The sequence below is a fragment of the Brevibacterium sp. HMSC24B04 genome, assembly GCF_001806835.1.
Taxonomy (GTDB): domain Bacteria; phylum Actinomycetota; class Actinomycetes; order Actinomycetales; family Brevibacteriaceae; genus Brevibacterium; species Brevibacterium ravenspurgense.
Map to the genome: position 1 here is coordinate 39,615 of NZ_KV786093.1, position 57,671 is coordinate 97,285.

Annotated in this window: 44 protein-coding genes and 1 riboswitch (1 of these 45 only partly in view); of the genes, 32 read left to right on the plus strand and 12 right to left on the minus strand. The window is 60.8% G+C overall.

Features of this window, described 5'->3' with window-relative positions:
• Positions 1 to 1,979 (plus strand): YPDG domain-containing protein (locus HMPREF3092_RS06695; RefSeq protein ID WP_176745704.1); only part of this gene is annotated, 1,979 nt, incomplete at its 5' end.
• A gap of 165 nt (positions 1,980 to 2,144) precedes the next feature.
• On the opposite strand, the gene HMPREF3092_RS06700 is transcribed toward HMPREF3092_RS06695, so the two are convergent.
• Positions 2,145 to 3,986, minus strand: a complete 1,842-nt coding sequence (locus HMPREF3092_RS06700) for a glycosyltransferase (RefSeq protein ID WP_070424293.1) — start codon at positions 3,984 to 3,986, stop codon at positions 2,145 to 2,147.
• Positions 3,987 to 4,153: 167 nt separating this feature from the next.
• Between HMPREF3092_RS06700 and tagD the strand changes: the two genes are divergently transcribed.
• The 4 genes from tagD to HMPREF3092_RS06720 all read left to right on the plus strand — a co-directional run bounded on the left by tagD (position 4,154) and on the right by HMPREF3092_RS06720 (position 7,337).
• Positions 4,154 to 4,540: a glycerol-3-phosphate cytidylyltransferase gene (tagD, locus tag HMPREF3092_RS06705; protein ID WP_061941971.1), complete on the plus strand. Its 387-nt coding sequence runs from the start codon at positions 4,154 to 4,156 to the stop codon at positions 4,538 to 4,540.
• A gap of 40 nt (positions 4,541 to 4,580) precedes the next feature.
• Positions 4,581 to 5,417, plus strand: a complete 837-nt coding sequence (locus HMPREF3092_RS06710) for a CDP-alcohol phosphatidyltransferase family protein (protein WP_070424294.1) — start codon at positions 4,581 to 4,583, stop codon at positions 5,415 to 5,417.
• Positions 5,417 to 6,298: a glycosyltransferase family 2 protein gene (locus HMPREF3092_RS06715; RefSeq protein WP_070424295.1), complete on the plus strand. Its 882-nt coding sequence runs from the start codon at positions 5,417 to 5,419 to the stop codon at positions 6,296 to 6,298. The genes HMPREF3092_RS06710 and HMPREF3092_RS06715 overlap by 1 nt, the downstream gene beginning before the upstream one ends.
• A gap of 130 nt (positions 6,299 to 6,428) precedes the next feature.
• On the plus strand, positions 6,429 to 7,337 hold the full coding sequence (locus HMPREF3092_RS06720; protein ID WP_062020460.1) for a glycosyltransferase family 32 protein: 909 nt from the start codon (positions 6,429 to 6,431) through the stop codon (positions 7,335 to 7,337).
• Between the two features lie 101 nt (positions 7,338 to 7,438).
• On the opposite strand, the gene HMPREF3092_RS06725 is transcribed toward HMPREF3092_RS06720, so the two are convergent.
• Entirely contained in the window at positions 7,439 to 8,716 is a 1,278-nt protein-coding gene (locus tag HMPREF3092_RS06725; protein ID WP_239233626.1) for a CDP-glycerol glycerophosphotransferase family protein, read from the minus strand.
• A gap of 196 nt (positions 8,717 to 8,912) precedes the next feature.
• On the opposite strand from HMPREF3092_RS06725, the gene HMPREF3092_RS06730 reads away from it, so the two are divergent.
• Positions 8,913 to 12,545, plus strand: coding sequence for a bifunctional glycosyltransferase/CDP-glycerol:glycerophosphate glycerophosphotransferase (locus tag HMPREF3092_RS06730; RefSeq protein WP_070424298.1), 3,633 nt, complete (start codon positions 8,913 to 8,915; stop codon positions 12,543 to 12,545).
• Between the two features lie 109 nt (positions 12,546 to 12,654).
• Positions 12,655 to 14,361, plus strand: coding sequence for a formate--tetrahydrofolate ligase (locus HMPREF3092_RS06735; RefSeq protein WP_070424299.1), 1,707 nt, complete (start codon positions 12,655 to 12,657; stop codon positions 14,359 to 14,361).
• Between the two features lie 82 nt (positions 14,362 to 14,443).
• On the opposite strand, the gene HMPREF3092_RS06740 is transcribed toward HMPREF3092_RS06735, so the two are convergent.
• Together HMPREF3092_RS06740 and HMPREF3092_RS06745 are read right to left on the minus strand one after the other, a co-directional pair.
• Positions 14,444 to 15,148, minus strand: a complete 705-nt coding sequence (locus HMPREF3092_RS06740) for a methionine ABC transporter permease (protein ID WP_070424300.1) — start codon at positions 15,146 to 15,148, stop codon at positions 14,444 to 14,446.
• Positions 15,148 to 16,122, minus strand: a complete 975-nt coding sequence (locus HMPREF3092_RS06745; RefSeq protein WP_070424301.1) for a methionine ABC transporter ATP-binding protein — start codon at positions 16,120 to 16,122, stop codon at positions 15,148 to 15,150. The genes HMPREF3092_RS06740 and HMPREF3092_RS06745 overlap by 1 nt, the downstream gene beginning before the upstream one ends.
• Positions 16,123 to 16,287: 165 nt before the next feature.
• On the opposite strand from HMPREF3092_RS06745, the gene HMPREF3092_RS06750 reads away from it, so the two are divergent.
• From HMPREF3092_RS06750 to HMPREF3092_RS06760, 3 genes are all read left to right on the plus strand, one after another.
• Positions 16,288 to 18,393 carry an acyltransferase family protein gene (locus HMPREF3092_RS06750; RefSeq protein WP_070424302.1) on the plus strand — a complete coding sequence of 702 codons (2,106 nt, stop codon included), beginning with the start codon at positions 16,288 to 16,290 and terminating at the stop codon, positions 18,391 to 18,393.
• 69 nt (positions 18,394 to 18,462) lie between these two features.
• Positions 18,463 to 19,422 carry a glycosyltransferase gene (locus HMPREF3092_RS06755; RefSeq protein WP_256174396.1) on the plus strand — a complete coding sequence of 320 codons (960 nt, stop codon included), beginning with the start codon at positions 18,463 to 18,465 and terminating at the stop codon, positions 19,420 to 19,422.
• Positions 19,415 to 19,882, plus strand: coding sequence for a GtrA family protein (locus HMPREF3092_RS06760; protein WP_070424304.1), 468 nt, complete (start codon positions 19,415 to 19,417; stop codon positions 19,880 to 19,882). Before HMPREF3092_RS06755 ends, HMPREF3092_RS06760 begins: the two co-directional genes overlap by 8 nt.
• On the opposite strand, the gene HMPREF3092_RS06765 is transcribed toward HMPREF3092_RS06760, so the two are convergent.
• A complete protein-coding gene (locus tag HMPREF3092_RS06765; protein ID WP_070424305.1) occupies positions 19,775 to 22,066 on the minus strand; it encodes a DUF6716 putative glycosyltransferase in 2,292 nt (763 codons plus the stop codon). The two genes, HMPREF3092_RS06760 and HMPREF3092_RS06765, sit on opposite strands and share 108 nt — an antisense overlap.
• Positions 22,067 to 22,174: 108 nt before the next feature.
• Between HMPREF3092_RS06765 and galE the strand changes: the two genes are divergently transcribed.
• The 5 genes from galE to HMPREF3092_RS06790 all read left to right on the plus strand — a co-directional run bounded on the left by galE (position 22,175) and on the right by HMPREF3092_RS06790 (position 29,877).
• Positions 22,175 to 23,137 (plus strand): UDP-glucose 4-epimerase GalE, encoded by a 963-nt coding sequence (gene galE / locus HMPREF3092_RS06770; RefSeq protein WP_070424306.1) that lies wholly within the window; start codon positions 22,175 to 22,177, stop codon positions 23,135 to 23,137.
• On the plus strand, positions 23,134 to 24,570 hold the full coding sequence (locus tag HMPREF3092_RS06775; RefSeq protein WP_070424307.1) for a hypothetical protein: 1,437 nt from the start codon (positions 23,134 to 23,136) through the stop codon (positions 24,568 to 24,570). Before galE ends, HMPREF3092_RS06775 begins: the two co-directional genes overlap by 4 nt.
• A 156-nt stretch (positions 24,571 to 24,726) precedes the next feature.
• Entirely contained in the window at positions 24,727 to 26,163 is a 1,437-nt protein-coding gene (locus HMPREF3092_RS06780; RefSeq protein ID WP_176745705.1) for a hypothetical protein, read from the plus strand.
• A gap of 67 nt (positions 26,164 to 26,230) precedes the next feature.
• Positions 26,231 to 28,435, plus strand: coding sequence for an acyltransferase family protein (locus tag HMPREF3092_RS06785; RefSeq protein ID WP_083274303.1), 2,205 nt, complete (start codon positions 26,231 to 26,233; stop codon positions 28,433 to 28,435).
• The gene (locus HMPREF3092_RS06790) at positions 28,432 to 29,877 is read left to right on the plus strand and encodes a hypothetical protein (RefSeq protein ID WP_070424310.1); all 1,446 of its coding nucleotides are present in this window, start codon (positions 28,432 to 28,434) and stop codon (positions 29,875 to 29,877) included. Before HMPREF3092_RS06785 ends, HMPREF3092_RS06790 begins: the two co-directional genes overlap by 4 nt.
• 1 nt (position 29,878) lies before the next feature.
• Here the strand turns inward: HMPREF3092_RS06790 and HMPREF3092_RS06795 are convergent, their stop codons facing one another.
• From HMPREF3092_RS06795 to HMPREF3092_RS06815, 5 genes are all read right to left on the minus strand, one after another.
• Positions 29,879 to 31,342, minus strand: a complete 1,464-nt coding sequence (locus tag HMPREF3092_RS06795) for a polysialyltransferase family glycosyltransferase (RefSeq protein WP_070424311.1) — start codon at positions 31,340 to 31,342, stop codon at positions 29,879 to 29,881.
• Positions 31,339 to 32,541 (minus strand): glycosyltransferase family 2 protein, encoded by a 1,203-nt coding sequence (locus HMPREF3092_RS06800; RefSeq protein WP_070424312.1) that lies wholly within the window; start codon positions 32,539 to 32,541, stop codon positions 31,339 to 31,341. The genes HMPREF3092_RS06795 and HMPREF3092_RS06800 overlap by 4 nt, the downstream gene beginning before the upstream one ends.
• A 100-nt stretch (positions 32,542 to 32,641) precedes the next feature.
• Positions 32,642 to 33,553, minus strand: coding sequence for an N-acetylneuraminate synthase family protein (locus HMPREF3092_RS06805; RefSeq protein WP_061941932.1), 912 nt, complete (start codon positions 33,551 to 33,553; stop codon positions 32,642 to 32,644).
• Between the two features lie 30 nt (positions 33,554 to 33,583).
• A complete protein-coding gene (locus HMPREF3092_RS06810; RefSeq protein ID WP_070424313.1) occupies positions 33,584 to 34,852 on the minus strand; it encodes an acylneuraminate cytidylyltransferase in 1,269 nt (422 codons plus the stop codon).
• A 172-nt stretch (positions 34,853 to 35,024) separates the two neighbouring features.
• On the minus strand, positions 35,025 to 36,647 hold the full coding sequence (locus HMPREF3092_RS06815; RefSeq protein WP_256174397.1) for a dolichyl-phosphate-mannose--protein mannosyltransferase: 1,623 nt from the start codon (positions 36,645 to 36,647) through the stop codon (positions 35,025 to 35,027).
• Between the two features lie 102 nt (positions 36,648 to 36,749).
• On the opposite strand from HMPREF3092_RS06815, the gene HMPREF3092_RS06820 reads away from it, so the two are divergent.
• From HMPREF3092_RS06820 to HMPREF3092_RS06850, 7 genes are all read left to right on the plus strand, one after another.
• The gene (locus tag HMPREF3092_RS06820; protein WP_070424314.1) at positions 36,750 to 37,244 is read left to right on the plus strand and encodes a DUF4190 domain-containing protein; all 495 of its coding nucleotides are present in this window, start codon (positions 36,750 to 36,752) and stop codon (positions 37,242 to 37,244) included.
• Between the two features lie 111 nt (positions 37,245 to 37,355).
• On the plus strand, positions 37,356 to 38,198 hold the full coding sequence (gene rsmI / locus HMPREF3092_RS06825) for a 16S rRNA (cytidine(1402)-2'-O)-methyltransferase (protein ID WP_070424315.1): 843 nt from the start codon (positions 37,356 to 37,358) through the stop codon (positions 38,196 to 38,198).
• A 96-nt stretch (positions 38,199 to 38,294) separates the two neighbouring features.
• Positions 38,295 to 39,875: a methionine--tRNA ligase gene (gene metG, locus HMPREF3092_RS06830; RefSeq protein ID WP_070424316.1), complete on the plus strand. Its 1,581-nt coding sequence runs from the start codon at positions 38,295 to 38,297 to the stop codon at positions 39,873 to 39,875.
• A gap of 5 nt (positions 39,876 to 39,880) precedes the next feature.
• Positions 39,881 to 40,810 carry a TatD family hydrolase gene (locus HMPREF3092_RS06835; RefSeq protein ID WP_070424317.1) on the plus strand — a complete coding sequence of 310 codons (930 nt, stop codon included), beginning with the start codon at positions 39,881 to 39,883 and terminating at the stop codon, positions 40,808 to 40,810.
• Between the two features lie 337 nt (positions 40,811 to 41,147).
• Complete coding sequence (gene groES, locus HMPREF3092_RS06840; RefSeq protein WP_019176058.1) at positions 41,148 to 41,441, plus strand: co-chaperone GroES; 294 nt, start codon at positions 41,148 to 41,150, stop codon at positions 41,439 to 41,441.
• Between the two features lie 82 nt (positions 41,442 to 41,523).
• Positions 41,524 to 43,110 (plus strand): chaperonin GroEL, encoded by a 1,587-nt coding sequence (gene groL / locus HMPREF3092_RS06845; protein ID WP_070424318.1) that lies wholly within the window; start codon positions 41,524 to 41,526, stop codon positions 43,108 to 43,110.
• 415 nt (positions 43,111 to 43,525) lie between these two features.
• Positions 43,526 to 45,592, plus strand: coding sequence for an acyltransferase family protein (locus HMPREF3092_RS06850; protein ID WP_070424319.1), 2,067 nt, complete (start codon positions 43,526 to 43,528; stop codon positions 45,590 to 45,592).
• Between the two features lie 33 nt (positions 45,593 to 45,625).
• On the opposite strand, the gene HMPREF3092_RS06855 is transcribed toward HMPREF3092_RS06850, so the two are convergent.
• Positions 45,626 to 46,909 carry an AMP-binding protein gene (locus HMPREF3092_RS06855; protein WP_070424320.1) on the minus strand — a complete coding sequence of 428 codons (1,284 nt, stop codon included), beginning with the start codon at positions 46,907 to 46,909 and terminating at the stop codon, positions 45,626 to 45,628.
• A gap of 136 nt (positions 46,910 to 47,045) precedes the next feature.
• Between HMPREF3092_RS06855 and HMPREF3092_RS06860 the strand changes: the two genes are divergently transcribed.
• Positions 47,046 to 48,086, plus strand: a complete 1,041-nt coding sequence (locus tag HMPREF3092_RS06860) for a pseudouridine synthase (RefSeq protein ID WP_070424321.1) — start codon at positions 47,046 to 47,048, stop codon at positions 48,084 to 48,086.
• 77 nt (positions 48,087 to 48,163) lie between these two features.
• On the opposite strand, the gene HMPREF3092_RS06865 is transcribed toward HMPREF3092_RS06860, so the two are convergent.
• A complete protein-coding gene (locus HMPREF3092_RS06865; protein ID WP_070424341.1) occupies positions 48,164 to 48,574 on the minus strand; it encodes an HsmA family protein in 411 nt (136 codons plus the stop codon).
• Between the two features lie 250 nt (positions 48,575 to 48,824).
• On the opposite strand from HMPREF3092_RS06865, the gene guaB reads away from it, so the two are divergent.
• The 9 genes from guaB to guaA all read left to right on the plus strand — a co-directional run.
• The gene (guaB, locus tag HMPREF3092_RS06870) at positions 48,825 to 50,345 is read left to right on the plus strand and encodes an IMP dehydrogenase (RefSeq protein ID WP_070424322.1); all 1,521 of its coding nucleotides are present in this window, start codon (positions 48,825 to 48,827) and stop codon (positions 50,343 to 50,345) included.
• A gap of 226 nt (positions 50,346 to 50,571) precedes the next feature.
• Positions 50,572 to 50,665: riboswitch (TPP riboswitch) on the plus strand.
• A complete protein-coding gene (thiM, locus tag HMPREF3092_RS06875; protein ID WP_070424323.1) occupies positions 50,653 to 51,510 on the plus strand; it encodes a hydroxyethylthiazole kinase in 858 nt (285 codons plus the stop codon). (Overlaps the previous riboswitch by 13 nt.)
• Positions 51,507 to 52,205, plus strand: a complete 699-nt coding sequence (gene thiE / locus HMPREF3092_RS06880) for a thiamine phosphate synthase (RefSeq protein ID WP_070424324.1) — start codon at positions 51,507 to 51,509, stop codon at positions 52,203 to 52,205. The genes thiM and thiE overlap by 4 nt, the downstream gene beginning before the upstream one ends.
• The gene (gene thiD / locus HMPREF3092_RS06885; RefSeq protein WP_070424325.1) at positions 52,202 to 53,101 is read left to right on the plus strand and encodes a bifunctional hydroxymethylpyrimidine kinase/phosphomethylpyrimidine kinase; all 900 of its coding nucleotides are present in this window, start codon (positions 52,202 to 52,204) and stop codon (positions 53,099 to 53,101) included. Before thiE ends, thiD begins: the two co-directional genes overlap by 4 nt.
• A gap of 96 nt (positions 53,102 to 53,197) precedes the next feature.
• Positions 53,198 to 53,971: a TenA family protein gene (locus HMPREF3092_RS06890; RefSeq protein ID WP_062020401.1), complete on the plus strand. Its 774-nt coding sequence runs from the start codon at positions 53,198 to 53,200 to the stop codon at positions 53,969 to 53,971.
• 177 nt (positions 53,972 to 54,148) lie between these two features.
• Complete coding sequence (locus tag HMPREF3092_RS06895; RefSeq protein ID WP_070424326.1) at positions 54,149 to 55,267, plus strand: GuaB3 family IMP dehydrogenase-related protein; 1,119 nt, start codon at positions 54,149 to 54,151, stop codon at positions 55,265 to 55,267.
• 8 nt (positions 55,268 to 55,275) lie between these two features.
• Positions 55,276 to 56,130 (plus strand): SURF1 family protein, encoded by an 855-nt coding sequence (locus HMPREF3092_RS06900; protein ID WP_070424327.1) that lies wholly within the window; start codon positions 55,276 to 55,278, stop codon positions 56,128 to 56,130.
• Complete coding sequence (locus HMPREF3092_RS06905) at positions 56,127 to 56,606, plus strand: DUF3817 domain-containing protein (protein WP_019176045.1); 480 nt, start codon at positions 56,127 to 56,129, stop codon at positions 56,604 to 56,606. The genes HMPREF3092_RS06900 and HMPREF3092_RS06905 overlap by 4 nt, the downstream gene beginning before the upstream one ends.
• Before the next feature lie 73 nt (positions 56,607 to 56,679).
• On the plus strand, positions 56,680 to 57,671 hold the 5' portion of the coding sequence (gene guaA / locus HMPREF3092_RS06910) for a glutamine-hydrolyzing GMP synthase (protein ID WP_070424328.1). 598 nt of this gene lie beyond the right edge of the window; the window shows 992 of its 1,590 coding nt (coding positions 1-992); it begins with the start codon at positions 56,680 to 56,682; its stop codon lies off the right edge, out of view.

A 57,671-nucleotide genomic window follows, 5' to 3' on the forward strand; every position in this document is an offset into this window, starting at 1 on the left:
AGGTGACTTACCCGGATGGTTCGAAGGACAACGTCGACGTCACCGTCACGGTTGAAGAACCTGACGCTCCGGACACCAAGCAGAACGAAGAGTTCGAGCCTGGTTACGAAGATGGTTCGGGTAAGCCTGGTGACGATGTCAAGATCGACGAGCCTACCTTCAAGGACAAGGACGGCAACGCAGCTACACCGCCTGAGGGCACCACGTTCGGTCCTGGCGACAACGCGCCTGACGGTGTGACCATCGATGAGAACACTGGTGAGATCACCGTTACCATCCCTGAGGATGCGAAGCCTGGTGACAAGATCACTGTTCCTGTCGAGGTGACTTACCCGGATGGTTCGAAGGACAACGTTGACGTCACCGTCACGGTTGAAGAACCTGATGCTCCGGAGCAGCCTGACACTAAGCAGGCTGACGAGCTCGAACCGAAGTACACCGACGGTGCTGGCCAGCCTGGTACCACCGCTCCGGTCGACGCTCCGACCTTCACCAACAAGGACGGCGACACTGTCACCGTTCCGGAAGGCACCAAGTTCACCACCGACAAGGACGGTGTCGAAGTTGCTGAAGATGGATCGCTGAAGGTCCAGATTCCGGCTGACGCCAAGCCTGGTGACAAGATCACGGTTCCTGTGACTGTGACCTACCCGGATGGCAGCACCGACAAGGTGGACGTGACTGTTACTGTCACCGACCCTGACTCGAAGCCCGAATGGGGCGACGGCGAAGGTGAACCCGGTGACAAGGTGACCGTCCCGAACACCGGTGGCGACGTTCCGGAAGGCTCCACGACTGAGGTCGAAGGCCCCGGTAAGGCTGAAATCGATGAAAACGGCAACCTCGTCGTTGACATCGACGAGGACGCTAAGCCTGGTGACAAGATCGTTGTCGAGGTGAAGGACCCGGAAGGCAACACGATCGACGAATCGACCGTGACTGTCACCGAACCGTCCAAGCCTGACACCGAACAGAAGGACGAGTTCGAACCCGGCTACGAAGACGGCTCCGGTAAGCCTGGTGAAGATGTCAAGGTTCCCGCTCCTGAGTTCAAGGACAAGGACGGCAACCCGACCGAAGCTCCTGACGGCACCACGTTCACCCCTGGTGACGACGCTCCCGACGGTGTGAAGGTTGATGAAAACACCGGTGAAATCACGGTTCCGATTCCGGAAGACGCCAAGCCTGGTGACAAGATCACCGTTCCGGTTGAGGTGACTTACCCGGATGGTTCGAAGGACAACGTTGACGTCACCATCACGGTTGAGAAGCCTGACGCTCCTGCTGAGAAGCCGGACTGGAAGGACGACAAGGGTAAGCCTGGCGACAAGGTCGAAATCCCGAACGATGGCGGTCCGGTTCCGGACGGCAGCACCGTCGAGACGGAAGGTCCTGGTAAGGCTGAAATCGATGAAGACGGCAACCTGATTGTCGACATCGACAAGGACGCCAAGCCTGGCGACAAGGTTGTTGTCATTGTCAAGGACAAGGACGGCAACGAGATCGACCGCGTAGTCGTCGAGGTTGAAAAGCCTGCTGACCAGCCTGACTGGAAGGACGGCAACGGTAAGCCTGGCGACAAGATTGTCATCCCGAACGATGGCGGCCCGGTTCCGGACGGCTCGACCGTTGAGGTCGAAGGCCCCGGTAAGGCTGAAATCGACAAGGACGGCAACATCGTCGTTGACATCAACGATGACGCCAAGCCCGGTGACAAGATCGTCGTGACCGTGAAGGACAAGGACGGCAACGTCATTGACACCATCACTGTCACGGTGGACGACAAGGGCAAGACCGGCTCTGGTGAAGGTAAGCCTGCACCGGCCCCCGGCAAGCCTGGTGACTCCGGTGACAAGGGCTCGAGCAATGCTCCGCTGCCGCGTACTGGTGTTGAGATCGCTGGTGCACTGGCTGCAGCAGCTGGTCTGCTCGCCGCAGGTGTTCTGATGGTTGCTCGTTCGCGCCGCAAGAACAACTGACGCTCATCTGCTGACGCGCCCGGTTGGTGAGAACCGGGCGCGCACGCAGACAGGCCGATAAACGATTGTGGGCGGTTCCGCATTAGCGGAACCGCCCACAATCGTTTTCTCACCACCACACGCGGGTGAGGATGGCTGCTAAGCCAACCTCCACCTCGCGAGGTGTCAGTCAGCTTCTATCTGCAGGTTCAACTGGCCTTTGTCGGTCAGTACCGGGGTGAAGAAGGAGCCAGCTGCCGCGGGGGTTTCGTCAGCGAGGATGCGGGTGCGGTGGAAGGAACGGCCCTCAACGAAGTCCGCGGACAGTTCCAGGGTGCCTGCGGGCAGCAGTTCCAGCTCGGACAGAGGGATTTCTGCCCGCAGGGTGGTTCCGTCGAACTCGGCAGGTGTGCGGCCGTAATAGGTTTTGCCGGCCAGCCGCCACGACACGTATGTGCGGGAAGTCTGCTTCCAGGGGTGGTCCTGGACGGTGGCTTCGAGTTCAATCCCGGTGTCTGTCAACGTCAGCGAGGTGAGCGTCGCTGTGGCCTGAGAGCGTTGGAACGGTTCGAAAGAGCATTCGCGGAACATGGTCGCCCACTTGTTGACGACAGCGGTTTCGTAGAAATCCTTCGCCCTCTTAATGGCATTGCGGCGCATGGTGCGCAGAGCGGCTTTGTCCATCGTCGCGACCGTCGTGATCGCGTTTGCCAGAGCGTCAATATCGCCGTCGGGGATGAGAAAGCCGTCGACACCGTCGGTGATGATGTCGGCTGGGCCGTACTTGATGTCGTAGGCAATCGGGATGCATCCAGCTGACATGCTTTCCAACAGCACGAGGCCTTGACCTTCCTGCTTGCTTGTCAGGAGGCTGAATGATGCTTCCCGGAAGCGTTCTTTCGCATTGCTGGCAAAACCACACAGGGTGATGTGCTCACCGGCGTTGTTGGCGTTGATCTGCTGGGTGAGTTCGGCGTGCATATCGCCATCGCCGTAGACGTCCAAGTGCAGTCTCGGTGTGTTCTGAGAGGCCGCTGCGGTTGCCCGGATAGCGTGATCAATCCTCTTGCCTTTGGTAAGCCGGGCAAGCATGATTCCGTGAGCCTTATCACGGGGTGCTTCGGCATCGCCGTGGAGGTCGCGAACCAAGTTAGGAACGACCGTGAGGTTGCCCGAAGACAGGTTCAGCGCGAACATGTCCTGCTGTTGGGCGTGGGTCAGTGCGATGACCCGATCAAAACGATCGGCATTATGAAAGATGTCGAACCTGCCGCGGTTGAGTTCGCGCGGGTCTACGCTTTCGTTCTTGAGGAAGTTGCTGTGCAGCACGTGGCAGAACACAATGTTCTTCTTCCGGTAGGTGCGGAAGATTGAACTTGCATAGCCCGAATCGACAATGACGTAACTTGGCTCGTTGCCGAATACTGCGTTGAGCCACGCTTTGTAGAATGCGCCGCCGGAGCGCCACTGTGCGACAATCCTTCCGCGGGAGTCTAGGAGCGTCAGCAGGCGGCCGCCTGTGGTGCCGCGTTCTGTGGCGTCGTGACGGTCGATGATGCGCAGGTGGCCCTGCGTGCTGTAGTAGTCGGTCTGGAGGACCGTATCGGCATCGTCTGCGCGCTGTTCGCGTGTGTTTCCCGAGGTGTGGGGGAGTGCATCTTTGAGGGCGCCGAGGTCAGGTTCTGCCATGCCTTTCATGCGGGCAAGCTCATCGTCAGACCACGTGCCGAGGTCTTCCCAGATGTTCCGGATGGAAACACGGTCATCCAGTCGGCCTTCAGTTTTGAGTTCCTGTTCGCGGTCCTTGCCGCTGTTGTTCGGGGAAAACGTGAGGATTTCGACAGGACGGTTGTCTTGGCGAGCAAAAGCTGACGATCGTTCGAGCGCCACCGATGTCATTCCGCCGAATGTTTCGGGGATGCGCCACAGCACGGTGTAGTAGTTCCCCGCTGGAAGGACTTGCTGGGGGCGGGGACCGCTTGAGTTGGGGATGATGCGGCGCAGAAGCCGTGACAGTGACGCTTTCATCGCATCTATTTTAGTTCTTCTTTGCCGCGTAGAGTCTGAGGCGGCAGCTCCCCGGCTGTGGTGAACGGCACGGGCTCAACAGGCAATCAGACGGGACTTCAAGTAGGCCGTGGGGTATCGTTTATATGATCTGCAAGTTAACTTCAAGTTAAGCAAGGGGCTTTTTCATGCGCCGTGTCATCACCTACGGCACCTTTGACTTGCTGCACTACGGCCACATCCGACTGCTGCAGCGCTGTAAAGCACAGGGCGACTACCTGGTCGTTGCACTGTCAACCGACGAATTCAACGCCGGCAAGGGCAAGAAGTCGTACTTTTCGTGGGACGACCGCAAGAACATGCTCGAAGCTATCCGCTACGTCGACCTCGTGATCCCCGAAAACACGTGGGAACAGAAGCGGACCGACATCGAGAAGTACCACATCGACACCTTTGTCATGGGTGACGACTGGGAAGGCAAATTCGACGACCTCAAAGACCTGTGTGACGTCGTCTACCTCCCGCGCACGCCGGAAATCTCCACCACCAAGATCAAGGGAGACCTCAGTCAGTAAACTCCAGCGTTTCTGTTGGAGTGACACCTAGCCTTGAGATATGAGCGAAGCACACTCTTCCCGGCCTAAGAACCCGACGCTGGAACAGCTGCGAGCTGTTGCCCAGCCGCCGGAAGTGCGCGCGCGCAAAAATGCCGAACACTGGACAGCAGAGCTGTACCTGCGGCACATCTCTATTTATCTGACAGCACTGCTGGTGCGCACACCCATCACCGCCAACGGCGTGACGGGACTGATGATCCTGTCCGGATGGGCAATCGGCTTTGCGCTGCTCATCCCCGGTGTGTGGGGTGCACTCCTCGCACTGTTCTTTTCGCAGCTGCAGCTGTACTTCGACTGCTGTGACGGCGAGGTTGCACGCTGGCGCGGCACCCGCAGTGCAAAGGGTGTTTTCCTTGACGCGGTTGGCCACTACACAACAGAAGGCTTCGTCGCCTTCATGTTGGGCGTGCGGGCAGTGAGTGACCTGGGACTGCTGAAGTCCGATCCAGGGTTCGCCTACCCCTACCTGGTTGCTGGGGGAGTGGTGTCCTCGCTCGTGCTGTTGAACAAGGCGCTCAACAGTTTGGTGCACATGAGCCGTGCCTTCAACGGCCTGGACAAGCTGGAAGACTCCGCTGCGGCAACTGCTGTGACACATGGCGGTCTTGCCCGTGTGAAACAGCTTGCGCGTTTTGTGCCGTTCCACCGCATTTGGCATTCGGTCGAAATGTCGATGCTGGCTGTTGCGGCAAGCGTGGTGTCACTCATCGTGGTTGCTTCCGGCGGCCCAGAACTGACCGGTGAACGGTGGATGATCCTGGTGATGGTCCCGCTTGCCGCGCTGTCGGTCGTCGGGCACTTTGTGTCGATCTGGTTCTCCAGGAGGCTCGGCTGATGGAAGTTTTCGACTACGGCGTCGTCATCCTCACCATGGGCAAAAGGATGGATGACCTGAAAAGGGGTATCGATTCGCTGTTGGCCCAGCGGAACGTGAACCTTGACGTTGTGTGCGTGGGCAATGGCTGGGACCCTGTGGGACTGCCGGAGGAAGTCAAAACCCACATGCTGCCCGAAAACGTGGGAATTCCTGCCGGACGCAATGCTGGTGTGCCCCTGGTTAAGGGCGAGTTCCTGTTCTTCCTCGATGACGATGCCTGGCTGCCGGATGAGGACACGCTGTGGCGGATGGCGCAGTACATGCGTGAAAATCCCAGTGTTGGTCTGGTTCAGCCCCGTGTGGTTGATCCGGACAACCCGAATGCGCCTAAGCGGTGGATTCCGCGTTTGCGTAAGAAATCTGCAAGCCATTCGTCGAACGTGTTCTCCGTGTGGGAGGGCGCCATCGGCATGCAGCGCAAGGCCTTTGATGAATGTGGTGGCTGGCCGGGTTCGTTCTGGTATGCCCACGAAGGCATTGAACTGGCCTGGCGCGTATGGGATGCCGGCTATGACGTGTGGTACATGGGTGATCTTGCAGTGGCCCACCCCGTGATTGACCCGAAGCGCCACGACGAGTACTTCTACATGAACGCCCGCAACCGCGTGTGGTTGGCCCGCAGAAATCTGCCGTGGCCATTCAGCTGGGCCTATGTGGGTTCCTGGACAGGCGTCCAGGTGCTCAGGTGGGCGCGTAAACCTGAACAGCTCAAACCGTGGTTCAAAGGCTGGGCTGACGGTTGGCGCGACAACCCGTGGGATGGCGAAGAAGACGAAACCAAACTCAGCAAACGCGGTGTCTTGCGCATGAGCTTCAAGGGTCGCCCGCCGATTATTTGAGCAGTGCTAAGCTTTGTCGAAAAATAGTAAATCTGTCCGAGCTAAGGTTCAGTGCTGAACTTTGTCTCGCAGGGTCAAGGATTTGTTGCACTGACGATTGCAACAGCCGCTAAAAAGGGGTCAGTGTTTCGTGAACAAAACTATCTGGATCTACTGGGAGAACAAATATTCTAGCCAGATGCCCGGCTACATCAGCCTGTGCAAGGATACAATCCTCAAGCACAAAGGCGATTGGGACCTAGTTGAGTTGAACCCTGAAAACGTGAATGACTACGTTTCCGGTTTGCGTTCTGACTTCTCAGATATTCCCGAAGTTGCCCACAAGGCTGATTATATTCGCGCAGCGGTTTTAGCTCAGAACGGCGGCATGTGGATGGACGTAGACACAATTGTGTTTCGCCCATTAAGCATGATTACGGACCTCATCGAAAAGTCTGGAGCCTTGTTCTACGGTTGGCAGCCGAACCAGCCGAGTATTGGGTTGGTCGCGTCGGTTCCTGGCCACCCCTTGATTCAAAAATGGCTGGAAGGTGCGGACCGTGTGCTGGACGGCGATCTCAAGCAGAAATGGGCAGGTATCGGCTACGACATTCTGTGGCCACTTGCTGAAAAAATTGACTACGTCCAGATGGACCGGGAGATCTGTGCGCCAATTCATTACACCGAGACTGACCTTCTTCTGGAACCTGGCCGTCCTGCAGATATTTTGCACAAGCGCACGCTGCTGATCCAGCTGTACAACAAAATGCTTTTCCCGAAGTTTGGTAAGGCGAGTCGTGATGAGGTCATGGAATCTAATACACGTCTCAGTAAATTGTTTAAACGCGCACTCAGCGAGGATCCGCACTGGGAGCGGGTATCTAGAAAGATGAGTGCGGACCCTTCACCGGCTGATAAGGCGTTCGGCTCAGCGGCCGCGCAAGATCTCGATCCGGTTTCTGTTTACGTCGATGAGGCGATGCGCCGTGTCTATAAATCCAAGAATCCGTTGCTGAAGCGGGCCAGCCGTAAACTGCAGCGAACTCTAGGACGCAAATGACTTGGCCGAATGGGCTATTGACCTCTGCGGTTGATCTGACCGGAAGGTGACTCTCGCCTGGTTTGGTGGGGGTAGGCAGCGATAGCTCGTGTATTTTTCGATCAGGGGTTGCCGTCTTTGGCTTCGGCCGCTGACACCATGTAGTTGCGGTTGATGTGCTTCGCTTCGCGTTCGGCAATAAGGCGTTCAACGGTTGATATGAACGCCTGCTTGGACTCGCCGACCTCGTGGTTTCCGAAGTACAGAGCTCGCGCTTCGGCGCGGGCTTCTGTATTGCCGCCGCTTGTCAGCTCTGCTTCGATCATCGTCTGGATGTCATTGACCGTTGAGTCGTCGATGATCGGCACGCTGGAAGCGATTGGGGATTCGTCGACAAGCTTGGCGCGGTTTGTACGGCGGTCCGTCAGCAGCAGCGGACTGTCTGCTTTGAGGTAGAGGAAGTCCAAACCGACACTGGAAATATCGGTGATCATGAGGTCAACATCGTCGAACATGGCCAGGATGTTGCCCTCGGTCAGAACAAGGTGCTCGCCACCCTCAGCGTTAGCTTTCTCGATCAGCTCAAGAATCATGGCGTGACCGGCCCGCATTCCCTCGTCCTGTGAATCAGCCACACGAGGGTGCGGTTTATAGATGAGACGTGTGTTCGGCGTTGCGAGAGCAGCGGCAGCGATAGCGGGGCCGAAGCAGTCGATCGATGTGTAGTTGTTGTTGTCGTTCTCGCCTTCCCACGTTGGCGCATACATGACAGTGCGTTTGTCGCTTGTGGGAAGTTCAGGTTCGTAGTCGAGGTCAAGCTGGGGCCTGCCAACTTCGATCAGTTTGGATTCGTCGAAATCGACAAGTGCCCGCTGGTGTCTGCGCAGTGCGGCGGGGCCTGCTGTGAACACGGCGTCATAGGCCTTTGCTTGGTTTGAGACCATGGACAGCTTGTCGGATTCACCGTGGTTGATGTGAACGTGTACCGCGGGCGCGTAACTCAGGAGCTGAAAGTTTGATTGACCGTTGTTGACATAGAGGATCAGCTTCGGCTGGTGTTCTTCCACATACGTCATCATGTCGTCAAAGCTCTGACGGAACACGATTGGCAGGGTAGTGGCCTCCGCTGTTTCGGTAATTGCAGAAGGGCGGCGGAGGAGTACCGCGGTGGGAACTGTTTTGTTGAGCTCCTCCAGAACCGGCAGCCACTGGTCGAGCTGGTAGAGCTTCGAGTGAGTGTCGCCAAAGTAGACAAGCGCCTTGGCGCCAGGAGCCGCGCTGTTTTCGTACTCCCGGGCTGTCAGTGTGAAGTCTCGAGTACCGCGGATCCGCTGGCTCGTGGCTTTCCACGCGCGGGATCGCAGGACTGTGAGAATGGTGTCGCGAACAAACTGACGCACGAGCCCTCCTGGGATACAACAAGTCGAAGACATTGTAATGGCCGCGAGGAAGACTGGCGGCTGTGCGTTCTTTATCCAGGTCGCAGAAACTACAACTCGCCAAGCTGGGAGCCGGTTCTGGGAGAGGGCGACGGGATAGGATAAAGGGTCAATTCGATTGAACACAGCGTGAATATTCAATGGACAGAAGGGTTCAATGAAACAGGCAGTTCGAAAAATGCTGGGCCGCGCAGTGAAGCGCATGCCAGCAGAAACGCGGCGCAGAGTCCGTGACGGCGTTCACCCAGCTCTGCGGCAGCGGGTCGTGACACTTCTGACCGGTTCTCAGTCCGGCAAACCCAAGTTGTCGGTCATTGTGCCGGTCTACAATGTTGAGCCTTATATCGCAAAATGCCTGAACAGCCTGATTCAGCAGACTTACCGGAACTTGGAAATCATCGTTGTTGATGATGGGAGTCCCGATAACTCGGCAGCCATCGCCCGGCGATACGCGCGTTGGGACAACCGCGTCAAAGTGATCAGTAAGGTCAACGGTGGACTCGGTGCTGCTCGAAACACGGGTCTCGAATACGTGACCGGCGACTATTTGACGTTTGTCGATTCCGATGATCACATTCCACGTGATGCCTACCAAGTCATGATGCGCACAATTCTTCGTACTGGCTCCGACATGGTCAGCGGTGGAGTGTACCGGCAGAAGGGGACTAAGGTCTGGCTATCTGCATGGACCAAGAAGTTCCATCCGGAAGATCGGCTTGGCATCACTATCGACGACTTTCCAGAGATCTTCGAAGACGCTATGGCTTGCAACAAGATCTTTTCTATGGATTTCTTCCGGCAGACAGTTGGAGAATTTCCTGTCGGCATTCGCTACGAAGACCAGGAGCCTATGGCGAAGGCGTACTTGCGGGCACGATCGTTCGACGTCCTTCGACACCCGGTCTATTACTGGCTGCTTCGCGATGACGGATCGTCCATCACCCAAGGTAAAGAGAACATTGATGACCTCACAGACCGGCTTGCAGTACTCGAGGCAGGCACTCAACACGTATTCAACGAGGGCTCAGAAGCTGCGCGGCACGGTTGGTTCAAAAAGGTCTTGACCGGTGATCTGATCCAGTACCTAGACGTTGCGCAAAGAACCGGCCAAGAGTATTGGGATGTTTTCAGCGGTGGTCTGAAAAAAATCGTCGCTCTGAGCGGAGAACACCTGTGGAATGACCTTCCGTTTTGGGTCAGGTTGCCCATGTGGCTTGCTGTCCATAAAGGGCGAAGTGAGTCCTTTGCGGCGATTCTCTGGCGCAGCGAACATGGGACCGGACTCAAACTCAAGTCAAGTGGTGCGGGCTTTGTGGTTGACGGGACAGACTTCGAAAGCCGCTTTGGCCCACTTCCGCAAGACATACTTGAGGTAGCGCCAGATTCAGTGTCACTTAACTGCGCCGTTGATCGGGTCGAATGGCTCACAGGGTCGATTGTTGAGATCGCCGGATACGCATATTGCGACCACTTGATTGATGGCCGTGAAGCTACGCCCAGAATGTTGTTGATCAACAGAAACGGCGACCAGGAAATCGAACTCGATGCGGAACGTTTTGAACCGCGCTTGTTGAATCGTTTCAAGTCGCAGCTCGTTTCAGCACAAAATGCTGCCTACACAGTCCGGATCAACACAGAAGACCTTGACGTGACAGAGGGCTGGCGGCTTATTGCGAGAGTCTCGGTCAACGGCATTGACATCGACCATCGTGCCGGTGCTCTCAACCAAACAGCAGCGGCTGCGGACCCTGGATTCTCGAACGTTGAAGATGGCCGACGTTGGGTTCTTGAGCCCTCATCTGACGGTAACCTCTGGTTCAACGTCAAGAGGGCTAAAGTGTCGGCTGATATCGAGAAACTTGCCGATCGCCGATTTGCTGTCACATTACGCGGCGCGCACGTTTCCGGCTTCGACAAACTGCGGATCCATAATCGGCGATCGTCGCAGGACTTTATGGTCTCTGGTCAGAGCTCGCCTGATGGCAGCCGCAGGTTTGAGTTTGTCCTACCTGCCCTCGGTGGATCTTTGGCTGAAAAGAACGCCGACAGCACCTGGACTCTGCGAGCTGTCAATGGTAAAAAACAAACACCCCTGAAGCCTCACCCTGGTTTCAACGAGCTCCAGAATCTTCGCGATGAGGGCCCTCTCTTTGTTGGCGTCACAGTGGCCGGCAACCTCAAGATCCATGAAAATCCGTGGTTTGTTACGGCTGATTCTTATGCCATCGTTTCTGAGGGCGGTCATACGCGAATGACTTTCAACGGCCGGTTTGAACTGCCTGCCGAGTGGAAGCCCGCCAGCTTGGCTTTGCGGCGTGATGGCAAGACGGTTGCAGATGCCGATGTTGAATGGACTGACGGTGGATTTGCTGCCAGCGTTGACTTGACCACGGAAGACTGGTTCGGCAACACAGTGCCTTTGCCTGCCGGGGGTTACAACTTCGTAATCGAAGGAGTGAACAGTCATACGGATACCACAGCGAGAAAATGGGTTCGCCTTTCTGAGAAGGCGGCAAAATCGTTGCCTGAGGTGTTTGACGAAGCTATTCCCGCTGCTATTGCCACCCGTACTGCCAAGACCCGTTCCCTTTGGTTGCGCCTCGTGCCGCCGGTGAAGTTTGCTGAGAAGGGGACATACAATCGCGCTCGAGTAATCGAGAGCGCTGTTCGCGCTCATGTTGATAAGCCACTGGACAAGGCCATTCTGTTTGAGTCCTTTTTCGGAAAACGCGCGGGGGATATTCCGGAGCCTCTTTACTTCGAACTTCGCAAGCGTTTGCCAGATTGGAAGTTCTATTGGTCGAACGCGCAAGACAGCTTCGCAAGCCCTGAAGGTACCGAAACGGTAATCACTCACTCCGCAAAGTACATCGAGGCTCTGTTCACCAGCCAAATCATCGTCAATAACTGCGAGTTCCCAAGCTATTTCCGTAAGCAGCCTGGACAGCTGTACGTGCAGACGTGGCACGGTACCCCGCTGAAAATGATCGGGGCTGACGTGCACAGCGCCGGCCTGTCGCCGGCGTACCGCGCTAAAGTGCAGCGCGAAACCCAGTATTGGGACATTCTGCTCGCCCAGTCTGACTTTGCAGCTGAGAAGTTCGACTCCGCATTCTCGTCAGCGGCGCGCACTATTGTTGACGGCTATCCACGAGTGGATGTGCTTGCGAACCCCGAACAGCACCGCGAAGCACGTGCAAAAACTCGAGCTAACCTTGGACTACGTGATGACGAGATTTTCGTCCTCTACGCCCCGACATTCCGTGATGCGTCGCAGAAAGCCGGTGTTGGCTATCACCTGGACATCGGCATTGACTTTGAACGTTTGAAACAGTCTCTTCCGAGCAATGTTCGCCTCGGAATCCGGGCACATTCAAACGTCAAGGCGATGGAACTGATCGGAGACGAGTTCGTCCTTGACGTGACCGAATTCCCCGACGCACAGACACTGCTTGCGGCTACCGACGTGCTGATCGCTGACTATTCCTCCATCATGTTCGACTTCGCCGCTACCCGTCGGCCAATGGTCTTCTTCGCTCCTGACCTCGAGAACTACCTTGAGAACAGCCGTGGAATGTACCTGGACTACGAATCAACCGTGCCTGGCCCGATTGTGCGCACTACTGCAGAACTAGGCGACGCATTGAATACGGCTATCACGGAGGGGCTGGAGGAATACAAAGACAAGTACGACGAGTTTGTCGCAAACTATCTGCCCCACGAAGACGGTCATTCCGCAGAGCGGATCGCTGATGAGATCGTCCGGTTGGTTCAGCAACAAGACGACTGAGTCTTAGCTGCTCGTACAGCTGTTAAAGGGAGGCATTGACATGGCGTCAGTGCCTCCCTTTTTGGGATTCGACAAGCTAAACAGCCGGTCTCAGTGAGACACTGGTCTCATGACTGTTGACCAGGAGATCGCACGCAAAGTTCAGATTGAGCGCATCGACTCGATTGCCCAGTCGGTGGGACTCGGCGCTGACGACATCATTCCGTTCGGCCATTACAAAGCGAAAGTGCCCGCACCTGATGTTGTTCGGCGCGGTAACGGCGCCGAGCACGGCAAGCTCATCCTCGTCACCGCCATGAGCCCAACACCTGCGGGCGAAGGCAAAACCACCACGAGCATCGGCCTGGCCGACGGCATCAACCAACTTGCACAGCAGGAAAACTGGGACATCCCAGCCGGCAAACACCCAGCCGTGCTTGCCCTGCGCGAACCCTCCCTGGGCCCCGTCTTCGGTATGAAAGGCGGTGCCGCTGGCGGCGGATACGCACAAGTGCTGCCCATGGAAGACATCAACCTGCACTTCACCGGCGACTTCAACGCCATCGCTCTGGCCAACAACCTCGCCGCAGCCGTACTCGACAACCACCTGCAGCACGGCAACGAACTCGGCATCGACCCGCGCCGCGTGGAAATCCGTCGTGTGGTCGACCTCAACGACCGTGCCCTGCGCCAAATCGCCATTGGTCTGGGCGGCTTCACCGGCGGCATGCCCCGCGAAGACGCCTTCGACATCGTTGTGGCCAGCGAAGTTATGGCCGTCTTCTGCCTGGCGACTTCCATCAAAGACCTCAAAGCCCGCTTGGGCCGCATTGTTGTAGCCCGCACCTTCGACAAAGAACCCGTCACAGTCGCCGACCTCGGCGTGCAAGGCTCCATGGCCGCCCTCCTGGCAGAAGCACTCTCACCCAACCTGGTGCAGTCCATCGAACACACCCCGGCATTCGTCCACGGCGGGCCCTTCGCCAACATCGCCCACGGCTGCAACAGCGTTCTCGCCACCACAGCAGCGCTGACCCACGGCCAGTACGCCATCACAGAAGCCGGCTTCGGCGCAGACCTGGGGGCGGAAAAGTTCCTCGACATCAAATGCCGAACCGCAGGAATCTTTCCCAGCGCGGCAGTCGTCGTCGCTACCGTTCGTGCCCTCAAATACCACGGGGGAGTGGCCAAAAACGACCTCGAAACCGAAAACATCGACGCCCTCAAAGCGGGACTTCCCAACCTGCGCAAACACCTGGACAACCTGCGCGAGGTCTACGGCATCCCCACGGTCGTCGCCGTCAACCGCTTCCCAAGCGACACCGATGCTGAACTCGAAGCGTTGAAAACAGAACTTGACGGCATAGCCACGGTCGCCATTGCCGACCACTGGGCCAAAGGTGGAGCCGGTGCGATCGATCTCGCCCAAGCTGTCATCGAAGCTGCTGAGAGCACCCAGCCGCAGCCGAAGTTCGCCTACGAACTCGACCAGCCGCTGGAGAACAAAATCGAAGCAATCGCCACACGCATCTACGGTGCCGACGGCATTGACCTGCCCGCCAAGGTCAAGCGCAAACTCGACATGTTCACCGCCGACGGCTACGGCAGCCTGCCGGTGTGCATCGCCAAAACCCAATACTCATTCAGCACCGACGCCGCCCAGCTGGGCGCGCCCACTGGTCACACCCTCACAGTGCGCGACGTGCGCCTGTCCGCAGGTGCGGGCTTCATCGTCGCCATCTGCGGCGACATCATGACCATGCCGGGCCTGCCCAAAAAACCCGCCGCACTGTCCATCGACGTGGACGACGACGGGGTCATCTCCGGTTTGTTCTGACCCCAAACACGAACGAGGCGGAGGTCCAGAACCGCGGGTCACCGCGGGACTGGACCTCCGCCTCGTAAGTTTCTGAGAAAGCTCAGCGGTGGTCGACCCGGCGAGCCAGCCAGTCACCCAGACGCTGAATGATGACGACAATCGCCACCAGCAGCACAATGCAGGCGATCATGACATCGCCCTGGTAGCGCTGGTAGCCATAGGAAATAGCCAAAGCGCCCAGACCGCCACCGCCAACAGCACCGGCCATAGCCGTGTACGACACCAGGTTGACCGCCGTGACGGTGACAGCGGAAATCAGGCCCGGCAGAGCTTCGGGAATGAGCACCTGGCGGATGATCTGGAAGTTCGTAGCACCCATCATCTGCACGGCCTCGATCTTGCCGCCTGCGACCTCGCGCAGCGCAACCTCAACCAGACGGGCAAAAAACGGAATAGCGCCAATGGCCAGCGGAACAACAGTCGCCTGCCAACCCAAAGCCGTGCCCACAACAAAGCGGGTGAACGGGATGATCGCAATCATCAGAATGATGAACGGGATCGAACGGCCGAAGTCCACAATCGCACTGACAATCCGGTGCACAGTCAGCTGCGGAGCCAGAGAACCCTTCGCAGTTACCCACAGCCAAATGCCCAAGGGCAGGCCCAGCAGAACGGCGAACAGCGTGGAAAACACCGTCATCTGCAGCGTTTCAATCGTCGCCGGCAGGAGGTCCTTCGTGATTGCCGGGTTGTTCAGCCACCTGGGCTTGTCGGCAGCAGCAAGCACAACATCAGAAGCAAACATCAGCGTGCCTCCTTGCAGTAGATTCCGGCATCCGCCAGGGCCTTGCCCAGGCGCACAGTGGCAGCGTCATCGGTACTGCGCACACGCAGCCTGCCGACCTCCAGACCGTCGATCGTCTCAAGAGTTCCCGCCTGCACCTCGGCAACCGGGGCGCCAGCAGATTCAGCCAACGCAAACAGCTTTGCAGCTGACGTTCCCGCCAAGCTGACTTCCAGAGTCCTGCGTTCCTCACCCTCCTTCGGCAGGGGTGCCGACGGCAGGGGAATGAGGTCCTTCGCCAGCGGTGACGACGGATCGGCAAGAATGTCGCGCAGACGGCCCGTCTTCATGTTCTTGCCCTCAGCCAGCAGAGTGACCGAATCACAGATTTCACGCACCACCGACATTTCGTGGGTGATGATGAGCACCGTAATGCCCAGTTCGTCACGCAGCTGGCGGATGAGGCCCAGAATCTGGGCTGTCGTCGTGGAGTCAAGGGCCGAGGTGGGCTCATCACACAGCAGGATCTGCGGGTCAGCTGCCAAGGCACGGGCAATGCCCACACGCTGACGCTGACCACCCGACAGCTGAGCGGGGTAACTGTCCCCGCGGCCCTCCAAGCCCACACGCGCCAGCAGCGATTCAGCTTTTGCGAAGGCTTCCTTCTTCGCCACACCGGCAACCAACAGCGGGTGGGCAATGTTCTGCAGCGCGGTCTTCGCCGACAGCAGCTCAGCGTGCTGGAACACCATGCCGATGTTGCGGCGGGCCCTCCTCAGAGCAGCTCCGCGCAGCTCAGTAACATCGACCCCATCGATCTCCACCGTGCCGGACGTCGGGCGTTCCAGCCCCGTCAGGCAGCGGATGAGGGTCGACTTGCCGGCGCCTGAACGGCCGACAATGCCGTGAATGAGTCCGGCATCAACCTGTAAGTCGATGCCGCGTAAAGCCGTGGTGCCCGCGAATTCCTTCGTCAGGCCAGTCAGAGTGATCACCCGGCAGTTTCCTTTCCATGGGGATAAGCCGCTGTGCCAAGCAGGCGGGGAGTACCAGCACAGGCAGCAAAGAAAATTGTGACACCATATGACGGCCTATACCGCTCTGCTCGTCATAAAGCGTCGTGAAATCGCGCACAGAAGAAGTTCACTAAGATAAGCCCGATGGTGAGGAAGTATCGCGGCGAAATTCAAGCCCTGCGCACAATCGCAGTGCTCGCAGTCGTCGTCTACCACATCAACCCCGACTGGCTGCCCGGCGGATTCATCGGTGTGGATGTCTTCTTCGTCATCTCCGGCTACCTCATCACCGCGGGCCTTCTGCGCCGCGTAGCCGAACACGGCAGAATCTCCGCCGCCGACTTCTGGGCTAACCGAGCACGCCGAATCCTGCCGGCGGCCACACTGACCATCATCACGGTGACAATCGCGTCGCTTTTCATACTGCCGCGCTCACAGTTTGCCACCGTGAGCCTGCAGGCTGTCGCTTCCGGCTTCTACGTGCAGAACTACGCACTGGCGCGACAATCCGTCGACTATCTGGCAGCAGACAGCGCCCCGACGCCGTTCCAGCACTTCTGGTCGCTGTCGATCGAAGAGCAGTTCTACATCTTCTGGCCCATGCTGGTGGTCGCCGCATGGCACATAGCCCAGCGCATCCGCTGGGCAAGCCCCACCGACGACATCCGCCACCGCCGCCGCGTCAGGGTGATCGCCACCGTACTGTTCTTCGCAGTGGTCGGAGGGTCGTTCGCCTACAGCGTCTACATCACCGCGCACGACCCCACCAGCGCCTACTTCTACACGCTGTCACGCGTGTGGGAACTGGGAGTCGGTGGTCTTCTGGCGGTCTACCTGGGCGACCCCGTGCGCTTCCCCCGCACCCGCAAATGGCTGGCACTGATCGGCACCCTCACCATCATCATCTGCGCCTTCGTGTACTCCGGTGACATCCCGTTCCCCGGCCTGACCGCACTCGTCCCGGTGGCGGCAACCGCCGCCGTCATCACCGCCGGCCACACCACCGGGTGGGGCTCCCCGCAGAGGATGTTCGAGTTGTGGCCCGTACAGAGAATCGGCGACTGGTCGTACTCCATGTACCTGTGGCACTTCCCGATCATCGTGTTCTTCGAAGCACTCGCCGGCCGCAAAGCCACCGTGCTCGAAGCCGTCATCATCGTGCTGGCCTCCATCCTCATTGCCGGATTCAGCTTCTACCTGTTCGAAAAGCCGATCCTGCACTCACCGACCATGCGCCGCTCATCCCCGCTGACACTGGCCGGGGCGCTCATCGCTGTCACCGCCGCAGTCGGTATCGGCACCGTGCCGCACACGCTGGTCAAAATGGACGAGGCGAAGGTCGCCGCCGCTGAAGCTCAAGTATTTGCCCCACCAGAACTCAACACGGCTGGGGAATTCGGGCCCGGATTCCGTTCCCTGCGGACCACCATGTACGAACCGCGCTACCAAAACCAGCCCCTCAAACCGGGCCTGGGTTCGATCGGCGAAAACTATCCCACGTTCGCAGGGTGCGGTGATGTGCCCGCCCTTGGCACCTCGTCAGATACCCCGCCGTGTGTCACCGGGGACAAGAACGGAACCAAAACCCTCGTCGTGGCAGGGGATTCCCACGCTGTGCAGTGGGTGCCCGCATTCGAAGAAGCGCTGAGCCGCGACGGCTGGAAGATTGTCGTCATCGCACGCGAAAACTGTCCGCTCAACCCCGAACCGCGTACTTTCGAAGAGCGGCGGAACGGCTTCGTGTGCTCGCAGGCTGTGCCTGACATGCTGGGCAGCATTGAACAGCAGAAACCCGATGCGGTGGTCATCACCAACCGCCGCTACGACGACTTCGCAGGCGGGCAGTCAGCTGCGCAGCGCGGCTATGACTCGGTTTTCAAGCAGCTGTCAGACAAACTGGACAGCGCGAAGATCATCGCGCTCGGCGATTCCCCCGAAGTCCCCGACGGGGAGAACATGGCCGACTGCGTGGCGGCCGCAGGTGATGACACCAGCACGTGCGACTTCCCGCGGCCTGGAGCGGCAGAAGAGAAATCCAATAAGCCGCTGCGGGCTGCCGCAGAAGCCGCAGATGACGGGGTTGACTATGCCGACACCCTCGATGCCTTCTGCACCGAGAGCACCTGCCCGGCGGTCATCGGATCGCGCGCCGTCTACCGCGACTCCAACCACATCACCGTCGAATACTCGAAAACTCTCGGCACCTACATCACCCGCGATATCGTCCCGTTGATCACACCTGCCGAATAAATCCGTTTTTCGGCAATGGCCCTCACTGTGGAGGGCTACCATTGCTGTGCATACAGTCCCGTCGAACCTGTGAAGCTGAGAGTGCAAGAGAACAACCCCTTCGGCTCGCGCCGCATTGCAGCCATCGTCCCCTGCCACAACGAAGAACTGACGGTCGGGAAAGTCGTTTCTGACCTGCGTGCCGCCCTGCCCGGAGCTGACATCTACGTCTACGCCAACAACTGTTCCGACAACACAGCCGAAGTCGCACGGGAAGCGGGTGCAATCGTGCGCTTTGAAAACCGTCCCGGCAAGGGCAATGTCATCCGGCGGGCTTTCGCGGACGTCGACGCGGACATTTACCTGATCATCGACGGTGACGACACCTACGAAGCCGCCGACGCCCCCGGCATGGTGCAGACCATGATCGACAGCAACTACGACCACGTGCTCGGCGTGCGCACTCCCGCCGATGCATCGGCCTACCGGCCCGGCCACGAAAGCGGCAACCGCGCATTCAACGTGCTGACCAGCTGGATGTTCCGCGACCGCGTCACCGACATGCTGTCCGGATTCCGCGTGTTCTCGCGCAGATTCGTCAAATCCTTCCCCGCGGTCAGCCGCCACTTTGAAATCGAAACCGAACTCACAGTGCACACCATGTCGCTGCGACTGCCCAACACGGAATACCCCGTGGGCTTCCGCGACCGCCCCGAAGGCAGCTTCTCCAAACTGTCCACCTTCAAAGACGGCTTCAGGATCCTGTGGCTCATCACCCAGCTGACAGCCCACGAAAGGCCGCGCCTGTTCTACGGCGGACTGACCGTGCTGTTCGCACTCATTTCACTCATCTTGGGAATCCCCGTGGTGTGGGAGTTCTTCCAAACCGGCTACGTGCCGCGCCTGCCCACCGCGCTGCTGTCAGCCGGCTGCATGATACTTGCGTTCCTCATGGGGTCGGTGGGAATCATCATGGACGGTGTGCGCCGCGCTCGCCGCGAAACATCCCGCCTGCACTACCTGGCACTGCCGGCTCCTGGACATGAGTGAGAGCCGGCGCAGCTCGCTGATAAAAGAAGCGCTGCAGTTCCTGACCGTCGGCGGTGTCAGCTACATCGTCGATGTTGGGCTGTCCAACCTTTTGGTGTACGGCCTGTGGGCAGTGCCCGCACTGCTGCACGACGGGCCGATCAAAGCGAAGATCATTTCGACCATCGCGTCGGTCATTGTGGCCTGGATGGGCAACAAACTGTGGACCTACGGTGATCGGGAAACAGGTTCGAACCTGCGCGGTTTTGTGCTGTTCGTCCTGGTCAACGGGGCCGGCATGATCATCACCGTGCTGCCGCTGGCCTTCACCTGGTACGTGCTCGGCCTGCGCGGGCCGATCGCCTACAACATCTCAACGAACATCGTCGGCATCGGCCTTGCCATGGCGTTCCGCTTCTACGCCTACCGCACCTGGGTTTTTCGCGACACCCGTGAGGTTGTCGACGAGTCTGCGTCCTGACCGGTACACGCTGACCACCTGCTTGGGTGCGTGAGCTCGCAGCTCCGCACGCAGAGTCGGCCACGACTGAATCGAATCGCGGGTCTTCCGACCATCGAGTTCGTAGTTCTCCGACCTTCGAGCCAAGCAGGCCAGCTGCTGGGTGAGTTCCTCACTGGGCTTCTGGAAGTAGTTTTCCTCAAGCCATTCCGGGTCGGGGTGACGAAACCTGCCTGCGGCAAGATCATCGAAGCTGCCGATGAGATTCGAACCGGCGAAAACCTCGTTGAGCATGTCCCCGCTGACACCGAAATCGCCGACGATGAACGTGCGCAGACCCCTGTCCAAGGACTCCAGTGCCGCGGTTGAAGACACCGTGACAAGTGCTGCGCCGTCTGTGAGGAAATCGGCCATCGGCCCAACCTCAACCTGAAGGTCATCCGGCCCAACAGCGCCTTCGGCAATGAGTTCCGACAGGATCTCAATGTAGGTGTGCTGTTCATGGTGGGTTTCGTGCTCACCGGGACGGCTGCGGACCTTGATGATGACAGGAACACCGAGCTGCTTACCGGCACGCGCGAGCTCCAGCAGAACCATGCGGCGCTGACTGCGCTCTTGTGGAACCTTAGCCTGCGGGGCGAACACCAAGCGGTTCGGCGGGGTGCCATCAGCAAACTGCGGCTGCGGAGCGCCCACGGACTTCAGCATGGGCAAGCGTCCCACCCACACATCGACCGGCAGACCCAAACGCCGGTTGACCTCACGGTACAGGCGGCGCTCGTGTTCAGAATGGGCGATAAAAGCATCCCCGCGACGGCGGTAGCGCTGCCCCTTGACGGTTGCCGGCAGACCCACACCGGGAAGGCCCGACACCAAACCGGGCCGGCGCGGCAAGCGCGCGGCAGTCGAATACACCGTCTGGACGACGGGGCCCGTCGCCGCCGCCAACACCACGTCCGGGCTGACAGCCGACAGTTCACCCTCCAAACGGGACACCGGAATCACGGGAACTTCGGCCTCTGCCCTCGAGGTTCCGGCAACAGCGTTGGCAATCTGCTCACCCGTGGGCTGAATGGGGGATTCGACAATCCACAGATCAGTCTCAAAACTGTCATCGAAGCCGTCAAGCATCGCCGCTGCCCACTTGAGATACGACTCGCTGTCGCAGACAGCAACAAGCCGGTGGCGCCTCGTGCGCTGAGAATCAAGGATCCGACCGGGTGAGAGAGCAGACTGCGCGTTGAGTTCACGGCGCAGAGAGTCCGGGGCCGACGTTTCCCACCAGGCACGCGGAATCTCCGTGATGTGGATTTCGGGGGAGTCCATGACCAGCGGCAGAGTCTGGACAGCCGTTGACGGCAGCGAATACACCGGGGTGTGCGCAGGGAACGGCGCCAAGCGCAATTCGAGCGGCGTGCCGGATTCCACGACCGTGATGCCAGGCAAGGAGTCGAGAACAGCAAGTTCGTCGGCCGTCTGGCGGCGGTGAGCAAAGAACAGGGCGGGCTGCTGTGCGCCGATCTCGGCGGTCCAGTCGATGAGTGCCTGCTGATTGATCAGCCCATCGGCGGCAAGAGCGGTACCCACAATGACCGCACGGTCGGTGGGAGTGTCAGGGGCGGTGGCTTCCAAACACGTGCGCACCTGCTCGAAGGAATGGCGGATGAGCTTCCCGCCGGCTGCCGTAAAGCGCTGCGGCAAAGATTCATCCGGTGTCAGCGCGCTGAACCACGAAAGCCGGCCCAACTTGAGCGCACCGCGCAGCACCGCGGCAGCGGCATGGCCCAGGGCAGTGCGGCGGACAGTCGGCTTGACGCGGGCCCGAACGAGCGCCTGACGGGTGGGGCTGAGAATCAGGCGAATAGCGCGGACCGTGGCAAAGCCGTCATCGAGAACCGTGATGTGCGGCAGGCCACCCGGGCGGACCGCGCATTCGGCCAACAGCCGCTGGATCCTGCCCGACAGGGGGTCACCCAGAAGCAGGTGATCAGCCTGTGCAGCCTGCGCGGGGGAGGGGAAACCCGAATGCAGCAGACAGTCATCCGGCAGCAGTCCCGCCGGCAGGTTGCCTGCGAACGCCGCCAGCGAGGGGCTGTCTTCGCGTATGCAGACCACCACGTCATTTCTGTGCTGAACAGCGTGCAGAGCTTCCAGCCCTGACAGCAGCTGCAGAGGTGATTCAGCCAGAATGTACGTTCCTGCCACGCAGTATCCTCCTAGGTGTGCGGCCCAGTGCTGACTGTGATAGCACCGGGATGCGCTGTGAGATTATGGGCCCAGCGTGAATCAAACAGATGACCGGAAGGTAAACACATGGCAGTGATGGTGACCGGCGGTGCCGGCTACATCGGTTCGCACGTAGTACGCCTGCTGCAGCAGCGCGGCGATGACGTGGTCATCGTCGACGACATGTCCAACGGTGTGCGCTCGCGTGTCGAAGGGCTCCCAATTGTCGAAGTTGACCTTGCATCCTCGCAGGCGCCCGACGTGCTGCGCGGAGTGTTCGCAGAGTACAGCGTTGACTCCGTCATCCACTTTGCTGCGAAGAAGCAAGTGGGCGAATCCGTTGAGCGCCCACTGTGGTACTACCAGCAGAACGTGGGAGGACTCACCAACCTGCTGCAGGCCATGGAAGACGCCCACATTGAAACGCTCGTTTTTTCGTCATCGGCCGCCGTCTACGGCATGCCCGATGTCGATATGGTGCGAGAAACAACCGACTGCCATCCCATCAACCCCTACGGTCACACCAAACTGATCGGCGAATGGCTCATTGATGCCCAAATGGCCGCCGGTCGTCTGTCCGCTGTGAAGCTGCGCTACTTCAACGTTGCCGGCACCGGATGGCCGGACCTTGCCGACACCGCGGTCATGAACCTCATCCCGATCGTGCTCAATCGTTTCGCTCAGGGACAGCAGCCGGTGGTCTTCGGTGACGACTACAGCACCCCCGACGGCACGTGCATCCGCGACTACATTCACGTGGCCGACCTTGCGGAAGCCCATATTTCCGCGCTCGATTACCTCAAGGGCGGCAACATCCGCGGAACATCGTTCAACGTGGGCACAGGAACGGGCGCTTCTGTCCTTGAAGTCATCGATGCCGTTGGCAAGGCACTCGGAGAAGACCTCGAACCCGTCATGGCCGACCGTCGTGCCGGCGATCCGCCACAGCTCATTGCTGACCCCGCCGCCATCAACGCGGATCTGGCATGGAAAGCGCAGTTCACCCTCGATGACATTGCCCGCAGTGCGGTGGAAAGCCGCGCTCGGTGACCTCTGCGCGCACTGGTAACCCCGCCGCTGAGGCGCCTCTCAACCGCCGCCACCGTCAGATCCTCGCCGCCGCTGCGGTCATCGGCGCACTGCTGGCCTGGCTGCTGTATGCCGCGATGGCCCCCGGCGGTTTCACCAAGGACACCGTTTTTCAGCTGGAGCAGGCTAGGCGGGTTCTTCCCCTCAACGACTGGCACCCCATAGCCATGACCTGGACGTGGCAGTGGCTCATTGACCTCACTGGGACCATCAACTCGATGCTCGTCCTGCAGGTATCTGCTGCCTGGGTCTGTGCTGTGCTGACCTCCTACTACCTGCTGAAAGTGTCCCGGCGCGGCTCGAGTGCTCTGGCTGGGCTGTTCATCCTCTTCCTGCCCAACACCGTCAACCTCGTCGGAGTCGTGTGGAAAGACACCCATCTGGGTTTGGCACTGTACTTCGCGGTCATCCTCATGCTGCTGATACCGGTTGTGCCCAAGCTTCGCTGGGTATTCGCGGTGCTGGCTTTCGGAGCCCTGGTCTATGCCGGGCTGGTGCGGAAGAACTCCGCGGTGGCCGTCCTGCCGATCATTGCGGTCATAGCCGTATGGCTGCTGGTGCGCATCAAGAGCAAGAAGCCCGGGGGAGAAAAGCGCACGCTGTCCAAACGGCGCAAACTGATTGCCGCGGTCGCGGCCGTTGTCGGCTTCGGCGCGGTGCTCATGGGCGTTGACACCGGTTTGAAAGCTGCGCTCAAGCCGACCGAGAACTCGCAGTACACGCAGGTGATGCTTGACGACCTCATCTTTGCCGTGCCGCAGGCGGCCATTGACGACGCAGACGCCTCCGCGGCGGAGAAGACGCGGCTGGCCCAAGCAAAAGCCGCGTGCGGCAATAAGAATCGCGTGCGCCATGAAGACGGCAGGCCGGAGATCATCTGGGACGGATACTGGGCCTGCTACGGCAAGGGAGCGGAAGGCGCCTACACAGAAATCGAAGACCCGGAAGCCGTCACCAGCATTTGGAAGCAGACGGTGCCGCAGCACTTGGACAGCTATGTCGCATACCGGGCGCAGACCACCACGAAATTCCTCTTCACCTCGAAACTCGAGTTCGTTCGCGACCGCAACTTCGACTACCCCGCACAGTCGCAGGCACTTCGCTCATCCCTGCGCATCTACGTTGTCGACTTCGGCGTTGCCACTTTCCCGTGGCTCTACTTGGGTGCAACGGCACTGGGAATGTCAGCCGCCGGAATCGCTGTGGGTGCGAAGAAGAAACGCCGTTCGCTCGCCGGGCTGGCCATCTTCAGTTCTGCCGTTCTGTACCTCATGACCTACGTGCCCACCGCACCAGCTAATGACTACCGGTACGTTTTCTGGCCGTGGCTGGCCGCAATACTCGGCTGGCTCGTTCTGTGGGCCGAACGCCAGGGACGACGCCGGGTGCGATGAGATAGCTCTCACACGGGCAGGCGCCCGGGAGTTCACTGGTTTTGGAGGATCAGCCCGTACAGTTCTCCTGTGCCCAAAACCGCTGCCGAACCCCACGCTGCCCCTTTGCCCGCCGTGTCTGAACGTGCTCCTCTGAGCGCGGAGCACCGCCGGGTCATGAGCATGCTCGCAGCCATCGGCACGGTGCTTGCCGGCCTCATCATCTTTGCCATGTACCCCGGTGGAATCAGCCCCGACGGGGTTTTCCAGGTGCGGCAGATTCGCGGCGAAGTCCCGTACAACGACTGGCAGCCGGTCTCGATGACCTGGACGTGGCACCAGCTGACAAAGGTCTTTGGCACCGTCACGGCACTGCTGTGGGCACAGGTGTTCTTCGGCTGGGTGTGCGCACTGCTCACCAGCTACGTGCTGCTGAAGATCTCACGGCGCGCCTGGGTCGCAGCCCTGGGCCTGTTCATGCTGTTCATGCCGAACATGGTCAACATCCTCGGCGTCTTCTACAAAGACGTCCACCTGGCGCTCGCCCTGTACCTGGCAGTTCTCATGATGTTCCTGGCGCTGCTCCAGCCGAAAGGCCGCTGGGTGTGGGCTGCCGTCGCATTCGGCAGCCTGGTCTACGCGGCACTCGTGCGCAAAAACTCCGCCGTTGCCGTACTGCCCATTGTTGCGGTGTTCGTTCTGTGGTTCCTGCGGGCTCGCGGCAGTCGCGTGCGCGGCGAACTGGTCAAAGTCGGTGTCATTTCGATCATCGCCACCGGCGTTGTCGGCGGAACTGTGCTCGCCGCCGACAAAGCTCTCGTCGCCGCCACCGGCGCCACCCAGAACTCACAGTTCACCCAGGTGTTCATTGACGACCTCGTGTTCGGCATGCCCGAACAGGCCGTGCTCACAGCCGACGGCCCGCAGGCAGAAAAAGACCGCATCATGTTCGCCCGCGAAACGTGCAAGAAGCGCGAAGAACAAGAAGGCCGCGAAATCATCTGGGACGCCTACTGGAACTGCTACGGCCTGGGCGTCAACGGAGCGTACACAGAAGTTGAGGACCCCGACGCGGTGGTTGCCCTGTGGAAGGCAACTGTTCCACACCACCTGGGTGACTATGCCGAATACCGAGCCAAAACCACGTGGCGGTTCCTGACCAGCACCTCGTCAGTGGCATCTTCAGCCGTCCGGGGAGACCAGGTGGACCTGCCGCCCACCCACCCGAAAGCCCGGGACATCCACTCCGGCTACGTCTACGCCGCAGCCTACGGATACATGCCGTTTATGTTTTTAGGGATAACAGCGTTCACCGCCAGCATTGCCGGTGTCGTCGTCAGCCTGCGCACCCGCACCCGGTCCCTGGGAGCGTGCGCCGTTTTCACCTCGATCATTCTGTACGTGCTGACGTATTTCCCCACAGCACCGGCAGACCTGTACCGCTACAGCTACTGGCCGTTTGCCGGAGCGATGTTCGGCTGGCTGCTGATCGCCGCATCCCGCAGACACACCGGCAGGCTCCGCGCCGAAAAGAAGAACCGCGTCGCCAAGCAGAGCCGCACTGAAAAGGACATCCAACCAGTCGCGCACGATTCCGCCGCCGACTCTTATTAGTCTTAGAGTGCGAATCACACAGACAGCCAATTGACCGCCCACAGGCCGCCAAACGAACGAGGAGCCCATGCACCGTAGGTTTCGACCGGAAATCCAGATGCTGCGCGCACTGGCCGTCGTCACCGTGGTCGTCTACCACATCAACCCGGATTTCCTGCCGGGCGGATTCGTGGGCGTTGACGTCTTCTTCGTCATCTCCGGGTTCCTCATCACGGCGCACATGCTGCGCGAAGCCGAACGCACCCAAACGGTCAACCTTTTGACGTTCTGGGCCAACCGTGCCCGCCGCATCCTTCCCGCCGCGACCGTCGCCATTGTGGTCACTGCACTGGCATCCCTGTACTTCCTGCCGCGCAGCTCACTGTCCCAAGCGGCAATCGAAGGGCTGTCTTCGGCGTTCTACGTGCAGAACTGGGCGCTGGCCATCAACTCTGTTGACTATCTGGGCGCACAGAATTCGCCGTCGCCGTTCCAGCATTTCTGGTCGCTCTCGATTGAAGAGCAGTTCTACATCATGTGGCCGCTGGTGGTCATTCTGGCGGTGTGGATTGCCGGCCGGGCTGTTGCCCGCCACTCCCGAGGCGCCGTCCCGGGTGTCATGCGCAAGATCGGCACTGGGGGTGCTCACCACGTGTCACCCGAACAGCAGTTCCACAGGACGTTCCGGGTGGTTGTCGGCGTGCTCTTCGCCATCATCATCCTGGTGTCGTTTGTGTGGTCGGCAGTGCTGGTGGGGTCGGGAGACCCTACGGCGTACTTCGTCACGCAGTCCCGTATATGGGAGCTTGGCGCCGGTGGTCTGCTGGCCGTTGTCATGGTGGACACGGAGCGGTTCCCGCGCCTGCGCACGGTGATGGCCCTGGTCGGTATTGCCGCAATTCTTGTGGCCTGCATTTTCTACACCGGCACGACACCTGCATTCCCGGGTGTCTCTGCGCTTCTGCCGGTTCTGGGCACGATGGCTGTCATTGCCGCCGGCCGCACGCAGGGATTGGGGTCGCTTACCCCGATTGTTGATCTGAAAGCCGTGCAGAAGATCGGCAATTGGTCGTACTCGCTGTACCTGTGGCACTTCCCGCTGGTGGTGTTCTTCACCGCGCAGTTCGAACGTCACGCCAACACGATCGAAGGCACGGGTCTGCTGGTCTTCGCACTGGCTCTGGCCTACCTGAGCTTCAACTTTGTCGAAGAGCCGCTGCGCCGTAACGAAATGTTCAAGAAGCGCAGGTGGCTGACGGTCGAAGCCGCAGCAGTGTCCATGGTCGTTGCCGCGGCGGTGGCGCTTGTTCCGCAGTGGGCGGTCAACCGTGAATACGAACGGGTGCCCGAAGCACAGGAAAAGTACGACACTGTTGCAGACGATCAGGCCACGCAGAAACCTGAAGACGGTGAACCGCTGTTCGGGGCTCGGGCAATCAGCGATCCGCTGGAGTCGCTTGACCTGCCCATGCACGCGGAAGGGCAGAACGACTACTTCCCCAAAGCGGTCGACCTCATTGAGGACCGTCCGAAGTTCCCCGAAAAGTGCCACCCGTATCCGAATAAAAAGGAATCGGACACCATCCGCGGTTGCACTGTGCTCAACCCGGAGGGATCAAAGGAACTGGCTGTCGTGGGGGACTCCCACGCGGCCCAGTGGGTGCCGGGACTGGAAAAAGCACTCGAGGGAACAGACTGGAAGCTGCAGGTGTATGCGAAAAACGCCTGCGGACTGAACGCCACCCCGCGCAATTACAAGAACGAAGGGCTCAACTGCGTCGAGCCGGTGAAGAAGCTCGTCAAACACCTTGTGGACGAAAAACCTGACAAGGTGCTCATCGCCAATCTGGACGTTGACGACTATGACGTGGATGCAGCGCGGGAGCAGGGGCTCGCCGAATCTGATGTGGTCGGCTACGACGGGTACATCGAAACGCTAAAGCCGCTGAAAGATGCTGGCATCGACGTCGTAGCGTTCGGCGACACTCCTGTTCCGCCGTTCAACATGGCCGACTGCATGGGCCTGAACGAAGCCGATCCGGCAGAGTGCAACTTCAAGCGCGAAGACCCCAAACCAGACGGTGCTGACCTCGCACTGAAACAGGCTGCGGAGGACCTCGACATCCGCCGTTGGGATCCCACGCCCTATTTCTGCGGACAGTCCACAACATGCCCCGCCGTGGTCGGTTCCGTGGTTGTATACCGCGACCAGGACCATATTTCGGCATCCTATTCAGAAACCTTGGCCGACTATGTGGCCAAGGCCCTGAAGATTGAGACGGACAAGAAGTGAACGCACGATCCCGGTGGGACCTGCTTCTGTTCGTGCTGACAGCACTCTGCACCGGGATCACTATCATCGGCTTCGGCACGGGGCGTGCTGAGTTCGACATCATCGAACAGTTCCGACAGGTTGTTGGACAGAAGCAGATGAGTGACTGGCACCCGCCGATCATTGCGGTTGTGTGGAAAGGCCTTTACGGGGCCACCGGTTGGATCGGTTCGCTGTTCGCGTTCTCGGTGATTCTGTATTTCTGCGGTGTGCTGCTCATTGCTCGGAGCGTTCACCGTCGGCTGGGCAGCAGAGTGGGCTCGCTGGCGGTCATCGCTGTCTCTGTCAGCCCGTGGGCATATAGCCAGATCAACACCCCGTGGAAAGACACGATTCTCACTGGAACGCTGCTGATTGCGTGCGGCTGCGCCATGCTCATACGCCGCGGGGACCGGTCAAAGCGAACTGTGGTGCTTGCTCTTCTGACACTCGTTGTGCTCATCTTTGCGACACTGGTGCGCAAAAACGCCATTGCCGCTGTGGTCCCGATCTGCTTCTACTTGGCCTGGCAGCTGTGGCCGATTGCAGAAGGTGCGATGCGCAAGGTGTGGGCGCGCCGTGGTGGCGGGGCCAGTTCGCGCAGGAGACGGTACGCTGCGTGGATCGCGGGTTCTTTCGTACTGCTATTCACGGTTGGCGGAGGGGCAGTTGTCATCGATGCCGGAATCGCTAAGACCTGGAACGTCAAGGAAACCCATCAGGAGTATCAGGTGATGCTCGATGACGTCATGTTTTCGGTTCCCGAAGACGAACTCAATGAGGCTGCGGTTTCACAGCAGCTGAAAGACCGTCTGAATACCGCACGTGAGCAGTGTTATGACAATGGCGAATACTACGACGCGTACTGGAACTGCTTTGGCAAAGGCATCGGCGGTGACTACGAACCGATTGCCATAGCCCATAGAAACGGGCTGAAAAAGCTGTGGCGAGAGAACGTCATCACACACCCCGGACGCTATATTTCCTACCGGTGGTCGGTGTATCGCTACTACTTGACGACCTCAATGCTCGAATATCTAGAACAACCGGAGCTGATTGCGCAGGAAAGAGGATTCGGTCTAGGACCCGCGCAATTTGAACACGCAGCCAAAACGTATGTTGTGGACTTCGGCGCTGCGAAGCTTGGCTTCACATTCAAGCCGTGGTTCTGGTTGGCTGCTTCCATCGTCGTCGCTGCGCTGGGCCTGGTTAGCAGAGAAGGCCGTGCAGTGGTGCTCATGCTGACATCGTCAGCTTTCCTCTATATGATCGCGTATCTTCCGGTGATCCCCGAAGCCCACTTCCGCTATACGCACTGGCCCGCGGTTGCTGTTTCCCTAGCTTTCGTCGTCGTCGTTTCTGGACATCGGCAGCAAAAGCAAACGGCCCGCCGACAAGGTCGACGGGCCGCAGACGGGGCGTAGCTCAGTGCTTTAAGGTCTTGACCGTGCTCTTCACCTGCTTGCGCAGCTTACGGTACGGTGCGCGCAGAGGCGCCGGAAGGCGCGTCTCAACCTTGCCCGACGGTGACCATTTCCTTTTCGGCAAAGCTCCCGGAAGGTTGAGCTTCGTCAGTCTGCGCCTGCGGAAGTAGCCCAGATCTGTGGTGTGCTGAGCAGATTCCAGGAACGACTCAGCGTTTGCGCGAAGGTGTGGAACCACCTTGGGGCGCGATGCGTAGGCAATTGCTTCGATCAGGCCCTGCAGACGCGCAACGTCCGTGGAGCTGAGCTCGCCGCTGGAACCGTCCATGATCGCATCACAGATGACTGCGGGAATGCGGTTGGAGTTCTCGAAGGGAGTGAGGGCGCTCAGCACTTTCTGGGTGCCAACGGCAACAGCGGGAATTCCATAGGCGGCGCGCGCTGTCGCAAGTGTTGTCGAGAAACAGCCGATCACGCAGGCTGGCGTCAGATAAGCCAAGATCGCTTCGGCGATGACGGGACGGTCAAACACCGTGAACCCAAGCCCCAGCTTTTCAGCGGCTTCCCGCAGGGCGCTCACCGCAGCCGGTGGAGCCGCGGGGTGAGGTTTGAAGACCACGTGAGAGGCACCTCGGCGGTGTGCCTCCTCCATCATTCTGACGTGCAGCCGGTCCTCTTCATCGTCGGTGAGGATGTCGAGGGAGGCCAGGTACTGGCCCACCACCAGGGCAGTGGAGTCCCCGGAGAGCGAGCCGAGTTCAGCATCGAGAACCGCCCGGACTGTCTCCAGGCTTTCAAGAACCACGGAACGGTACGAATCCCACCCCAACGGAACAGGAACAATTCCGTGCTCGCTCAAAAGAACCGGCTCGAGGCCCTCAACATAGGGCAGGTAGTGGAGCGAAGTCATACGCTGACCGTTTGTCAGATGCAGCTGATTGCGGGTTGCCGCATAGGACATGAGTCCATCGGCGTGAACCCGCTGAAAAGCGGTGTGAAAAACACGGCCAATCGCCACAGCGGGGTTGACCTGCGGAGATTCAACAATGAGCTCAAGTTCGGCATCACCCAAATCCCACAGCTCACGCAGCAGACGCTCCCACACGGGAAGCTCCGTGTCGTTTGGAGACCACGTGGAAGGGTGAATGGGCGACAGTGTGGCGTTGAGATCAACCACGCGGTCAAAGCGGCTCAGTGCTGGCTGTGCTTCGGGCAGCTCCCACAGCAGTGCGGCGGTTTCAGGGGCAAGCGAATGGTTCGAAACGACCAGGACACGCTCATCAACGGAGGGGAAGTCTTCCCGCACACGCTGCTGCGCGGGCATCCCCTCAAGTGCGCTGTACGGCTGTCCAATAGGCAAAGACGCCACCTGCGGCAGCCAACCTGTGTCGTAGGCTCCATTGTCAATGCCCGCGGCCAGGGTCATCACCTGGGACATGGTGGAAACGAAGAACAGCTGCTTCATGCTGATGTCCTTTCTGCTTCCGGCAGATACCAGGAAATATGGGCCTGCCGCCGTTCGGTGCTGGTAGCGAAGACTTCACTGAAAACGTCCCGAGGAATGCGCTGAGCTACCCGGCGGCCGCCAGCCCGAAGCGCATCCTGCACCTCCTGAGGGATGTTCTGGACTGGCGGGAGGTCGCGCAGGTTCTTGGTGCTCTGAATGTTGCGGCGCTGTTCTTCCACCGCCGCCAAGAACATCTGCGAACGCCCGCGGCGACCAGTCATGCGGCGCTTAATCTGGTCAAGCATGGAGGAATCTGAGGACTCTGCTGTTTCGATTCCCAGTTCTGCAACAGCCTGAGCGTACGCGGCGGCCTGGATATAGCGCTTGTGATGGTGCTCCATCAGCGCAAACAGGTTGCGGGCCGCTTTGGGGTAGAAGGTATGGCCCTCGGGATCATTGTCCAGACGCTTGAAGATGAGCTCAAAAGCATCAAGGAACATCAGCTGACGCTCATCCAGAATCTGCGTGAGCGAACCGCTGACATTGCGTCGGTACATGATGCCCGGCGCATCGACTACGGCAAATGATTCAGCGTCCAGGTGCAGACCCCAGATCCAGCTGCGGTCTTCGGCGGTCATGAAGTCTTTTGGAAAGTACAAAAGACCGGAGTCGCGCAGGCGCTTGTGGAAGATTCCTGCCCACGCGTAGGGATAGTCCACCATTGTGGTGGTGTGCGTGGGGAGGATTCCGGTACGGGGATTGAGCGCGCGATTGCGAACCGACATGGGAGCCCGTTTGAGGCCACGCCGGTTGCCGGTGACGGTCGTGTGGTCGCATCGCACGAAATCAACGTTCAGACTGTCCATTGCAGCGAGCATTGTCGGCAAATGGTTCGGTGCAAGCCAGTCGTCGCCGTCAAGGAACACAATGTATTCGCCCTCAGCTCGGTCGAGACCCTGATTGCGGCCATTGGCCAAACCGACATTGGTCGGGTTGGTGATGACCTCAAAGTTGTCGAACTTCGCTCCGAACTCGTTGAGGACCTGCGGAGTGTTGTCTGAGCTGCCGTCATCGATTGCGATGACCTGCACGTCCTTGAGGTCGATGGGATCGGGCTGCAGCGGATGAGGCTCGGACTGCATAAGGATTGACCGGTAGACCTGCGGCAGATAGTGCGCACAGTCTTTCGCCGGAACGATGAGGGAAAGCTTGGGCATAGGGGTCTTTCGCTGTTCGGAAACTGCGGTGAACTCAGTTCGCACCCCGGCACGCCTGCCGAGGTGCGAACTGAGTGTCGATTGAGATGGCTGCTGTCGCTCAGCTGTGGACGCGCAGCGAAGCGATCTTGGGTTCTTCGCCCGGCATGACGCGCTTGTTGCCGTCACCCAGAGCGGTTTCGATTTCGCGGATCTGACGTCCCAGCGAAATGAACTCAGCCGGTTCCATGGAGGCCGACTGGTCCGAACCCCACATGGTCGAATCCAGCGTGATGTGACGTTCAACGGTCACAGCACCCAGGGCGACAGCCGCGGTGGTGATGGTGGTGCCCAGTTCGTGGCCGGAGTAGCCGACCGGAACGCCGTAGCGTTCGCGCAGAGCCGGGATGGCCAGCAGGTTCACTTCTTCTGCCGGCAGAGGGTAGGTCGAGGTGGCGTGCATAAGAACCAGGTTGTCGGTGCCGAGGATCTCCACGGCGCGGTCAATCTGCTCGAGAGTCGACATACCGGTGGACATGATGAGCGGCTTGCCGGTGTCGCGCAGAGCCTCAAGCAGCTTGACGTCGGTGATCGAAGCCGAAGCAACCTTGTGAGTGACAGCGTCGAACTTTTCGAGGAAGTTCACCGAGTCAACGTCCCACGGGCTGGCAAACCACTGCAGGCCCAGTTCCTTGGCGTAGCGGTCGATTTCGGTGTACTGCTCGTCTTCGAACTCAACGCGGTACTTGTATTCCAGGTAGGTCATTTCGCCCCACGGGGTGGAGCGCGGCTTCGACTTCTGGTGCTCCGGAACGGCCACTTCCGGGTTGCGCTTCTGGAACTTCACGGCCTGTGCGCCGGCAACCTTGGAAACATCCATGAGCTGCTTGGCCAGTTCGACGTCACCGTTGTGGTTGATGCCGATTTCGCCGATCAGGTAGGTGGGGTTGCCCGGTCCGACCTTGTGTTCGCCGATTGCAACAGGAGTGATGGTCTTGCCTTCGCTGGTGGTGGAGTAGGGGACAGCAGTCATGTCAATCCTTTCGGGTGGGAGGTTTTTAGCTCAGTGGGTGGTGGATGGCTGGGGTTCCTGGACACCTGCCGAATGGCGGGTGGGCACGTGGACGAGGTCGCAGACCTCGCGGACGGCACCTCGGCCGCCTTCTGATGCCAGCACGTGACGTGCGGCGGCAAGAACAGCCGGGTGAGCGTCGGCAACCGCAATCGGCCAGCCGACCTCGCTGAAGGCTTCAAGGTCGTTGATGTCATTGCCGACATAGGCAACCCGGGCCGGGTCCAGGCCGTGTGAAGCCATCCAGCCGGCAATCACGTGGGCCTTGTTGTCGATGCCCTGGGCAACTTCCACCCGCAGCTTCTCTGCGCGGCGCGTGACCACCGGGTTGCGTTCCTTCGACAGAATGAGGAACGGCACACCGGCCTTGACCAGGCGAGACACACCCATGCCGTCGCCACGGTGGACCGGCACTGATTCCGTACCGTCTTCGGCAACGAACACGCGGTCATCCGTGTGCACGCCGTCGAAGTCCGTGACAACAGCGTCAATGTCGAGTTCGCTCAGCTGTGAAGTGTCCTGCTGACGCTGATCGGCCAGCGCGCGAAGCAGCGTGAGGTCGGACAGTGAATCGATTTCGCGGGCATCGTCTTCCGGGACTTCCTGGATGCCGATCGAACCGAAGAAACGGTGGCCCGATTCCTGGAAGCCGGCAGTGCGCATGACGTAGAACGCGCCGGTTTCGGAGTAGTGCGGTTCGCGGTCTTGGCGACGTGGACGGAATTCAGCGCTGTGGCCAACGGCTTCAGCGGTGCTGTCGGCGCCGAGCTTCCACAGGAACGAATGGTCAACAGCTGCGGAGAACACGACGTCGTGACGTCCAGCTGCGACGGCTGCCGTGGCTTCGTCGAGGTCCTGCGGGTTGATGAACGGCGAGGTGCATTGAATGAACACCGTGATGTCAAAGGGCTTGTGGGTGCGGCTGAGCTGCGCGAGCGTGTACAGCAGAGCGGATTCGCTCGATGCGGTGTCGCCGCTGATGTCGTCGGGACGCATAACAACTTCGGCCCCGTGCGCGCGAGCTTCTTCTGCAATGCCCTGGTGGTCAGTGGAAACGACGACAGTGTCGATTTCAGTGCTTCGCTGAGCCGCTTCGATGGCTCGCGCCAACAGGGAGCGCCCACCGATCTTCTGCAGGTTCTTCAGCGGGATGCCCTTGGAACCACCACGGGCCGGAATGATCGCCACCGCCGATGCGGATTTTTCGCTGGGTGCGTTATCTGCGGCGGGGGACGGGGGAGTGTTGGCTGAAATGGTCATAGGGGGCCATTATCAGTAGCCCCTTGCGAACGGAATCTTAAATCGAAGCTACGCGACAGATAGATTCCGATTAACCTTTGTTCGAAATCGGAGGAGGTTCCTGGGTGGGCAGGCTGCCGAGGTGAGGCTCAGCTGTGGTGCGCGGTCGTGCTGGTGTTGGGTGCTCGGTCGGTCAGATCCAGGTGGGGTTGAGCATGCGCATGCGCCAGGAATCGTAGGGAATCGTGGTGCCCGTCCAGATGGGGTAGTAGAAGGCGAACACTAGGACCGCTGCTGCGAGGATCGCAGCGACTGCCAGGCGGCAGGCCCGCAATGACCGTGCTGATGTGCCGCCGGTGGCTGTTCCCCACACAATGCCGAGCGCGTAGACGAGTGCAAGAACAATGAACGGCACCATGACGATGGTGTAGAAGGTGAAGATTGTGCGGTGCTGGTAGTTGAACCACGGCAGCCACACTGCGGCAAGCCCGGCGAGGATTGCTCCGGCCCGCCAGTCGCGGCGCAGTGCCCAGGCCAGCAGAACAACGACGAGAGCCACGGTTCCCAGGCCCCACACCACGGGGTTGCCCACGGAGAGAATCGCAGCCGAGCACTTCTCGACCGCGCAGCCGTGTTCGCCAAGACCGTAGGAACGGTAGTAGAAGCTGGTGGGGCGCCACTGCACAGGCCAGCCCCACGGGTTGGACATGTAGGTGTGAGGTTTGTCGAGGCCGACGTGGAAGTTGTAGGCGGTGTAGTGATAGTGCGCAAGGCTGACCATCCAGTCAGGCAGGAAATCCCACCAGCCGCTGTTCTCAGCTGCCCAGCTGCGGTCCCAGCCCTTGGGGCTGAGAATCCAGCCCGTCCAGCACAGCAGGTACACGATGCCGGCCACCGGAACGAGGGACATGAACGCAGGCACGGAGTCTTTGCCGAGTGCCGCAAGCCACGGGCGGCGAATGCCTGCTGCGCGACGGTTGGCGACATCCCACAGAACAATCATGATGCCGAAAACAGCCAGCGCGTACAGGCCGTTCCATTTGACGCCGCAGGCAAGACCTAAGGCAATGCCGCCGGCCAGTCGCCACGGACGAAGACCCAGCGATGGGCCGAAAGAAGCCGGCATGAACCACGGTTTGGAGCCCGTGTGCTGCTTGTCGACACTAGGACCTGTGCGCTGCAGGATCTTCTTGCGGGCGTCGTCGCGGTCAATGAGCAGCAGCAAGAACGCGATGAGCACAAAGAACATGACGAAAATGTCTAGCAGGCCCGTGCGCGAATGAACGAAATGCTGCCCGTCAGCCGCCAACAGCAGGGCGGCCGCTGCACCCAGCCACACCGAACCGAACATGCGGATGGCAATGCGGGCGATGATCACAATGCTGATGGTGCCGATGAGCGCTGCCGTAAAGCGCCAGCCAAAAGGATTGGTGCCGTCGCCGAAAAGCAGCTGACCGACCCCGAGCATCCATTTGCCCAGCGGCGGATGGACAACATACGAAGGGTCATCGGTCAGCGCCGAGAAATCGCCGGCGGCGAACTTGCCGTTGGCGTCCTCAGCCCATTTGAGTTCGACCCCGTGATGGGCAATCGAGTAGGCGTCCTTGACGTAATAGGTTTCGTCAAAAACGAGTTCGCGCGGATGGTCCAAGCGCAGCATGCGCAGAAATCCGCCGACAGCGGCGATCAGCAGCGGCCACACCCAGCCCCACACGGAGGTGAGCGCAGGGTTCTGCGGCACGCAAGCGCGCAGCCCGCTTGGCCGGATGCGCTGTGCCCCGGTGCTGCTGCGCTTACCTGATGCCAATGAACTCACGGCGCCAGTTTAGATGGAGGCACTGACACAGCTGAACTGACAGCGGCGGTACCGGCGGGGCTACACTGGGCGCGTACGCACCCCGATCTTCGAGGAGCCGCAGTGTCCAGCTCGTATATTCCCCAGCCGCCTGAGGAACAGCCGCAGGGCAGTCTTCAGCCGTATTCACAGCCTGACAACAGCGGCTACCAAGGCCAGGCCTACGGGCAGCAGGCCTACGGCTACCAGGGTCAGTCCTACGGGCAGCCCTATGGCCAGCAGTACGGGCAGGTGTACGGCCAGCCCTACGGACAGCCGACTGGGTACTATCAGCAACCGGGCACCAACGGCATGGCAATCGGATCGCTGGTCAGTTCTCTTGTCGGATTCGTTCTCGGCTGGGCTTTCAGCCCGCTGTTCCTGGGCATGCTGGTCGGCATCGTGCTGGGACACATTTCGCTTTCCCAGATCAAGAAGACGGGCGAACAGGGCCGAGGCTTGGCCATCGGCGGACTGATCTGCGGCTACCTGGGCACTGCAATCTTTGTGCTGCTCATGCTGGGCTTCCTCGCGATCTTCGGCGTTCTCATCGGCTTCGGTGCCTTCGCAGGATCCTGACCCCCAGCTTTCGGAACCTGCCCCGCGCCGAACCGCGCTTGGGCCGCTGACCGGCGGGCACCTCGGCACCTCCCCAACACCTCGGCACTTCCAGAACAAAAGGACACGACCGTGACTGACAGCTCAGACCGCGCCGCCCTCGTGCTCGTGGGGACGCCGCTGGGCAACCTCGGGGACGCATCGCCGCGTATGCGCGAAGAAATCGCCGCCGCCGACCTCATTGCGGCTGAAGACACCCGCCGATTCCTCGATTTAGCCGAACGCCTCGAAGTCCAGCACACAGCCAAAATCATGAGCCTGTTCGACCACAACGAACAGTCCCGCGCCGAAAGAATCGCCGACGCCGTCGATTCCGGAATGCGCGTCGTGCTGCTCACTGACGCCGGCATGCCCGGTGTTTCCGACCCCGGCTACCACGTGGTCAAAGCCGTATCCGACCGCGGACTGCCCGTGACCAGCGCACCCGGTCCCACCGCTGTGACAACCGCGCTGGCGCTGTCTGGCCTGCCCACCGACCGCTTCACCTTCGAAGGCTTCCTGCCGCGCAAATCCGGCAAACGCCGCGCCCTGCTGCAGTCGCTGGCACGCGAAGAGCGCACCATGGTCTTCTACGAAGCCCCGCACAGAATCGTCCAGTCGGTCGAAGCGATCGTCGAGGTGTTCGGCCACGATCGCAGAATCGCGCTGTGCCGGGAACTCACCAAACTGCACGAAGAGGTCATCCGCGGTCGGGCCGCGGATGTGCTGCTCGACATTGCCGACGGCGTACGAGGTGAAATCGCCCTGGTCGTTTCCGGCACCGATGGTCCGGGTGTAGAGCCGGAGGATGTGCTGGAGAGGGTGTCTGAACTCGTCACCCAGGGCATGCGCGGCAAAGATGCAGCCGCGCAGGTCGCCAAAACCGCGGGGCTGAAGACCCGCGAAGTCTACGAGGCGTACCTGCACAGGGAGTGACCCGGGACCGGAGCCTGACCCCAGTGAAAGTCAGGTGCCGGTTCGGATGGTGGGCGGCACCTCGTCATGTCAGTGTCCGGCCGTAGACTGTGCCACATGAGCTTCTACATGACCACGGCGATCGCCTACCCCAACGGCCAGCCGCACATCGGCCACGCATACGAATACATCGCAGCGGACACGATCGCGCGGTTCAAGCGCCTGGACGGCGAAAACACATTCTTCATGACCGGCACTGATGAACACGGTCTGAAAATGCAGCAGACAGCTCAGAAAGAGGGCATCAGCACCCGCGAACTCGCCGACCTCAACGCTGCGAAGTTCAAGAAGCTTCACGACGACCTCAACAGCAGCTACGACCGATTCATCCGCACCACGGACGAAGACCACATCAAGGCCAGCCAGTTCATCTGGCAGAAAATGGTCGATGCCGGCGACATCTACCTAGACAAGTACGCCGGCTGGTACTCCGTGCGGGACGAGGCGTACTACGCAGACGACGAAACCACGGTGCGCGAAGACGGTGTCCGTGTTGCAGTGGGCACGGGCACGGAAGTCGAATGGACAGAAGAAGAGTCCTACTTCTTCCGTCTGTCGGCCTACCAGGACAAACTGCTCAAGCTCTATGAAGAGCACCCCGAATACGTAGGCCCGGACAGCCGCCGCAACGAAGTCATCGGGTTCGTGTCGCAGGGACTGCAGGACCTTTCGATTTCGCGCACCACGTTTGACTGGGGTGTGCCGGTTCCAGGCGATGACAAGCACGTCATGTACGTGTGGGTTGACGCGCTGACCAACTACCTGACCGGCGTGGGCTACCCGGACGCCGAATCCGAATCGTTCCGCGAATTCTGGCCCGCCGACGTGCACATCATCGGCAAAGACATCCTGCGCTTCCATGCGGTCTACTGGCCGGCATTCCTCATGAGTGCGGGTGTTGAACTGCCCAAGCGCGTTCACGCGCACGGCTTCCTGTTCAACAAGGGCGAAAAGATGTCCAAGTCGATCGGCAACGTGGTCGACCCCTACGACCTCATCGACAGCTTCGGCCTGGACACCCTGCGCTACTTTGTGCTGCGGGAAATCTCCTACGGCCAGGACGGTTCGTACTCCGCCGAAGGCATCATTTCGCGCAAGAACGCAGACCTCGCCAACGAATACGGCAACCTTGCGCAGCGTTCACTTTCGATGGTCGCGAAGAACCTCGGCGGTATTGTGCCGGACGTTTCTGACGACGAATTCACTGACGACGACCGTGAACTCCTGGAAGCCGCTGCCGCGCTGCTGGACAAAGCGCGTTCGGAAGTCCAGCTGCAGGAACTTCACCGCTACGTGGGCGCCCTGTGGCGAGTTCTTGAAGCCGCCAACCGCTACTTCTCGGCACAAGAACCGTGGAAGCTGCGCAAAACAGACGAACGCCGCATGGCGGTTGTGCTCTACACAACGCTGGAAGTTCTGCGCCGCGTAACCATCCTGGTCCAGCCGATCATGCCCGAATCCGCATCCAAGGTCCTTGATCTTCTGGGTGTGGAAGCCGGTAAGGCTGAAGCGGGTGCACACAACATCGAAGCCGGCGACCCGCGCAGCTTCGCCGCTCTGGACGAACGCCTGGCAGGCGGCACTGAGCTTCCCAAACCCGAACCCGTGTTCCCCAAATACGTCGAACCGGAGGACTGATAAGCGTGGCCTCACGCGCAGCGGGAGAGTACCCGGACGTACCCGAACGATTGGCAGCGCCCGGTGTTGACTCCCACACCCACCTGGACATCTGCACCGGCGTGCGCCTGCCGCTGAAGGCCGGCGAAGTCATCGCAGAAGACGTCGTGCCCGGCGAAGACGAACAGTTCCCGCCGCTGTCGTTCTTCTACGAATCCGCCATGGCGGCCGGCATCGAACGAGTAGTCCAGATCGGATGCAACCTGCCGGCCGCCCGCTGGACGGCCGACATCGTGGCCTCCGAAGCCGAAGATGGAAGGCCCTGGCTGCTGGGTGGAGTCGCTCTGCACCCCAACGAAGCTCCCACGCTTGCCCGCGCAGGGCAGCTGGACGAAGCCCTGGCGGAAATCGACGAACTCGCCGGGCGCGAACGCGTGCGGGTTGTCGGCGAAACCGGGCTCGACTACTTCCGCACCGACGCATCCGACAGCGCCGACATGGACGCGCAGAAGGAATCCTTCCGCGCGCACATCGAAATCGCCAAGCGCCGCGGTCTCGCCCTGCAGATTCACGACCGTGAAGCACACCAGGATGTCCTCGACACCCTGGCCGAAGTCGGTGCGCCAGACGTCACCATCCTCCACTGCTTCTCCGGGGATGTTGACATGGCCGAAGAATGCGCTCGCCGCGGATACTTCATGTCCTTTGCCGGCAACATCACGTTCAAAAACGCTGCCGGGCTGCGCGAAGCAGCGGCGGTCGTGCCGGACGAACTCCTGTTGACTGAAACCGACGCGCCGTTCCTCACACCCCACCCACACCGCGGCAAGCCCGGCGGGCCGTATCTCGCTGCACTCAACGCGCGCAAACTGGCCGAAGTTCGCGGAGTATCTGAAGGGCACATTGCGAACATCACCACCGCCAACGCGCTGCGGGCAATAGGGGAGTGGGCCTGAACTGACGAGCATCCGCTGTCTTGCATGGAGTGACCACCAGGCGGCCAGATGTGCTTGGTTAGCACTCCGCTTGACCGAGTGCCAGGCGCAGACTACAGTCTGAATTAGCACCTGAGTGGTGCGAGTGCTAATCGCTGAACAATGAGCTGAGCACAGGGCTCAGCCGAAAACCTCAGCACACCGCACTCGTCAAGGACCGTTCCAGCCGGCACCCGCGACGACGGCAGGAAACAGACCAAAGCAGGCGGCGCCTCGTCAGAAGACAGCGTCCCAGCTGTCCCCTCCGCTCAAGTTGAACACAGCAACCTTCATACAACTGATCGAAGGAGTTTCCTCCATGTCGGTGAACATCAAGCCGCTTGAAGACCGGATCGTCGTCCGCCAGGTCGAAGCCGAACAGACCACTGCCTCCGGCCTCGTCATCCCGGACACCGCAAAGGAAAAGCCGCAGGAAGGCGAAGTCGTCGCAGTCGGACCCGGCCGCGTTGCCGAAAACGGTACCCGCGTGCCCGTCGACGTCGAAGTCGGCGACAAGGTCATCTACTCCAAGTACGGCGGCACCGAAGTCAAGTACGCAGGCGCAGAGTACCTGGTGCTCTCGGCTCGCGATGTCCTCGCAGTCATCGCCTGATCACTTCCGCACCCACAGCAACCGCCGCCTGACGGGCGGCGCTTGCCGTACAGGCAACGGCTTACAGAAAGAGAAGTGAACCATGGCTAAGACCCTTCTGTTCGACGACGAAGCCCGCAAGGCACTCGAAAAGGGCGTCAACGTTCTGGCCGACACCGTCAAAGTGACGCTGGGACCCAAGGGCCGCAACGTCGTCCTCGACAAGGCGTGGGGCGCACCCACCATCACCAACGACGGTGTGACCATCGCCCGCGAAGTCGAACTCAACGACTCCTACGAAAACCTCGGCGCACAGCTGGCCAAGGAAGTCGCCACCAAGACCAACGACGTCGCAGGTGACGGCACCACCACCGCAACCGTTCTCGCACAGGCACTCGTGTCCGAAGGCCTGCGCAACGTTGCCGCCGGTGCAGCCCCCGGCCAGCTCAAGGCCGGCATCGAAGCAGCAGTCGCAGCTGTTGAAGCTCGTCTGCTCGAAATCGCTCGCGACGTTTCCGGTTCCAAGGAAATCGCACACGTCGCAGCACTGTCGGCACAGTCGGAAGAAATCGGCGAACTGATCGCCGACGCCTTCGACAAGGTCGGCAAGGACGGCGTCATCACGATTGACGAATCGCAGGCCTCTGCGGTTGAGCTCGAATTCACCGAAGGCATGCAGTTCGACAAGGGCTACCTGTCGCCGTACTTCATCACCGATGCAGACCGCCAGGAAGCAGTGCTCGAGGACCCCTACATCCTCATCAACCAGGGCAAGATCTCGAACATCCAGGACCTCCTGCCGGTGCTCGAAAAGGTTCAGCAGGCATCCAAGCCGCTGCTGATCATCGCCGAAGACGTCGAAGGCGAAGCTCTGTCGACCCTGGTTGTCAACAAGATGCGCGGCATCCTCAATGTCGCTGCCGTCAAGGCTCCCGGCTTCGGCGACCGCCGCAAGGCAATCCTGGAAGACCTCGCAGTCCTCACCGGCGGCGAAGTCATCACCCCGGACATGGGCATGAAGCTCGAACAGGCCACCCTGGAACAGCTCGGCACCGCACGCACCGTCACCGTGACCAAGGACAACACCACGGTCGTCAACGGCGGCGGAGCAGACGAAGCTGTTGCCGGTCGCGTCGCCCAGATTCGCGCTGAGGTCGAAAAGACCGACTCCGAATGGGACCGCGAAAAGCTGCAGGAACGCCTGGCTAAGCTGGCCGGCGGCGTTGCCGTCATCAAGGTCGGTGCTGCCACCGAAGTTGAGCTCAAGGAACGCAAGCACCGCGTCGAAGACGCAGTCGCTGCTACCCGTGCAGCCATCGAAGAAGGCATCGTCGCCGGTGGCGGTACCGCACTCGTGCACGCATCCGCTGCAGCCGAAGGCCTCGGCCTCGAAGGCGATGCTGCCACAGGTGCGGACATCGTGCGCCGCGCTGTGCGTCAGCCGCTTCGCTGGATTGCCGAAAACGCCGGACAGGACGGCTTCGTCGTTGTCTCCAAGGTCGAAGAACTCGAACTCGGCGAGGGCTACAACGCTGCTACCGGCGAATACGGCGACCTCATCGGCAAGGGTGTCATCGACCCGGTCAAGGTCACCCGTTCGGCACTGCGCAACGCAGCATCGATCGCAGCACTGGTTCTCACCACCGAATCGCTGGTTGTCGAGAAGCAGGAAGAAGACGAAGAAGACTGATCGTCTAGCTGAGGCTCGAACTTCGGTTTGAGCTCAGTGAACGAAGGGCGGATGGAGACTCTCCATCCGCCCTTCGTCATTTTTAAGCCGAGTTGCGTGCAGGTTTTTGGGGTCGCCCCACCCGTTAGCAACAGAAACTCCCATTAGCAGTCCGGCTAACGGGAGTTTCTGTTGCTAACGGGAGTTTTTGTGCCAATGGCAGGGGCAGCTCGAAAGAAGAACGAGGTGGATCTCGGCTTCCAGCCCAACGCATCCCAAGTGGCAACTGTTAGTTCACTTGTCTGCAACTCGCAGCCGGCAGAGTAATTGAATTGGCGTTCAGCCTTTACCAAAATCGAGTAAGTCGAGACATGCCGTAGACGTCGAGTAGAGATGAAAGTTCGCTGCTGTGAATACGCCGGTGCGAGTATCGTCAATGCTGAGTGTCCCCGAACGCAGATTCCGTCCTGAACTTCACGGAGTCCGCGGACTTGCGCTGCTCGGCGTTGTACTCTTCCACCTGTTCGGCCAAGGTCGAATCTCCGGCGGCATCGACATCTTTCTGGCAATCACCGGCTTTCTCTTCGTTGGCATGCTCCTGCGGGAGCTGAACAGCACCGGCCGGATCAACCTGACAAAATACTTCGGCCGACTATTCAGACGAATATTCGTGCCGGCGGCCCTCGTCATTGGTGTGACGGCTGTTGCTGCCTTCTTCATCCTGCCGAAAACCGACCACCAGCAGATATTCGCGGAAGCGCGGGCATCGCTTCTGTACGCCGAGAACTTTGAGCTCATCCGCTCACAGCTGGCTTATGGTGCAGCGGGCCCACAGACCTCGCTGTACCAGCACTTCTGGTCCCTGTCCGTACAGGGACAGTTCTATGTAGGACTCCCAATTTTCTTTGCCCTCGTGGCGATCATTGCAGGTGCCACTCGGCGCATGCGTTTAGTGAAGACAACCGCCCTAGCGCTCACCGGCGTACTGGTCGCCTCACTGCTGTGGGCCATCATCCAGGGGCACTACGCGCAAGACGAAGCGTATCTGTCGACGTGGACCCGCCTGTGGGAGTTCGCCTTCGGCGGGCTTGTGGCCCTTGTTCTTGACCGCATCCAGCTGAACATCAGGTGGAGGTTTGCTGCCGGGTGGATTGGTCTTGTCATGATCGCGGCCACCGGCTTTGTCTTCGATGGCGGACAGGTGTTCCCCGGCCCGTGGGCGCTGTGGCCGCTAGTGGGGTGGCTGCTCGTGATGATCGCGGGTGACCTCAGCGGCACCTCGGTAGAAAGGTTCTCGTCCTCGAGGTTCCTCACATCAGCCCCCGTGCGGTGGTTTGCCGACCGGTCCTATGGCATCTACCTGTGGCACTGGCCGGTGCTCATCTTCTACCTGAACATCAAAGACCAGCCTGCCGCCGGCATCAGGGGAGCAGCGGTCGTCTTCGTCATTGCAGTCGTGCTGGCAGGGCTGACCTACCGGGGTATTGAGCAGCGCTTGGCCCCGCGGTCAACATCCCGCATCGGCGGAGTGTTCAAACGCAACAAGGTGATGATCTCCGCGGGTGCAGCGGCGATGCTGGTGGGTGCGCTCGTCATCACCCCGCTGACTCAAGCGAACACGAGCGTCGAAGCCCACGCAGCATACGACGACCTCGATTCGGATACATACCCCGGTGCTGACATTGCGTTTTGGGATGACAACCGTGAGCTGCCCGAAGCAGATGTTTTCCCGGCACCTGAAGATGCTGGAGCCTTCGTGGCGCCCTACTTCCAGCAGGGCTGCGAACAGCGGTGGGGCGATGACCCGGGCACTGACGAAGTTCTGGTCTGTGAGGACGAGGATGCTCCGTCGCAGCCGACAGCAACAATTGCTCTGGCCGGTGGGTCCTTCGCAGGGCATTGGGAGACGACATTCAAGAGCCTCGCCAAGAAGTACGGTTGGGAAGTACTCGTACTCGACAAGGGCGGCTGCCCCTTGGGCGGTGAACCCTCCCCAGACTCAATGTGCGGCAAGTACAACGAAAACCTCATCGAATGGCTCGATGACAACGACGTCGACCTTGTAGTCACATCGGGCTCCCGCACGGACGAACAGGAGGATGAAGAGTACATCCTGGACCGAGCCCCCGACTGGTGGGAGCAGATCACTGACGCTGGCGCAAAGCTGATGCTCATGCGAGCCGCGCCGAAAGACGACAACCTGAACATTCCTCGGTGCATATCCGGTGGCGGCGCACCACAGGAATGCGGCATCGAAAAGAAATGGCTCGACGAAGACCCGCAGACAGACCTTCCTGAGGGTGCCTATTCCCTGGACATGAAGGAATACATCTGCCCCGCCATAGATGATCCCAGCAAGGAGAACTGCGATGCGGTGGTGGGCAACATTCTGACCAGCTACGACAACGGCCACTTCACCGTGCCATTCGCTCAGTCCCTAGCGCACGGGCTGGAAAAGGAAATGCGGGAAGACTTCGACTGGCTGCTGCAGCAGCCCAGCTGACGAACCAGGCTTCGGCTCGGGTCAGACGGCCACTCAGACCAGGTGAATCCGGCCTTCGGCGTCAACGCGGGCAGCAACTCCGGTGCGCAGCCATTCGCCGTCATGTGAATCGGCGGTCGCAATCGGATTGCGCCAAAAGTTCTTCAGCAGGCCTGGACCGCGCAGCTGCAGTTCACCACGCGCACCCTCACCATCAGCTGAACCGGCACCAGCAGAACCAGCCGAATCCCGGCCCGGCACCTCGTCAGGAGCGACCCCGCCCATGGCGGTGCCGGTACCGTCGGCAACTCGGACATCAATGCCGGTGCCCTGCTCAGGAGAGCCCACAGACCCAGGAGCCTTCACAATGTCCTGGGCTGTGACCAGCAGACCAACACCGGCGGCAGCACCGGGGGAGTACAAGCCGAAGAAGTGCTTAGCCCTGTAGGCGCGCGCAATCTCAGCACCCACCCGCGGTGACGACACATTGCCGAGCACAAAAATCCGCTCAATGTCACCCGGAGCAAAACCAGCAGACGTCGCGCCGGGAAGAGAAGCAAGAAGTGCGGCCTCGGTGCCGGTGACAACCGTCGAACCGGCTTTCTGCACGAGCGAAGCCGCAGAGCCAGGCTGCGGATCAGCTGACAGCACGACCGCAGCCCCCAAGGACAGAGGCGTCAGAATCGACGTGTGCAGAACCGCTGGGTTCCACAGGGGCGAGGCGGTCTGCACAACGTCATAGCCGTCAATCCCCATGGCCTGCGCAACAGCGGGCTGCGCTTCAGCCAAACCAGCGTGGGTGAAAACAGCACCCCGTGGAATCCCATCAACAAGATCGATGTACTGAATGAGTGCAGTCGCCGCGTCTTCGTATTCAGCTTCCGTGTACGGGTCGACAGCATCAACCGCAGTTTCAAACACCGAGCCGCCACGGCCACCACGACCAGCGCCACCGCGCCCGGCATCGGACACAATCCACTCAATGCCCAGGTCAACGCGTTTGGCGGCCTTCCACAGTTCTGCGGAAACAAGCGCAACCTCAATGCCCGCGTGGCTGATGACCGCTTCGAGGTCATCCGAATCCATCTTCGGATCCAAAGGAACGGGGATAGCGCCCACGTACCACGCGCCGAACAGCGTGTACACGGCCGAAGCGCTGTTGAGCGTCATCACGCCAATACGGTCGCCGGGAAACACCTGATGAGCGGCTAGCACAGCAGCCGCCCGCCGTGCCCTATCGTCCAGCTGCGCGTAAGTCACACGCTCTGACGGAGTGACCAGCGCGATGCGGTCCCCGTGGTCGGAAACAACGTTCTGCAGCATGGTGGTGAGCTTCACAGCTTCTCCTGTCGATAAAATCCCGGCCCGGTCGACTTTATCGTGAATACGCCGACTTCGCGCCCCCTTTTCTCATATCCGCCCGGTACAGGTATGAATGGGGGTGGTGCCCACCCCGAGCCCCCAGGAGGTTGCGATGCGAAGTCCTCTTCCGCCTCGTGAGGGGATCAGCGCAACCCGCCTGCGCGCTCCCGGTGGGAAGCAGACCTCGGCAAAAGCCCACCTTCCAGTCCCAGAAACGGTCGAGGCCTGGCTGGCCCAGGAGTTCCCCGACCATTCGCCCCAGGACCGCGCCTGGCTCACCGAGCACCCGAACGGCGGCTGCCTGACCGACGAAACCGGCCGCCCCGCAGGCCCGGACGACCCCGTCATCCCCGGCGGCTTCTACTTCTTCCACCGTCCGGTCCCGCACGAAGATCCCGTCCCGTTCGACCTCACCGTGCTCTACGAAGACCGCGACATCGTGGTGGTCGACAAACCGCACTTCCTCGCTTCGACCCCCAACGGCCGCTTTGTCCGCCAATCCGCGGTGACCCGCCTGCGCATAGAACTGAACGAACCCGACCTTGTGGCCGTCCACCGACTGGACCGTGTGACCGCCGGGCTGCTGCTGTTCTCCCGCCGGCCCGAAACCCGAGGCGCCTACCAAGTCCTCTTCCAAAACCGCCGCGTGCACAAAACCTACCGGGCGCTCGCCTGGCTGCCGGACGGCTTCGACCCCCACACTCTGCCGGCCGTCCGTCGCACCCGCCTGCACAAAACCAAAGGCGATCGCCAAGTGGTCGAAATTTCCGGTGCGCCCAACACAGAAACCCGGCTGCGGTTCGAGGGTGTTCGCGGCCGGGCTGCTCGCCGGCTCCCGCCGGACTCGGCACCGGTCGTAGGGCCGGAGGCCTCACTCCCAAATCACGAGGCGGAGCTCACCTCAATCGGCGAGTTCGCCTTAGAACCGGTCACCGGGAAAACCCATCAGCTGCGCGTACACCTCAATGGGCTGGGTGTGCCGATGGTGGGTGATCCCGTTTACCCGGCTGACTGGGCGCCGGACCCGTACGACTTTTCCGATCCGCTGCAGCTGGTGGCAGACGGGCTTCGGTTTCTTGATCCGCTCAGCGGGAAAGCGCGGGAGTTCCAGTCGAACTTCCCACTCAGCGTGCCCACGGGGCTGGCTCGGTGAGAACGGCGTGGTGAGCGGCGCCTCGTAAGCCGGACCGGTACCTCGTCAGCCGGCCCTGCACCTCGTCAGCCGCACGCTCACGCGACCATTGAGGAGATCATTCCGGTCAGGTAGGGCACCAGCCAGATGGCCCACACAGTCACGGAGAACTTGTGGAAGATGGCCTTGGCGCGTTCGGTGCCCTTGATCATCACAATGAGCGCCCAGAAGAAGTGCACCGCCATGAGGATCAGCGCAATCAGGCCGGTGATCGCCATGGTGATCGACAGGATCTGGGCGAGAGAACCATCGGGGGCGTTCGACATTGTCGAATTGCCTGCGGCGGCAATGCGGCGCATGACCTCGGTGCCGGAAGCATCGAATAGCAGACCCAGTCCGAACAGGGCCACGTGCGGCCAGGTGAGGGTCTTCTTCAGCCGCTCGGCCCACACGCCGATCGTGTAGAAAACCAGTGCCAGTGAAATGAGGACAATCGCAAGAATCAGCATGCCTTCAGCCTCGCGCGTTCCTACTTTCTGCACATCGCGCAGAAAGCTGAACTTGGGGTCATACTTTCGGCTGATTCTGCGCGTGAGCGGCACCAAGCGCACCGCCCACATGACCATCCAACCCGCGCCGCTTACGCGTGCGCGAACCCCTTAGGATAGGTTCAGAAAAAAGCCGCGGACGGCAGGCACGTGTCAAGCACATGTCCCGCGCACATCAGGCGGCAGCGGTCCAACCGGAGGAAGGGTTCTCGTGCCAGAGGTTCACCAGCATTTCAAAGACGCAGAAGATCCGTTTTCGCTTACCGGCTTGACCTATGACGACGTCCTGCTGCTGCCGGGCGACACCGATGTCATCCCGTCGGAAGCTTCGACGAAAACCCGGCTGACGCGCGAACTCGACATCGCGGTTCCGCTGGTCTCAGCCGCTATGGACACGGTGACGGAATCCCGCATGGCAATCGCCATGGCCCGCTTCGGCGGTCTGGGCATCATTCACCGCAACCTGTCGAAAGAAGACCAGGCTGCCCAGGTCGACTACGTCAAGCGCTCCGAATCCGGCATGATCACCGACCCGGTGACGATCACCGCCGAAAAGTCGCTCGAAGAACTCGACTACATGTGTGGCCAGTACCGCATTTCCGGCCTGCCCGTGGTTGACGACGATGACACGCTGGTCGGCATCATCACCAACCGCGACCTCCGCTTTGTGCCGCGCTCTGACTTCGCCACCACCACGGTCGGCGAAATCATGACCAAGATGCCGCTCATCACCGCCCCGCACGATGTCTCGGCTGAAAAGGCCTACGAACTTCTGGCAGAGCACAAGATCGAAAAGCTCCCGCTGGTTGACGAAAACAACAAAATCCAGGGCCTCATCACGGTCAAGGACTTCGTCAAGCGCGACGAATACCCCGACGCTTCCAAGGACGGCGAAGGCCGCCTGATGGTGGGTGCTGCGGTCGGCTTCTACGGCGATGCCTTTGAGCGCGCAGGCCTTCTGGCCGAAGCTGGTGTCGACGTCCTCGTGGTCGACACCGCCAACGGCCACGCCCGCGGTGTGACAGACATGATCAAGTCGCTGAAGAAAGACCCGGCGTTCAAGGACGTGCAGGTCATCGGCGGCAATGTGGCTACCCGCGCAGGCGCTCAGGCACTCATCGACGCCGGCGCCGACGCCATCAAGGTGGGTGTGGGCCCGGGCTCCATCTGCACCACGCGCGTTGTCGCAGGTGTGGGCGTCCCACAGGTCACCGCCATCAACCTGGCCTACCAGGCAGCCCGCGAAGCCGATGTCCCGGTGATCGGCGATGGTGGCCTGCAGTACTCCGGTGACATCGGCAAGGCTCTTGTCGCCGGTGCTGATTCGGTCATGCTCGGTTCGCTGCTGGCCGGCTGTGAGGAAAGCCCCGGCGAACTCGTCCTGGTCAACGGCAAGCAGTACAAGGCCTACCGCGGCATGGGATCGCTGGGCGCGATGGCTCCGCGCAAGGGCAAGTCCTACTCGAAGGACCGCTACTTCCAGGCTGATGTCGCCACCGACACCGACCTCATTCCGGAAGGCATTGAGGGCCGCGTGTCCTACCGCGGTCCGCTGCGCCAGGTGGCCTACCAGCTGACCGGCGGCCTGCGCCAGACCATGTTCTACGTGGGTGCCCGCTCGATTCGGGAACTGAAGGAAAAGGGCCAGTTCGTACGCCTGACCACGGCCGGTCTGAAGGAAAGCCACCCGCACGACATTCAGATCACCCAGGAAGCACCTAACTACCACTGATCCGCCGCAGCCTGACCGGCTGTCGCTTGTGAACATCCGCTGTGCGCCCGCGCCTCTGGCCGGGCGCACAGCTGTTTTTGTGGGTTTTTCTCACGAGGCGGAGGTCGCGGTTCTCGAGCCTGCTGGGCTGGTCTGTCGGCTGGTCTGCGGACCAGTCTGTGGCGGAGCGGGATTGTGCCGTGGCTCTGCGCCATGCGCTTGTGTCAGTGGTGGGTGTTAGGGTGAGCGTAGTGACACGGGGTGCCGTAATACAGCGGCTGAGATTAACCCGTTGAACCTGTGTGGTTAGGACCAGCGAAGGGATGTCATGGAACTCAAAGACTATGCGGGCACGCTGCTTGAGTCTCTGCGTGAGCGCACGCCTTTAGTGCACTGCATTGTGAACACGGTTGTTCAGCAGTTCGCCGCGAATGTGCTCTTGGCGGCCGGTGCCAGCCCCGCCATGATCGACCACGAAGCCGATGCCGCTGATTTCGCCGGCATTGCCGATGGTCTGCTCATCAATTTCGGCACCCCAACGTCGCACCAGTACCTGTCAGCTGACGCTGCCATCGACACCTTCAACCAGGCCGGCAAGCCGTGGGTTCTCGACCCCGTGGGCTTTGGGATCTCAGCGCACCGCACTTCCCGGATTGTGCGCGCACTGAACAGCGGCCCGGCGGTTGTGCGCGGCAACGCCTCGGAGGTCATCGGCCTGGCACAGCAGTCCGGCAGCGCCCGCGGAACCGACTCAACGCACTCAGTTGACGACGCCCTCGGCGCAGCTGCCAGCCTCGCCCAGACCGGTATCGTCGCCGCTGTTTCTGGGGAATCCGACGCCATTGTCTTTGCCGACGATTCCGGCACGCACACTGTGACAATCACCGGCGGCTGCCCCTATATGCCCAGCGTCATCGGCACGGGGTGCTCGCTCGGAGCGCTCACCGCCGCATACGCGGCAGCAGCCGCCCACACCCCGCAGACACAGGACCTCAGCCATCAGGCGAGGACCGGCATGGCCGCAGCGACTGCGCACCTGCACTTCACCTCGGCCGCCCAGTCAGCGCACAAAAGAGCCAATGGGCCCGGCACATTTGCCGCGCACTTCCTCGACGGCCTCTACGCTGCCCGGCCTGAAGACCTAGCCCGGATCCAGACCACGTGGACAACAGGAGGAACCGCATGAGCGCACCACTGGGCCGCCTGTCCGAATACAGCACCGACCTCTACCTGGTGACCGACACGGCGATGGCCGAAAGTGTTGGCCGCACAGTTGCCGACACCGTCGCCCAGACGATTGCAGGGGGAGTGGGCATTGTGCAGGTGCGTGACAAGCACATTGACGACGCCGGCTTCGAAAAGCTGACGGTGAGTGTGCTCGATGCTGTTCAGCAGGCCCGTGAGGAACACGGCATCCAAACCGAAATCCCCGTTTTCGTCAATGATCGCGTCGATGTCGCCGCCCGCCTGCTGGAGCAAGGCCGGAAAGTCCACGTGCACGTCGGCCAGGGCGACATGTCAGCAGACGATGTTCGCCAGCGCATCGGTGCGGAACCGCTGCTGGGAGTTTCAGCCCAAGAACCCGAACACTTTGAACGCGCCCGCAGTCAGGCCGTCGATCTGCTGGGCATTGGTCCGGTGTATACAACCCAGACCAAAGAGACCGGACGCAGTGCCATCGGCCCTGACGGCTTCCGGGAACGTGCGGAAAAGGCAGGCCTGCCCGCTTTTGCCATCGGCGGCATCAAAGACCACAACGCGGCAGCTCTGCGCGGCACGGGCGCTGCGGGAATCTGCGTCGTATCAGCCATCATGACCGCACCCGACCCAGCGGCGGCCGCACGCAGCATTCTTTCGGCTTACACAGGAGAAAACTCATGACCGCAACCGGCCCTCGTCCTCCCGTCGCCGTCACGATCGCCGGCACCGACCCGTCCGGTGGTGCAGGAATCCAGGCGGACCTCAAAACCTTCACCGCGCGCGGCGCCTACGGGGCCAGCATCATCACCGCCCTCGTCGCACAGAACACCCACGGGGTCAGCCGCATCTACGAAATCGACCACGACTTCGTGATCGACCAGTTCGATTCGGTCGTCGACGACATCCACGTTGATGCCACCAAGTCCGGCATGCTCGGCACACCCGAACTCGTGCAGACAACAGCCGACTACGCGGCGGCTGGGCGTCTGGGCTTCCTCGTGGTCGACCCCGTCATGGTCGCCACATCCGGGCACCGACTGCTGGCAGAAAACGCCATCGATGCGGTGCGCACGGTTCTGCTGCCGCAGGCCGGCCTCATCACCCCCAACCTGCCGGAAGCCGCACTTCTGCTGGGCGATGACGAACCCGAAGCCGGCACCCCCGCACAGATGCGCGAACAGGCCGCCCGCCTGCTGAAAATGGGCCCGAAAGCCGTGCTCCTCAAGGGCGGCCACGGGGCAGACGACATCGTCACCGACATCCTCGCGGTTGCCGAAGACGACGACATCGCGTGGCGCGAATTCAGCCACCCGCGCGTCTTTTCACCCAACACCCACGGCACCGGCTGCACACTGTCGGCCGCCATCGCAGCTGAAGTCGCCCACCGCCGGCACGCCCTGGCTCAGGCGGGCGAAGACCCGGACGGCGCCTCGACAGGGGAGCAGCTGGGCGACGCCGTCGGTGCGGCGCTCGACTACCTGGCCCGCGCCATCGGCAGTGCAGCCGACTGGCAACTGGCGCTGAACCCCGACGGCGCACACGGACCGGTCGACCACATCGTCGACATCACCCGCTGAGAACAGCGGCGCTGTCGGCAGTGTCGGCAGCAGCACTGCCCGCAGAACCACGCCATCTGCAATACAACAACTGAAAAACGACTGTCAGGAGACACAATGAGCGAATTCATCGCCGGCCCCCACAGCCGTGAACTTTGGGAACACGTCGAGCCCATCATCAAGGACATCGAAGCCCTGCCCTTCATCGAACAGCTCTCAGACGGCAGCCTCGACCCCAAGGTTTTCGTCCACTACCTGCTGCAGGACGAGGTCTACCTGGACGGCTACGGCCGTGCCATGGCGCAGCTGTCCAGCAAGTCCTCCCGCAACGACGACATGGAGTTCTGGGCCGGAGCAACCTCGGAAGCCGTTGTCGCTGAAAACGAACTCCACGAAGCCGTCTTCGCTGACGAGGTCTTCGCTCCGCTGGTCAAGGAAATCCAGCAGGAAACCGCGGGCACCCGCGGTCTGCGCCACGGTGAGCGCGGCTCCGATGAAGGCCGCGATGCCGAAGCCGTCATCGCCAGCCCCACGTCGCTGGGCTACGTGTCGTTTCTCATGGCAACGGCTGCCCTGCGCCCCTACCAGGTGGGTGTTGCCGGTGTCCTGCCGTGCTTCTGGGTGTACGCCCACATCGGCAAGGTGCTCATGAAGAAGGCCGGATCGAACCTGGAAGGCCACCCTTTCGCATCGTGGATCACCATGTACGACAGCCCCGAATTCGACGAATCCACCCGCGGAGCAGTCGCGATCCTCGAACGCGAAATGGAACAGGCCACCCCGGCCCTGCGCGCCGAAATGAAGGCCGTGTTCGAACAGGCCAGCCTGTACGAACTGCACTTCTGGGCCAGCGCCCACGTCTACGAAGACTGGACAACCCCCATGCCCTGACGGGCTGACTCTGATTCACGAGGCGCCGCTTGCCTGAGCCTGACAGGTTCGGGGGAGTGGGCACCGTGAATGGCGCTTGGGGTTGGCCTTCGCAGAAGGCTGACAGAGTGCGGGCCGCTGTGGTTCCGACCATGGCGGCCCGTATTCGTGTCAGAGCCCTGGGGTACCCTGGGACGCGTGAGCACAGAGTTGGAAATCGGCCGCGGAAAGCGCGGACGCAGGGCATATTCACTTGACGACGTAGCGGTTATCCCTTCGCGGCGCACCCGCGATCCTCGGGATGTCTCGCTCCAATGGCAGATCGACGCCTTCCAGTTCGACCTGCCCTATCTGGCTGCTCCCATGGACTCTGTTGTCAGCCCGGCAACAGCCATTGCGCTCGGCCGGCTGGGCATGCTCGGCGTTCTCGACCTCGAAGGTCTCTGGACTCGCTACGAAGACCCCCAGCCGCTGCTTGACGAAATCGCAGATCTTGACGACCAGCGCGCCACCGTGCGCATGCAGGAGATCTACCGCGAACCCATCAAGGCCGAACTCATCACCGCCCGCCTGGCTGAAATTCGCGAAGCCGGTGTGACGGTTGCCGGTGCTCTCACACCGCAGCGCACGCAGGAGTTTTACCAGACCGTTGTCGACGCAGGCGTCGATCTCTTCGTCATCCGCGGCACCACGGTCTCTGCTGAGCACGTCTCGAGCACCACCGATCCGCTCAACCTCAAGCAGTTCATCTACGAACTCGACGTCCCCGTGATCGTCGGCGGTGTCAGTGCCTACACACCCGCCCTCCACCTCATGCGCACCGGTGCTGCCGGTGTTCTGGTGGGCTTCGGCGGCGGTGCCGCATCCACCACCCGCCACACGCTCGGCATCCAGGTGCCCATGGCCACCGCTATTGCCGACGTCCAGGCGGCCCGCCGCGACTACATGGACGAATCCGGCGGTCGCTACGTCCACGTGATCGCCGACGGCGGACTGGGCTCCACCGGCTCGATCGTCAAGGCATTCGCCATGGGCGCTGACGCCGTCATGCTCGGCTCGGCGCTTTCCCGTGCAGAAGAAGCACCCGGCCAGGGCTTCCACTGGGGCGCAGAAGCCCACCACCCGGAACTTCCGCGCGGCCGCCGCGTGCACATGGGCACCGTCGCACCGCTCGAACAGCTCATCCACGGGCCGGGCCATTCGGCAGTCGGCGAAGTCAACCTCGCCGGTGCCCTCCGCCGCGCTCTGGCCACGACGGGCTACACGGACCTCAAGTCCTTCCAGCGCGTCAACGTGGTTGTCGACGCCGAAAGCTGAGGGGCTCCGTGCTTCGTCTTGCCCTGAAACCCAGATGGTTGGGATTCCTGGCACTCGTCCTGCTGCTGGTCACCGCCTTCGTCATGTTGTCCGCATGGCAGATTGACCGCGCCCAGTCCAAGAACGAGCAGGCCGACAACCCGGAACTCGCGGTGGCGAAGCCCTTCAACGACATCATGGAAGCCCAGGGGCCCATGCCGGGCTACCTGGCCGACCAGCGGGTCACCATCAGCGGGCACTTCCTGCCCGATCAACAGATCATCGTTGACGACCGCTACCTCAACCGCGTCAAGGGCTATTGGGTTGTGACAATGTTCGCCCCGGATGACCCCGAATACGCCCAAGCGGCTGACACGGACAACATCGAATCCAAGCCCACCGCCATTCCGGTGGTGCGCGGCTGGACAGAAGACCTCGAAACGGCCAAGGCGAGCACCGCCTCGGACGCGGACGTCACCCTTGATGCCCGCATAGCTCCCATCGAAGGCCCACTGGACACCAAGGACCTCCCCGAAGGAGTAGTCCGGTCCATTTCGACTTCGCAGATAGTCAACCTTTTCGACGTCTACACGTATTCGGCTTTCCTCTTCCCACAGGAAAAGCCGGAAGTCGGCATCGGCGGTGACCAGCTGTCCTATGTTCCCTACCAAGAACCGCAGGACGAAGGTTTCGATCTGCAGTCGGCGTTCTACGCGCTCGAATGGATCGTGTTCGCGGTGTTCGCCGTGTACATCTGGTTCCGACTGCTGCGCGACGAATACAATTCTCTCCGCCGGGAAGACCAAGCGCCCGTTGAATACGTGGTAGTGAAAGATGCCGGCGAAAAGCTGCCCCACACTCCCAAGAACGGAGACCCTCAGTGAGCAACGACCCCCAGCACGGCGGTGACCCCCTGGACCGTCGCCCGGACTTCAACGAGGACGACCCCAACGCGGTGTTCACCCTCAACCGCTGGCAGTCCGCCCGCAACGCACTGCGGTTCTACCGGATCATGGCGATCATCACCGGTGTCATGCTGCTGATCCTCACCATTGAGATGATCATCAAGTACCTCATCTGGGGACTCATGATGGGCGGCAACCCGGCAGAAGCGCTGACCTTCGGCAGCTTCAACGCAGCCGCGGCCGTCGCCATTGCACACGGCTGGTGTTACGTGGCCTACTTGATCGTGTGCTTCTGGCTGAACTCGCAGATGAAGTGGGGGCTGAAGAACCTCCTCGTCTTGGCGCTGGCCGGTGTTGTTCCGGTCATGTCGTTCATTGTTGAAGCGAAGATTCACCGCCGCGGCGAAAAGGAACTCGACGACGCTGTTGTCGTCGCGCCGAAATCAGCCGCCTGACCACTGCGAGTACCACCGCCTGACGGCCTCCTGCACCAGCAGGATCGCCTCTGCGAACGCTTAGGATAGAAGCATGACCCAGACCCCCGAAACAGGTACGGACGCCCGCCCCGTCCTCGTCGTCGACTTCGGTGCGCAGACCGCGCAGCTGATCGCACGTCGTGTACGCGAAGCCGGGCTGTTCTCCGAAATCATCGCCCACACCGCAACCGCTGCCGAATTCGCTGACAAGAAGCCGGTCGCCATCGTGCTTTCCGGTGGACCGTCATCGGTCAACGCTGAAGATGCCCTGTCGATCGACCCGGAAGTGTTCAACCTCGGCGTGCCCACGCTGGGCATCTGCTACGGCTTCCAGAGCATGGTGCAGGCACTCGGCGGCCGCGTAGCGCGCACCGGTGCCAGCGAATACGGCTCCACGGCACTCGAAGTCACAGAAGAGGGCGCTCTGCTGGCAGGTCTGCCTGCCGCACAGACCGTCTGGATGTCCCACCGCGACTCCGCCGAAGTCGCACCCGAAGGCTTTAAGGTTCTGGCCAGCTCCGCGGGTGCTCCCATCGCTGCGATCGAAGACACCGAGCGCTGTTTCGCCGGTGTGCAGTGGCACCCGGAAGTCATGCACAGCGAATACGGCAAGCAGACCATCGAGAACTTCCTGTTCAAGGTCGCAGGCCTCAAGGCCGACTGGTCAGCCGATTCGATCATCGACGAACAGGTTGCCCGCATCCGCGAACAGATCGGCACCAAGAAGGTCATCTGCGGTCTGTCCGGCGGTGTCGATTCAGCAGTTGCCGCAGCTCTTGTCCACCGTGCGGTCGGCGACCAGCTGACGTGTGTTTTCGTTGACCACGGCCTGCTGCGCAAGGACGAGCGCGAACAGGTCGAACAGGACTACGTGTCTGCAACCGGTGTGCGTCTGGTGACTGTCGATGCTTCGCAGAAGTTCCTGAGCGAACTCGACGGTGTCGAAGACCCCGAACAGAAACGCAAGATCATCGGCCGCGAATTCATTCGCACCTTCGAGCAGGCCGCTGCTGAACTCGTCGCGGAATCGCGCGAGGGCGAAGG

Bases quoted from the DNA above. Each gene is read 5' to 3' on its own strand.
- HMPREF3092_RS06700 (WP_070424293.1), bottom strand. From the start codon at position 3,986: ATGAAAGCGTCACTGTCACGGCTTCTGCGCCGCATCATCCCCAACTCA.
- tagD (WP_061941971.1), top strand. From the start codon at position 4,154: ATGCGCCGTGTCATCACCTACGGCACCTTTGACTTGCTGCACTACGGC.
- HMPREF3092_RS06710 (WP_070424294.1), top strand. From the start codon at position 4,581: ATGAGCGAAGCACACTCTTCCCGGCCTAAGAACCCGACGCTGGAACAG.
- HMPREF3092_RS06715 (WP_070424295.1), top strand. From the start codon at position 5,417: ATGGAAGTTTTCGACTACGGCGTCGTCATCCTCACCATGGGCAAAAGG.
- HMPREF3092_RS06730 (WP_070424298.1), top strand. From the start codon at position 8,913: ATGAAACAGGCAGTTCGAAAAATGCTGGGCCGCGCAGTGAAGCGCATG.
- HMPREF3092_RS06735 (WP_070424299.1), top strand. From the start codon at position 12,655: ATGACTGTTGACCAGGAGATCGCACGCAAAGTTCAGATTGAGCGCATC.
- HMPREF3092_RS06740 (WP_070424300.1), bottom strand. From the start codon at position 15,148: ATGTTTGCTTCTGATGTTGTGCTTGCTGCTGCCGACAAGCCCAGGTGG.
- HMPREF3092_RS06750 (WP_070424302.1), top strand. From the start codon at position 16,288: ATGGTGAGGAAGTATCGCGGCGAAATTCAAGCCCTGCGCACAATCGCA.
- HMPREF3092_RS06760 (WP_070424304.1), top strand. From the start codon at position 19,415: ATGAGTGAGAGCCGGCGCAGCTCGCTGATAAAAGAAGCGCTGCAGTTC.
- galE (WP_070424306.1), top strand. From the start codon at position 22,175: ATGGCAGTGATGGTGACCGGCGGTGCCGGCTACATCGGTTCGCACGTA.
- HMPREF3092_RS06780 (WP_176745705.1), top strand. From the start codon at position 24,727: ATGAGCATGCTCGCAGCCATCGGCACGGTGCTTGCCGGCCTCATCATC.
- HMPREF3092_RS06785 (WP_083274303.1), top strand. From the start codon at position 26,231: ATGCACCGTAGGTTTCGACCGGAAATCCAGATGCTGCGCGCACTGGCC.
- HMPREF3092_RS06795 (WP_070424311.1), bottom strand. From the start codon at position 31,342: ATGAAGCAGCTGTTCTTCGTTTCCACCATGTCCCAGGTGATGACCCTG.
- HMPREF3092_RS06800 (WP_070424312.1), bottom strand. From the start codon at position 32,541: ATGCCCAAGCTTTCCCTCATCGTTCCGGCGAAAGACTGTGCGCACTAT.
- HMPREF3092_RS06805 (WP_061941932.1), bottom strand. From the start codon at position 33,553: ATGACTGCTGTCCCCTACTCCACCACCAGCGAAGGCAAGACCATCACT.
- HMPREF3092_RS06810 (WP_070424313.1), bottom strand. From the start codon at position 34,852: ATGACCATTTCAGCCAACACTCCCCCGTCCCCCGCCGCAGATAACGCA.
- metG (WP_070424316.1), top strand. From the start codon at position 38,295: ATGAGCTTCTACATGACCACGGCGATCGCCTACCCCAACGGCCAGCCG.
- groES (WP_019176058.1), top strand. From the start codon at position 41,148: ATGTCGGTGAACATCAAGCCGCTTGAAGACCGGATCGTCGTCCGCCAG.
- groL (WP_070424318.1), top strand. From the start codon at position 41,524: ATGGCTAAGACCCTTCTGTTCGACGACGAAGCCCGCAAGGCACTCGAA.
- HMPREF3092_RS06850 (WP_070424319.1), top strand. From the start codon at position 43,526: ATGCTGAGTGTCCCCGAACGCAGATTCCGTCCTGAACTTCACGGAGTC.
- HMPREF3092_RS06860 (WP_070424321.1), top strand. From the start codon at position 47,046: ATGCGAAGTCCTCTTCCGCCTCGTGAGGGGATCAGCGCAACCCGCCTG.
- HMPREF3092_RS06865 (WP_070424341.1), bottom strand. From the start codon at position 48,574: ATGCTGATTCTTGCGATTGTCCTCATTTCACTGGCACTGGTTTTCTAC.
- thiM (WP_070424323.1), top strand. From the start codon at position 50,653: ATGGAACTCAAAGACTATGCGGGCACGCTGCTTGAGTCTCTGCGTGAG.
- thiE (WP_070424324.1), top strand. From the start codon at position 51,507: ATGAGCGCACCACTGGGCCGCCTGTCCGAATACAGCACCGACCTCTAC.
- thiD (WP_070424325.1), top strand. From the start codon at position 52,202: ATGACCGCAACCGGCCCTCGTCCTCCCGTCGCCGTCACGATCGCCGGC.
- HMPREF3092_RS06890 (WP_062020401.1), top strand. From the start codon at position 53,198: ATGAGCGAATTCATCGCCGGCCCCCACAGCCGTGAACTTTGGGAACAC.